At 64.2% G+C, this 55,749-nt stretch carries 54 protein-coding genes and 1 tRNA gene (2 of these 55 only partly in view); 23 read left to right on the forward strand and 32 right to left on the reverse strand.

What is annotated here, in order from left to right:
• Positions 1-363, reverse strand: partial view of a 5-(carboxyamino)imidazole ribonucleotide mutase gene (purE, locus tag BN69_RS15980; RefSeq protein ID WP_014892683.1) — the 5' portion only. The gene continues 102 nt to the left of window position 1, outside the view; the window shows 363 of its 465 coding nt (coding positions 1-363); its start codon is at positions 361-363; its stop codon lies off the left edge, out of view.
• A gap of 193 nt (positions 364-556) precedes the next feature.
• On the opposite strand from purE, the gene BN69_RS15985 reads away from it, so the two are divergent.
• Positions 557-1,768 carry a cation:proton antiporter gene (locus BN69_RS15985; protein ID WP_014892684.1) on the forward strand — a complete coding sequence of 404 codons (1,212 nt, stop codon included), beginning with the start codon at positions 557-559 and terminating at the stop codon, positions 1,766-1,768.
• A 45-nt stretch (positions 1,769-1,813) separates the two neighbouring features.
• Here the strand turns inward: BN69_RS15985 and BN69_RS15990 are convergent, their stop codons facing one another.
• From BN69_RS15990 to BN69_RS16000, 3 genes are all read right to left on the reverse strand, one after another.
• Positions 1,814-2,032, reverse strand: a complete 219-nt coding sequence (locus tag BN69_RS15990; protein WP_014892685.1) for a YdcH family protein — start codon at positions 2,030-2,032, stop codon at positions 1,814-1,816.
• A 102-nt stretch (positions 2,033-2,134) separates the two neighbouring features.
• Entirely contained in the window at positions 2,135-3,550 is a 1,416-nt protein-coding gene (locus tag BN69_RS15995) for a protein adenylyltransferase SelO (protein ID WP_014892686.1), read from the reverse strand.
• A gap of 108 nt (positions 3,551-3,658) precedes the next feature.
• Complete coding sequence (locus BN69_RS16000) at positions 3,659-3,838, reverse strand: YdcH family protein (protein WP_014892687.1); 180 nt, start codon at positions 3,836-3,838, stop codon at positions 3,659-3,661.
• Positions 3,839-4,088: 250 nt separating this feature from the next.
• On the opposite strand from BN69_RS16000, the gene BN69_RS16005 reads away from it, so the two are divergent.
• The 3 genes from BN69_RS16005 to BN69_RS16015 all read left to right on the forward strand — a co-directional run bounded on the left by BN69_RS16005 (position 4,089) and on the right by BN69_RS16015 (position 4,952).
• A tRNA-Val gene (locus tag BN69_RS16005) sits at positions 4,089-4,163 on the forward strand.
• 161 nt (positions 4,164-4,324) lie between these two features.
• The gene (locus BN69_RS16010; protein ID WP_148277150.1) at positions 4,325-4,585 is read left to right on the forward strand and encodes a hypothetical protein; all 261 of its coding nucleotides are present in this window, start codon (positions 4,325-4,327) and stop codon (positions 4,583-4,585) included.
• 88 nt (positions 4,586-4,673) lie between these two features.
• The gene (locus BN69_RS16015) at positions 4,674-4,952 is read left to right on the forward strand and encodes a hypothetical protein (RefSeq protein ID WP_014892689.1); all 279 of its coding nucleotides are present in this window, start codon (positions 4,674-4,676) and stop codon (positions 4,950-4,952) included.
• Between the two features lie 59 nt (positions 4,953-5,011).
• Here BN69_RS16015 and BN69_RS16020 read toward each other — a convergent pair whose 3' ends face one another.
• On the reverse strand, positions 5,012-5,209 hold the full coding sequence (locus tag BN69_RS16020; protein WP_014892690.1) for a hypothetical protein: 198 nt from the start codon (positions 5,207-5,209) through the stop codon (positions 5,012-5,014).
• Between the two features lie 241 nt (positions 5,210-5,450).
• On the opposite strand from BN69_RS16020, the gene pdxR reads away from it, so the two are divergent.
• The 9 genes from pdxR to BN69_RS16065 all read left to right on the forward strand — a co-directional run bounded on the left by pdxR (position 5,451) and on the right by BN69_RS16065 (position 14,696).
• Positions 5,451-6,974 (forward strand): MocR-like pyridoxine biosynthesis transcription factor PdxR, encoded by a 1,524-nt coding sequence (pdxR, locus tag BN69_RS16025; RefSeq protein WP_014892691.1) that lies wholly within the window; start codon positions 5,451-5,453, stop codon positions 6,972-6,974.
• A 371-nt stretch (positions 6,975-7,345) separates the two neighbouring features.
• On the forward strand, positions 7,346-8,560 hold the full coding sequence (locus tag BN69_RS16030) for an MFS transporter (RefSeq protein ID WP_014892692.1): 1,215 nt from the start codon (positions 7,346-7,348) through the stop codon (positions 8,558-8,560).
• A gap of 174 nt (positions 8,561-8,734) precedes the next feature.
• On the forward strand, positions 8,735-9,439 hold the full coding sequence (locus tag BN69_RS16035) for an outer membrane protein (protein ID WP_041927480.1): 705 nt from the start codon (positions 8,735-8,737) through the stop codon (positions 9,437-9,439).
• A gap of 162 nt (positions 9,440-9,601) precedes the next feature.
• Positions 9,602-10,009 carry a succinate dehydrogenase, cytochrome b556 subunit gene (sdhC, locus tag BN69_RS16040; RefSeq protein WP_014892694.1) on the forward strand — a complete coding sequence of 136 codons (408 nt, stop codon included), beginning with the start codon at positions 9,602-9,604 and terminating at the stop codon, positions 10,007-10,009.
• Between the two features lie 13 nt (positions 10,010-10,022).
• A complete protein-coding gene (sdhD, locus tag BN69_RS16045; protein ID WP_014892695.1) occupies positions 10,023-10,418 on the forward strand; it encodes a succinate dehydrogenase, hydrophobic membrane anchor protein in 396 nt (131 codons plus the stop codon).
• A gap of 145 nt (positions 10,419-10,563) precedes the next feature.
• Positions 10,564-12,396: a succinate dehydrogenase flavoprotein subunit gene (sdhA, locus tag BN69_RS16050; protein WP_014892696.1), complete on the forward strand. Its 1,833-nt coding sequence runs from the start codon at positions 10,564-10,566 to the stop codon at positions 12,394-12,396.
• Position 12,397: 1 nt separating this feature from the next.
• Positions 12,398-13,186 carry a succinate dehydrogenase iron-sulfur subunit gene (locus BN69_RS16055; protein WP_014892697.1) on the forward strand — a complete coding sequence of 263 codons (789 nt, stop codon included), beginning with the start codon at positions 12,398-12,400 and terminating at the stop codon, positions 13,184-13,186.
• Positions 13,187-13,253: 67 nt separating this feature from the next.
• On the forward strand, positions 13,254-13,622 hold the full coding sequence (locus BN69_RS16060) for a hypothetical protein (protein ID WP_014892698.1): 369 nt from the start codon (positions 13,254-13,256) through the stop codon (positions 13,620-13,622).
• Positions 13,623-13,661: 39 nt separating this feature from the next.
• The gene (locus tag BN69_RS16065; RefSeq protein ID WP_014892699.1) at positions 13,662-14,696 is read left to right on the forward strand and encodes an aspartate-semialdehyde dehydrogenase; all 1,035 of its coding nucleotides are present in this window, start codon (positions 13,662-13,664) and stop codon (positions 14,694-14,696) included.
• Positions 14,697-14,718: 22 nt separating this feature from the next.
• Here BN69_RS16065 and BN69_RS16070 read toward each other — a convergent pair whose 3' ends face one another.
• The 4 genes from BN69_RS16070 to BN69_RS16085 form a co-directional block, all read right to left on the reverse strand.
• Complete coding sequence (locus BN69_RS16070; protein ID WP_014892700.1) at positions 14,719-15,642, reverse strand: sodium:calcium antiporter; 924 nt, start codon at positions 15,640-15,642, stop codon at positions 14,719-14,721.
• A 4-nt stretch (positions 15,643-15,646) separates the two neighbouring features.
• Positions 15,647-16,540: an outer-membrane lipoprotein carrier protein LolA gene (locus tag BN69_RS16075; protein WP_014892701.1), complete on the reverse strand. Its 894-nt coding sequence runs from the start codon at positions 16,538-16,540 to the stop codon at positions 15,647-15,649.
• A gap of 69 nt (positions 16,541-16,609) precedes the next feature.
• On the reverse strand, positions 16,610-19,084 hold the full coding sequence (locus tag BN69_RS16080; RefSeq protein WP_014892702.1) for a DNA translocase FtsK: 2,475 nt from the start codon (positions 19,082-19,084) through the stop codon (positions 16,610-16,612).
• Positions 19,085-19,166: 82 nt separating this feature from the next.
• On the reverse strand, positions 19,167-20,012 hold the full coding sequence (locus BN69_RS16085) for a YihY/virulence factor BrkB family protein (protein WP_014892703.1): 846 nt from the start codon (positions 20,010-20,012) through the stop codon (positions 19,167-19,169).
• Positions 20,013-20,072: 60 nt separating this feature from the next.
• On the opposite strand from BN69_RS16085, the gene BN69_RS16090 reads away from it, so the two are divergent.
• A complete protein-coding gene (locus BN69_RS16090) occupies positions 20,073-20,486 on the forward strand; it encodes a lysozyme inhibitor LprI family protein (RefSeq protein WP_014892704.1) in 414 nt (137 codons plus the stop codon).
• A 9-nt stretch (positions 20,487-20,495) separates the two neighbouring features.
• On the opposite strand, the gene uvrC is transcribed toward BN69_RS16090, so the two are convergent.
• On the reverse strand, positions 20,496-22,481 hold the full coding sequence (uvrC, locus tag BN69_RS16095) for an excinuclease ABC subunit UvrC (RefSeq protein WP_014892705.1): 1,986 nt from the start codon (positions 22,479-22,481) through the stop codon (positions 20,496-20,498).
• A 179-nt stretch (positions 22,482-22,660) separates the two neighbouring features.
• On the opposite strand from uvrC, the gene BN69_RS16100 reads away from it, so the two are divergent.
• Positions 22,661-23,770, forward strand: coding sequence for a calcium:cation antiporter (locus BN69_RS16100; protein WP_014892706.1), 1,110 nt, complete (start codon positions 22,661-22,663; stop codon positions 23,768-23,770).
• 20 nt (positions 23,771-23,790) lie between these two features.
• Positions 23,791-24,438, forward strand: coding sequence for a glutathione S-transferase family protein (locus BN69_RS16105; protein ID WP_014892707.1), 648 nt, complete (start codon positions 23,791-23,793; stop codon positions 24,436-24,438).
• 279 nt (positions 24,439-24,717) lie between these two features.
• Here BN69_RS16105 and BN69_RS16110 read toward each other — a convergent pair whose 3' ends face one another.
• Positions 24,718-25,761 (reverse strand): IS110 family RNA-guided transposase, encoded by a 1,044-nt coding sequence (locus tag BN69_RS16110; RefSeq protein WP_014889743.1) that lies wholly within the window; start codon positions 25,759-25,761, stop codon positions 24,718-24,720.
• Between the two features lie 197 nt (positions 25,762-25,958).
• Positions 25,959-26,627, reverse strand: a complete 669-nt coding sequence (ung, locus tag BN69_RS16115; protein ID WP_014892710.1) for a uracil-DNA glycosylase — start codon at positions 26,625-26,627, stop codon at positions 25,959-25,961.
• A gap of 137 nt (positions 26,628-26,764) precedes the next feature.
• Here ung and BN69_RS16120 point away from each other — a divergent pair, with 137 nt between their 5' ends.
• On the forward strand, positions 26,765-27,442 hold the full coding sequence (locus BN69_RS16120) for a hypothetical protein (protein WP_014892711.1): 678 nt from the start codon (positions 26,765-26,767) through the stop codon (positions 27,440-27,442).
• Positions 27,443-27,538: 96 nt separating this feature from the next.
• On the opposite strand, the gene BN69_RS16125 is transcribed toward BN69_RS16120, so the two are convergent.
• The 5 genes from BN69_RS16125 to tolQ form a co-directional block, all read right to left on the reverse strand.
• Positions 27,539-28,072 carry a YegJ family protein gene (locus tag BN69_RS16125; RefSeq protein ID WP_014892712.1) on the reverse strand — a complete coding sequence of 178 codons (534 nt, stop codon included), beginning with the start codon at positions 28,070-28,072 and terminating at the stop codon, positions 27,539-27,541.
• Between the two features lie 109 nt (positions 28,073-28,181).
• Entirely contained in the window at positions 28,182-29,501 is a 1,320-nt protein-coding gene (gene tolB, locus BN69_RS16130) for a Tol-Pal system beta propeller repeat protein TolB (RefSeq protein ID WP_014892713.1), read from the reverse strand.
• Positions 29,502-29,791: 290 nt separating this feature from the next.
• Positions 29,792-30,946: a hypothetical protein gene (locus tag BN69_RS16135; RefSeq protein ID WP_014892714.1), complete on the reverse strand. Its 1,155-nt coding sequence runs from the start codon at positions 30,944-30,946 to the stop codon at positions 29,792-29,794.
• A gap of 11 nt (positions 30,947-30,957) precedes the next feature.
• Positions 30,958-31,407 carry an ExbD/TolR family protein gene (locus tag BN69_RS16140; protein ID WP_014892715.1) on the reverse strand — a complete coding sequence of 150 codons (450 nt, stop codon included), beginning with the start codon at positions 31,405-31,407 and terminating at the stop codon, positions 30,958-30,960.
• A gap of 9 nt (positions 31,408-31,416) precedes the next feature.
• Positions 31,417-32,160: a protein TolQ gene (gene tolQ, locus BN69_RS16145; protein WP_014892716.1), complete on the reverse strand. Its 744-nt coding sequence runs from the start codon at positions 32,158-32,160 to the stop codon at positions 31,417-31,419.
• 215 nt (positions 32,161-32,375) lie between these two features.
• On the opposite strand from tolQ, the gene BN69_RS16150 reads away from it, so the two are divergent.
• The gene (locus BN69_RS16150) at positions 32,376-33,245 is read left to right on the forward strand and encodes a fatty acid desaturase family protein (RefSeq protein WP_014892717.1); all 870 of its coding nucleotides are present in this window, start codon (positions 32,376-32,378) and stop codon (positions 33,243-33,245) included.
• A 9-nt stretch (positions 33,246-33,254) separates the two neighbouring features.
• On the opposite strand, the gene haoB is transcribed toward BN69_RS16150, so the two are convergent.
• Both haoB and BN69_RS16165 read right to left on the reverse strand, forming a co-directional pair.
• A complete protein-coding gene (haoB, locus tag BN69_RS16155) occupies positions 33,255-34,223 on the reverse strand; it encodes a hydroxylamine oxidation protein HaoB (protein WP_014892718.1) in 969 nt (322 codons plus the stop codon).
• 204 nt (positions 34,224-34,427) lie between these two features.
• Entirely contained in the window at positions 34,428-36,131 is a 1,704-nt protein-coding gene (locus BN69_RS16165) for a multiheme c-type cytochrome (protein ID WP_014892719.1), read from the reverse strand.
• Between the two features lie 159 nt (positions 36,132-36,290).
• Here BN69_RS16165 and BN69_RS16170 point away from each other — a divergent pair, with 159 nt between their 5' ends.
• Positions 36,291-37,037: a metallophosphoesterase gene (locus BN69_RS16170; RefSeq protein ID WP_014892720.1), complete on the forward strand. Its 747-nt coding sequence runs from the start codon at positions 36,291-36,293 to the stop codon at positions 37,035-37,037.
• A gap of 4 nt (positions 37,038-37,041) precedes the next feature.
• On the opposite strand, the gene BN69_RS16175 is transcribed toward BN69_RS16170, so the two are convergent.
• Both BN69_RS16175 and rsmI read right to left on the reverse strand, forming a co-directional pair.
• Positions 37,042-37,416, reverse strand: coding sequence for a YraN family protein (locus BN69_RS16175; protein WP_014892721.1), 375 nt, complete (start codon positions 37,414-37,416; stop codon positions 37,042-37,044).
• Between the two features lie 14 nt (positions 37,417-37,430).
• On the reverse strand, positions 37,431-38,345 hold the full coding sequence (rsmI, locus tag BN69_RS16180) for a 16S rRNA (cytidine(1402)-2'-O)-methyltransferase (RefSeq protein WP_014892722.1): 915 nt from the start codon (positions 38,343-38,345) through the stop codon (positions 37,431-37,433).
• A 183-nt stretch (positions 38,346-38,528) separates the two neighbouring features.
• On the opposite strand from rsmI, the gene BN69_RS16185 reads away from it, so the two are divergent.
• Positions 38,529-39,755, forward strand: coding sequence for a penicillin-binding protein activator (locus BN69_RS16185; RefSeq protein WP_014892723.1), 1,227 nt, complete (start codon positions 38,529-38,531; stop codon positions 39,753-39,755).
• A 50-nt stretch (positions 39,756-39,805) separates the two neighbouring features.
• On the opposite strand, the gene glyS is transcribed toward BN69_RS16185, so the two are convergent.
• The 5 genes from glyS to BN69_RS16210 form a co-directional block, all read right to left on the reverse strand.
• Complete coding sequence (gene glyS / locus BN69_RS16190) at positions 39,806-42,031, reverse strand: glycine--tRNA ligase subunit beta (RefSeq protein ID WP_014892724.1); 2,226 nt, start codon at positions 42,029-42,031, stop codon at positions 39,806-39,808.
• A 158-nt stretch (positions 42,032-42,189) separates the two neighbouring features.
• A complete protein-coding gene (locus BN69_RS18930; RefSeq protein WP_244434980.1) occupies positions 42,190-42,588 on the reverse strand; it encodes an endonuclease domain-containing protein in 399 nt (132 codons plus the stop codon).
• Positions 42,589-42,716: 128 nt separating this feature from the next.
• Positions 42,717-43,679, reverse strand: coding sequence for a thioredoxin-disulfide reductase (trxB, locus tag BN69_RS16200; protein WP_014892726.1), 963 nt, complete (start codon positions 43,677-43,679; stop codon positions 42,717-42,719).
• A 149-nt stretch (positions 43,680-43,828) separates the two neighbouring features.
• Positions 43,829-44,248 (reverse strand): hypothetical protein, encoded by a 420-nt coding sequence (locus BN69_RS16205; protein WP_014892727.1) that lies wholly within the window; start codon positions 44,246-44,248, stop codon positions 43,829-43,831.
• A gap of 82 nt (positions 44,249-44,330) precedes the next feature.
• On the reverse strand, positions 44,331-44,918 hold the full coding sequence (locus tag BN69_RS16210; protein WP_014892728.1) for a hypothetical protein: 588 nt from the start codon (positions 44,916-44,918) through the stop codon (positions 44,331-44,333).
• Between the two features lie 425 nt (positions 44,919-45,343).
• Between BN69_RS16210 and BN69_RS16215 the strand changes: the two genes are divergently transcribed.
• On the forward strand, positions 45,344-45,694 hold the full coding sequence (locus BN69_RS16215; RefSeq protein WP_014892729.1) for a septal ring lytic transglycosylase RlpA family protein: 351 nt from the start codon (positions 45,344-45,346) through the stop codon (positions 45,692-45,694).
• On the opposite strand, the gene BN69_RS16220 is transcribed toward BN69_RS16215, so the two are convergent.
• Both BN69_RS16220 and BN69_RS16225 read right to left on the reverse strand, forming a co-directional pair.
• Positions 45,691-46,539 (reverse strand): hypothetical protein, encoded by an 849-nt coding sequence (locus BN69_RS16220; protein WP_014892730.1) that lies wholly within the window; start codon positions 46,537-46,539, stop codon positions 45,691-45,693. The two genes, BN69_RS16215 and BN69_RS16220, sit on opposite strands and share 4 nt — an antisense overlap.
• A 110-nt stretch (positions 46,540-46,649) precedes the next feature.
• Positions 46,650-47,222, reverse strand: a complete 573-nt coding sequence (locus BN69_RS16225) for an ABC transporter permease (RefSeq protein WP_014892731.1) — start codon at positions 47,220-47,222, stop codon at positions 46,650-46,652.
• A 280-nt stretch (positions 47,223-47,502) separates the two neighbouring features.
• Here BN69_RS16225 and BN69_RS16230 point away from each other — a divergent pair, with 280 nt between their 5' ends.
• Positions 47,503-47,826: a GIY-YIG nuclease family protein gene (locus BN69_RS16230; RefSeq protein WP_014892732.1), complete on the forward strand. Its 324-nt coding sequence runs from the start codon at positions 47,503-47,505 to the stop codon at positions 47,824-47,826.
• 366 nt (positions 47,827-48,192) lie between these two features.
• Here BN69_RS16230 and BN69_RS16235 read toward each other — a convergent pair whose 3' ends face one another.
• The 3 genes from BN69_RS16235 to BN69_RS16245 all read right to left on the reverse strand — a co-directional run bounded on the left by BN69_RS16235 (position 48,193) and on the right by BN69_RS16245 (position 53,875).
• Entirely contained in the window at positions 48,193-48,831 is a 639-nt protein-coding gene (locus BN69_RS16235; RefSeq protein ID WP_148277152.1) for a hypothetical protein, read from the reverse strand.
• 207 nt (positions 48,832-49,038) lie between these two features.
• Positions 49,039-52,707, reverse strand: coding sequence for a vitamin B12-dependent ribonucleotide reductase (locus tag BN69_RS16240; protein ID WP_014892734.1), 3,669 nt, complete (start codon positions 52,705-52,707; stop codon positions 49,039-49,041).
• 610 nt (positions 52,708-53,317) lie between these two features.
• Positions 53,318-53,875 carry a hypothetical protein gene (locus tag BN69_RS16245; RefSeq protein WP_014892736.1) on the reverse strand — a complete coding sequence of 186 codons (558 nt, stop codon included), beginning with the start codon at positions 53,873-53,875 and terminating at the stop codon, positions 53,318-53,320.
• Between the two features lie 156 nt (positions 53,876-54,031).
• Between BN69_RS16245 and olsB the strand changes: the two genes are divergently transcribed.
• Positions 54,032-54,940 carry a l-ornithine N(alpha)-acyltransferase gene (olsB, locus tag BN69_RS16250; protein ID WP_014892737.1) on the forward strand — a complete coding sequence of 303 codons (909 nt, stop codon included), beginning with the start codon at positions 54,032-54,034 and terminating at the stop codon, positions 54,938-54,940.
• Between the two features lie 144 nt (positions 54,941-55,084).
• On the opposite strand, the gene BN69_RS16255 is transcribed toward olsB, so the two are convergent.
• On the reverse strand, positions 55,085-55,749 hold the 3' portion of the coding sequence (locus BN69_RS16255) for a lysophospholipid acyltransferase family protein (protein ID WP_014892738.1). Its footprint extends 157 nt past the window's final position; only the last 665 of its 822 coding nucleotides appear in the window; the start codon falls outside the window, past its right edge; its stop codon occupies positions 55,085-55,087.

A 55,749-nucleotide genomic window follows, 5' to 3' on the forward strand; every position in this document is an offset into this window, starting at 1 on the left:
GGCGGCGAGCAGCGCGGCGTTGATTGCGCCGGCCTTGCCGATGGCCAGGGTTCCCACGGGCACGCCGCCCGGCATCTGGACGATCGAGAGCAGCGAATCGAGGCCTTTCAGCGCTTCCGATTCGACGGGAACGCCGAGGACCGGCAGCGGAGTCATCGCGGCTGTCATGCCCGGCAGATGCGCGGCCCCGCCGGCCCCGGCGATGATGACTTGAAAGCCCTCCGATTCGGCGCCCTTCGCGAACGCCGTCAGTCGATCGGGCGTGCGATGGGCCGAAACGATGCGCGCGTCATAGCCGATCTCAAGCGCCGCGAGAGTTTCCACCGCGTGGCGCATCGTCGCCCAGTCGGATTGCGACCCCATGATGACGGCGACCGGCGGCTTCGACTTCCCCACTCTGGCTTCCTTCGCAAAGGGAAGCCATGCGGCATAGACGATGGCTTCCCGATAGGCAAGCGCGCGATCGGCGTCGATCACGGGCCGATTTCGCTTCGCGAGCGGGCGGCGCGCAGCTAAAGAACCCTGCAAGATTTTCTTTGGTCGGAGTGGACGCGACATGGATGAAGGTCTGAGGCAGGCGGTCGCGGTGCTGGCCGTGGCGATGATCGTCGCAATCGCCGCGCGTCAGATCAGACTGCCCTATACGGTCGGACTGGTTCTCGTCGGCGCCGCCGTCGCTCTCTCGGGCGCGGACTTCGCGCCGCATCTCACTCATGATCTGATTTTCGACCTCGTCCTGCCGCCGCTCCTGTTCGAGGCGGCGCTGACGCTGTCCTGGCGCGAACTGGTGCGCGATTCACTGCCTTTGCTCGCGCTCGTGGGAATCGGAACGGTCGTTTCCGCAGCCGTTGTCGCGGCGTCGATGATGACGGTGCTCGACTGGCCGCTTTTTTCGGCGATGCTGTTTGGCGCGCTGATCGCGGCGACGGATCCGGTCGCGATCATCGCGATGTTCAAGGACAACCGGATCAAAGGCCGCATGCGGCTGCTGGTCGAAAGCGAAAGCCTGCTTAACGACGGCGCTGCGGCGGTGCTCTTCGTCATGGCGCTCGCCTTCGTGCAAAGCGGCGGCGCGGACCAGAGCGCCGCGACGACCGCCTTGACTCTCCTGAAAGTCGTGTTCGGCGGCGTCTTTGTCGGGGCGCTGTTCGGCGGGGCCGCCATCCTCGCGTCGCTGCGCACCTCGGAACATCTCATCGAAGCGGCGCTGACGACCATCGCCGCATTCGGCTCGTTTCTGGTCGCCGAATATTTCCATGTCTCTGGCGTGCTGGCGACGGTGACGGCCGGCCTCGTCATGGGCAATCTGGGCCTGCTGAGCGAGCAGGAAGGCGGCTACATCACCCTCAAGGGGCGCGAATTCGTTCTGTCCTTTTGGGAGTTCGCGGCCTTCCTGGCCAATTCCATGGTGTTTCTGATGATTGGCGCGGATGTGGCGTCGACTCCATTCGGCGCCGTGGGGGCGACGGCGCTGGCCGTGGGGATCGCCACGGTGCTTTGCGCGCGCGCCATCGTCGTCTATCCGCTGAGTTCGTTGTTCTTCCTTTCGCGATGGAAGATCTCGTTTCGCGAGCAGCATGTTCTCTGGTGGGGCGGCTTGCGCGGCGCGCTTGCGCTCGCCCTGGCGCTGTCGCTTCAGGACGATCTGCCGCAACGCGACGAGATACTCGCCATCACTTTCGCCGTGGTCGGCTTCTCGATCGTGGTTCAGGGCCTCACCATGCCGCTGCTGCTCCGCGCCCTCGGCTTCGTGGCGCGGCGGCCATAGCGGCGATCCGGGCGCCGCGCGGCGGGAGGACGAAGCCGACCCCGCTTAAGCGATAATGTCGGGCGTGAGCTGGTCTTCGAGATAGGCGATGCGGTCGCGCAGCAGCAGCTTGCGTTTCTTCAGACGCTGAATCTGCAGCTGATCGGCGACGCCGATCGCCAGCAACGCGTCGATCGCGGTCTCCAGATCGTGATGCTCCAGCCGGAGCCGTTCGACTTCGGCGCGAGTCGCGCCCGTGTCGATCTCGCTCGGTGTGTCGTTCATTGACTGCCGCCGTCACACGCCATTGAACGCCGGGGAATCATTTGCTCCGTCGCGCGATTATCGCGCGGCGGGCAAGAGTCGTTCAAGCGAATTGCTCTGTCGTCACTCATAGGCGCTCCGCATCTCGTCGATTGCAGCGATTTTGGCGTACAGCGGCGTCCAGTCGTCGCGCTCGGCGATCGCCGCCCAAAGCGCCTCGACCTCGTCGATCAGCATCGTACAGGGCGCCGCGCGCTGAAAGTAGGGGTGATCCAGGCGCGCCGTCGGCGCCGGCCGATGTTCGGCCAAAGCGGCGTGAAGCGGCATGAAAGCCTCCGCTTCATAATGCGTTGCGGACGGACTGCGTTTGGCGCGTTCGGCGGAGGCCATGCCGCCGCGCCAATCGAAAAAGGTCCGTTCGAAGGGCGCCTGCGTCACTGTCAGAAAATCGACAAAGGCCTTCGCCAGCGCGGCGTCGGCGTCCTCGCCGGCCGACGCGAGCCCGAGCCGATTGAGCAGCGCCGCCCGAAATTCCTGCTGGATGCGCGTGGGAAAGGTCCCCAGAACCTTTTCGGCGGTCTTTAGACCGATAAGGGGGATCAGACATTCGGCCAGGCGGGACAGATTCCAGCCGAGCGCGCCGGGCTGTCGGCCAAAGGCGTAAAGCCCGCTTTCGTCGAAATAGGCGGCGGTGAAGGTCGGGTCATAGACCGGCGCAAAGCGCCATGGCCCATAGTCGAAGCTCTCGCCGGTGACGTTGATATTGTCGGAATTCAGCACGCCATGAACGAAGCCCGACGCCATGTAGCCGGCGCCGAGCCGCGCGACCCGCGCTGTGACCGCTTCGAGAAAGGCGAGGGCTCTCTCCGGCGCCGGCAGATCGGCGAGGGCGGGAAAATAGTAGCGGCAGACATGGTCGAGCAGCCGCTCGATCGCCGCGGCGTCGTCATGGAAGGCGAGGCGCTGAAACGTTCCGATGCGAATATGCGAATGCGACAGGCGCACCAGCACGCTGGAGCGCGTCGGCGAGGGTTCGTCGCCGCGCATCAGCGCCTCGCCCGTTTCGATCAGGCTGAAGGTCTTGGAAGTGTCGACGCCGAGCGCCTCCAGCATCTCCGTCGCCAGAATCTCGCGCACGCCGCCCTTGAGCGTCAGCCGTCCGTCGCCGCGCCGCGACCAGGGAGTCTGGCCGCTGCCCTTGGTGCCGAGATCGAGCAGGCGGCCGTCCTTGGCGTCGCGCAGCTGCGCGAAAAGGAAGCCGCGGCCGTCGCCCAGATCCGAGTTGTACACGCGGAACTGGTGGCCGTGGTAGCGCAGCGCCAGCGGACGCGCGAATCCGCCCGGGAGCGGCGAAAAGCGCCCCAAATGTTCGATCCACTCCGCATCGCTCAGCCCGTCGAGGCCGACCCGCGCCGCCCAACGCTGATTGCGGTAGCGGAGTCGATGTTCGGGGAAGGTGGCGGGTTCGACGCGGTCGAAGAAGGGCTCGCCCAGACCTTCGTGTAACGTCTCGGGGCGATAAAGCTCGGTAACGGGCATAACGACCGGGGCTCGCAAATCGCGCGCCGCGGCGCGAATGCCCAAAAAAATAAGGCGGAGATCTCTCTCCGCCCATGGCGTGAAGCAGAAAGTGAGCGAAAGGAAACGCTAATGTCGCGTTTCGCTAATCGACAATTTGGCGAGCTCGTCCTTGATCTGCAGCTTTTTGCGCTTGAGTTCCAGGATCTTCAATTCGTCCGTTCGGGGATGCAGCTGTTCCTGCTCGATCTCCTTTTTGAGCGCGTCATGGCGGCGCTGGAGTTCGACGATATGGCCCTGCAAGGACATGCGAAACCTCCTTAACTTCTCTCCGCTCGACAAGCGGGAGCGGCGTTAAGTCTGCCACAAAGCGGGCGCGCCGCAAGACTCGAAATCGTCAAACGTCACAAAACTTTTGCACACGCCGCCCGCATCCTTTACGGAACGTCAATCCTTTCCGTGGCTTGCGGTCAAGGCTGCCGCCAATGTCGCAGGCAAAGCCCGCTTGCGCGCCGCCGCGTTCGTCAGTATAGACGGGCGCTCCGGCCCACGGGCCTGGGGGCGCGTAGCTCAGCGGGAGAGCACTACGTTGACATCGTAGGGGTCACAGGTTCAATCCCTGTCGCGCCCACCATTAAAAGCGGCCCATTTCGGTTCGCCCATCGCCGCAAAGCCTGAAGACCTTGGCGCATTCTGCGTCACCCCAACATGCGCGTGAAACTGTCGCTGGCCGCTTGCCTGAGCGTATCCGCGCGCCATCTGGCGTCGTGTTTCGGCGAAGATCAGGGCCGGCATATGTTGAAGTATCCGCTCCTCATCCTGCTTGGCCTCACCCTCGCCGCCGGCGCGGCCCAGTCGAAAGGTCAAGCGAAGGCGCCCAAAAACTGTTTGCCCATCCTTCGCGCAGCCGGGGGCGCCCCGACGCGCCCTTACGGTCAGATCCCGTACTCGGTCTGGTACTACGTCCTTTATCAGCCGGTTTGCGACGGCAAATCCGAACAGACATGCATTTGGGCGTGTGGAAAGCCGCCGTCCCGCGACGGCGACGCCGAATGATGCGCGCGGCGCTTCTCGATTGCCTCGCTCCATTGCGACGTCCATAGCTGCTCCCATCCGCCCTGACCGGGCGAAAGCGGAGGAGACCATGGACCTGCCTGCGATTGACCCGCTGATTGGGATTGGCGTCGCCGCCTCGACCGCCATCACTGACGCGGTCTATGTGTTCTTCAACGCCGCCGTATCGGAGCGTCGGCGCGTGGCCGCCGCGAGCTGGAGCAGCATCTGGTATCTGCTCTCGGCCTTCGCGGTGATCAGCTATACGTCGAACTGGGCCTATGTGGCGTTCGCGGCGGTGGGCGCCTGGGTCGGCGGCTTCCTGTCCATTACAGTGCTGAACCGCCTCGTGCCCCTGCGCAAACCTTAAGGATTCCGCCCAAAAAAAACGCCGCTCGCGCGGCGCAGAGGAGTAAATTGTCCGCGCGCTTAATCGCGAACGACCTGATTGCGGTCCTGGATCAGCAGCGGCAGGCGCTTGGCCGAGGCGCTGGCGACGCTCATCTCCTGCTTGTCGCGCGCGAAGCCGCGCGCCTTTTGCTCATGATTGACGTTTGTCGCGAGACCTAGCGCCAAAAAGCCCACCCAAAACGCCAGGGGCACGAAGCGCGACTTCGAAAACGGCATTTGGGTCTCCCTTGATGCGCAAGGCGTTCTTGATTGGGACGATTGCAGCTTTCCCCAATCTGCGTCCAAGTAAAAGCGCCAGGAGCAAGCAACCTGATGGCGCCAGATAAAAACAGTTCTCCTCTCTGGCTGGCGTCCTCGCCTGCAGTCCTGCCAAAGTTGGCGCCAATGCTTACCTCGCCTGTGGACCTATGCGGCATGGTTGAAAGCGCATTAGCTTGCGCCCAGGGAGATTGCAGCGATGACCTTCACGACCACGGATCGTCCAGCGCCCATCGTTAAGAGCGGGCATGTGCAACTGTCGATCACTCTGGCTGAGTCAGACAAGAATACTCTGCAGAACCAGATCTTCGATCAGATCCGCTCGATGATCCTCAGCGGTCAGCTCAAATGCGACGATCCGATGCCGACCACCCGTGAGCTGAGCAGCCAGCTTGGGGTCTCACGCAACACGGCCGTGCTGGCCTATGAGCGGCTGATCGCGGAAGGCTATATCCGCACGAAGCCTTACGTCGGCACCTTCGTTTCGCCGGATCTGCCGGACACGGCGTTTCTGTCGGCCGATCAACGCACGCCGCAGACGGAAGAGCAGGGGGCCGCGATCGACGTTCCGGCGGCTTGCGGCGCGTTGCGCACCCATCGCCTCGCCGACCCGGAGCGCCGCCGTCTCGCCGCCGATTTCTGGGTGGGCCGGCCGGACGCGCGATCCTTTCCGCTCAAGGCCTGGTCGCACCACATCAAGAATCGGCTGAAGGCGGTCGGCGCCAATCTCACGAGCTATAATGACGCCGCAGGACTGATGGAGCTGCGGCGCGCGATCGCCAAACATCTCGCGCCGGCGCGCGGCGTCGTCGCCGATCCGGAACAGATCGTCATCGTCGGCGGCTGCCAGGACGGCTTCAATCTGGTCGGCCGCCTGCTCGTGACGCCCGGGTCCACCGCCGTCGTCGAGTCGCCCTGCTATCAGGGCGCCGCCTTCGTGCTCGAAAGCCTTGGGGCGACGCTTCACCCCGTGCCCGTGGACCAGGACGGGCTCGACGTGTCGCGATTGCCGAAAACCAGGGGCGCCGTCGCCTATGTGACGCCGTCGCATCAATATCCGATCGGCGTGACCATGAGCCTGCAGCGCCGGCTCGAGCTTCTCGCCTGGGCGACGCAATACGACGCCTACATCATGGAAGACGACTATGACAGCGACTTCCGGTTTATCGGTTCGCCGCTGACGGCGCTGAAGGGGCTCGATCGCAACGAGCGCGTCATCTACCTCGGCACCTTCTCCAAGTGCATGGGTCCCGGACTGCGGCTTGGCTATGTCGTGCTGCCCCGCCGTCTCGCCGAAGCCGGCCGGCGCATGAAAATGTTGATGAACAATGGCCAAAGCTGGCTGGAACAGGCGGCGATGGCGGATTTCATGTCGAGCGGCGAATTCGGGCGTCATTTGCGGCGCATCCGCCAGCTCTATCGCGATCGGCGCGACGCGCTGCTGGGCGCGCTGCGCAATCACTTCGGCGCCTGCGAGATCTACGGCGACCAGGCCGGCATGCATCTCGTCTGGAAGCTGCCGGACGGTTTTCCGGACGCCGCCGAGGTGGAGAAGAGAGGCGTCGCCGCGGGCGTCGGCGTCTGTTCGCTGGCGACGGGCTCGGCGCTGCGCTTCGACGACGTCAATGGCGGCGATCGGCTGCTGATGCTGGGCTTCGTCGCGCTCACCGAAAAAGAGATCGAGACCGGGATCGCCCGGCTGGCGCAGGCGCTGAAGGCGTAGCGGCGCGCAACCCTCTCCCATCGGGAGAGGGTGGCTGCGAAGCAACCGGGAGAGGGGGCTCTCTCGGACGAATATTGGCGACGCTTTGTCGGATTCGTCGCGCCTATATTGGCGAAATCGTAACCCCTCACCCCGGTCCTGCAGACCGACCCTCTCCCACAGGGAGAGGGTTTCCGCGCGCCAACCCTCTCCCATCGGGAGAGGGTGGTTGCGGAGCAACCGGGAGAGGGGTTGCCGCGCTGCAAGGGTTTGCGTAACGCAGTGGCGCGCCGCTCACATTGACTGCAAGCGAAGCGAGCGGCCCCTCACCCCGGTCCATCGGACCGACCCTCTCTCTCCGGGAGAGGGTTTCGCGCGAGCCGAATCACTTCATGAAGGATTTCAGCGCCCGCTCCCGTCTGCGCGCCATACCGTCCGGCGTCTGGGCGCTCGGACTCGTGTCGCTGCTCATGGATTTTTCTTCCGAGATGATCCATGCGCTGCTGCCGATCTATCTCGTCGGGGCGATGGGCGCCTCGATGGCCGAAGTCGGAATCATCGAAGGCGTCGCCGAGGCGACCGCCTCGGTCGTCAAGATTTTTTCGGGCGCGCTGTCGGACTGGTTCGGACGGCGCAAGCAGCTGGCCATCATCGGCTATGGGCTTGCGGCGTTGACCAAGCCGATGTTTCCGCTGGCGCCGAATGTCGCCTGGGTCATGGCCGCCCGCTTCATCGACCGCGTCGGCAAGGGCATACGCGGGGCGCCGCGCGACGCGCTTGTCGCCGATCTCGCGCCGGCCTCCGTCCGCGGCGCGGCCTTCGGGCTTCGCCAGTCGCTCGATACGATCGGCGCCTTTCTCGGGCCGGCGGTCGCTGTGGCCGCGATGTGGTTCTCGGCCAACAGCATCCCTTTCGTGTTCTGGATCGCGACGATTCCGGCGGCGCTCGCCGTTGCGGTTCTGGCGCTCGGCGTGCGCGAGCCGGAAGCCTCCCGCCCGCCGCGGCCGGCGCGTTTTCCGCTGCACATCGATGAAATCCGCCGGCTCGGCGGCCCCTTCTGGATCGTTGTGGCGATCGGCGTCGTCTTCAGTTTGGCGCGTTTTTCCGAGGCTTTTCTGATCCTGAAAGCGCGCGACGTCGGTCTGCCGGTGGCGCTCGCGCCGCTGGCGCTCGTCGCGATGAATGTCGTCTACGCCGGCGCCTCCTTTCCTGTGGGCGCCTTCTCGGATCGGGGCGATCGCAAGACGCCGCTGATGGCGGGCCTTGTCGCGCTGATCGCCGCCGACGCCGCCTTGGCGGTTGCAGAGCATTTGCCGCTCGTTTGGCTGGGCGTGGCGCTTTGGGGCCTGCACATGGGCCTCACCCAAGGTCTCCTGGCTACGCTCGTCGCCGATGTCGCGCCGCTCGCGCTGCGCGGCTCGGCCTTCGGCGTGTTCAACCTGACAAGCGGCTTGGCGCTGCTCGCCGCGAGCGCCGGCGCCGGCGCGCTCTGGGACGCCTTCGGTCCCCAGGCCGCCTTCTGGGCGGGCGCGCTTTGCGCGTCGCTGGCGCTCGCCGGATTCGCGGCGGGCGGCCGTCGGATCGGGCGGCCCCACAGGCCGGGTTGAGCGGGCGCGTTAAGAACTTCGCGGCGGAATTGGGGCCCGTTAACGAATAGCTAAGCCTGTCGATTAAACATTGAAAACGAACGATAAATTTTCGCAATTGCGCCATTGTCGACCATTGATTTCAAAAACCGGGCGGGGGCGCTGGCGTTTCAAGAACGCACCATCGAGGTTCTAATGAAAAAACGAGCTTTCGGCGTCGCCGTCGCGACATCCCTGGCCGCTCTGTCGGCCTCGGCCGCAGACCTGCCTTCGCGCATGGAGCCGCCGCCGGCCTATATTCCGCCGCCGCCAATGCTCACCTGGACGGGGCTCTACGCCGGCCTCAATCTCGGCGGCGGCTGGCTCGACCGGGACGACTCCAGGTGGCTGTTTTCCACAGGGGCGTCGAACACGGGCGGCGTCATCGGCGGCGCCCAGATCGGCTACAATTATCAATTCACGCCACTTCTGGCGGCAGGGCTTGAAACCGATTTTCAAGGGTCGGGCGTTGGAGGCGGTTGGGGCCGCAGCGTCGACTGGTTCGGCACGGTGCGCGGGCGGGCGGGCGTGTCGATCTTGAACGCGCAGCTGTTCCTTTACGGCACCGGCGGCTTCGCCTATGGCGACCTGCGTCTCAACTACGGCTGGCTTGGCTCTCAGGTCCGCGCGGGAACCGGTTGGACGGCGGGCGGCGGGCTCGAATACGCTTTCCTGCCGAACTGGTCGGCGAAGGTCGAATATCTCTACACAGACATCGGCGCGAATTACGACCCGATCTACATTGCGCCCTTCATCGTCGAAACCCGGCAGCGCGCGCATCTCAATACTGTGCGCGCCGGCGTCAACTACCGCTTCAACTGGATGCTCGCGCCTGCCGGACCGGCCATGGCGAACTACTGAATCCAAATGCTATGAACGCGCGCGGCAAGAGCCCCGAAAACGGGGCTCTTGCGTGTTGCGGCGCGCCTGTTCGATCGCTTTTGGTTGCGGCGCCGCAACAATTGAATTATCTGCTTGGAAGCGTTCCGAGAAAGAAATCGGCCGCACGCGAGAGGGTTCTACATGGCCGACGCCGATACAAACAGGCTCGCCGCGCGGCGGCCGCTGTCGCCCCATCTGACGATCTTCAAGCCCATCCTGACGATGATGATGTCGATCGCGCATCGAATCACCGGCGCGGGGCTTTACGTCGGCATGGCGCTTCTGGCGCTGTTCCTGCTCGGCGCGGCGATCGGCGGCGGCGTCTTCTCCGCCGTTTCCTGGATCGCGTCGGGCTTCATCGGCAATCTGCTGGTGCTGATGGTCGTTTGGGCGATTTTTCATCATCTGCTTGGCGGCGTGCGTCACGCGCTCTGGGATCGCGGCCTTTACATGGACGTGAAGGGGCGCGAACTGCTGGCGCAGGGGACGCTGGTCGGCGGCGTCCTGCTGACGCTGCTCGTCTTCATCTTCAAGACGCTGGCGAGCTGAGCGGAGCGGACTCATGACGGTTGCGACAAGATTCAAGAGCGGTCGAACCGGACCCGGCGACGCCTATGTCTCCGACCATAGCGGTTCCCCCCATGCGCGCTTCATGCGGCTGACGTCTTATGCGCTGGTCCCGCTTGGCGTGCTGAGCGCCTGGTGGATTCTGGGACTTGCCGGCAAGCCGCTCGAAGGCGTGCGCGCCGAAATCGGCAGACCGATTCCCGCGCTCGTGCTTCTTGCGTTTGGGGTCATCGGCATGATCCATGCGCGGCGCGGCATGGACGACATCATCGAAGATTACGTGCACGACAAAGCGTTGAAGGCGCAGGCGATCGTCGCCAACACTTGGGCGTCGCGGGCGATCGCAGCGATTTGGGTCGTCGCGATCCTCCTCATCGCCGCGCCGAAGTAGTCGCACGATGCGATCGACAGACGTCGACGTGACAGGCGAGAGCAGGAAGCGGCGCGACATCGCTGCTTTGATCGCGACGATCCCGTCTTGTAACGACGCAGCTACGCCGCGCGTGGCGCAAATGAGATTCGAGAAGGCTTAATCGATGATTGCAACGGGTCCTGCATCAAATGTGTCGGTGGGCGGTCGGGCCTATGCGATCGTCGATCACACCTTTGACGTCGTCGTCGTCGGCGCAGGCGGGTCGGGACTTCGCGCCGTCGTCGGCTGCGCCGAGGCAGGACTGAACGTCGCCTGCGTCACCAAGGTCTTTCCAACCCGTTCGCACACCGTGGCGGCGCAGGGCGGCATCGCCGCCGCGCTCGGCAACATGGGGCCGGACGATTGGAAATGGCACATGTACGACACCGTCAAGGGCTCCGACTGGCTCGGCGACCAGGACGCGATCGAATATATGTGCCGCAACGCGCCGCCCGCCGTTTATGAGCTGGAGCATTGGGGCGTCCCCTTCTCGCGCACGAACGAAGGCATGATCTATCAGCGTCCGTTCGGCGGCATGACCACCGATTTCGGCAAGGGCCCGCCGGCGCAGCGCACCTGCGCGGCCGCCGATCGCACCGGCCATGCGATGCTCCATACGATGTATGGACAGGCGCTGAAGCTGGACACGAAGTTCTTCGTCGAATTTTTTGCGCTCGATCTCATCATGGATCGGGACGGCGCCTGTCGCGGCGTCGTGTGCCTGAAGATCGATGACGGAACGATCCATCGTTTCCGCGCGGCGCTCACCGTGCTGGCGACGGGCGGCTACGGCCGCGCCTATCTCTCGGCGACGTCGGCGCACACCTGCACGGGCGACGGCAACGCCATGGTGCTGCGCGCCGGGCTGCCGCTGCAGGATATGGAGTTCGTGCAGTTTCATCCGACCGGCATCTATGGCGCGGGCTGCCTGATCACCGAAGGCGCGCGCGGCGAGGGCGGCTATCTGACGAACAGCGAAGGCGAGCGCTTCATGGAGCGCTATGCGCCCTCGGTGAAGGATCTCGCGCCCCGCGACATGGTCTCGCGCGCCATCACCGTCGAGGTTCGCGAGGGCCGCGGCGTCGGCAAGAATCACGATCACGCCTATCTGCATCTCGAGCATCTCGATCCGCAGATTCTGCATGAACGTCTGCCGGGCATCTCGGAAAGCGCCAAAATCTTCGCCGGCGTCGACGTGACGCGCCAGCCGATCCCGATCATTCCGACCGTGCATTACAACATGGGCGGCATACCGACGAATTATCACGGCGAGGCGTTGCGCAAGCGCGACGGCAATCCCGACGAGGTGGTGCCGGGTCTGATGGCGCTTGGCGAGGCGGCCTGCGTCTCGGTGCATGGCGCCAATCGCCTCGGCTCGAATTCGCTCATTGATCTCGTGGTCTTCGGCCGCGCCGCGGCGCAGCGCGCCGCCGAACTCATCAAACCGAACGATGCGCAGCCGGAACTGCCGGCGGATTCGGCCGATCTCGCGCTGTCGCGGCTCGATTTTTTCCGCAACGCCGACGGCTCCACGCCCACCGCGGTCTTGCGCGACAGGATGCAGCGCACGATGCAGGCGCACTGCGCCGTCTATCGCACCGGCGAAGTCCTCGCCGAAGGCGTCGAACAGATCAACGCCGTCTGGCGCGACGGCGCCGACGTCAAGATCGCCGATCGCTCGCTGATCTGGAACTCCGATCTCATCGAGACGCTCGAATACGACAATCTCATCGTGCAGGCGGTCACGACGATGGAGAGCGCCGCCAACCGCACGGAATCGCGCGGCGCGCATGCGCGCGAGGATTTCCCGGAGCGCGACGACAAGAACTGGATGAAGCATTCGCTGGCGACGATTGATCGCGAGAGGAAGACCACCTCCATCGATTATCGCCCGGTGCATAGCTACACGATGACCAATGAGGTCGCTTACGTCGAGCCGAAGGCGCGGGTGTATTAAGATGGTCGAATTCACCCTCCCCAAAAACTCCGTCGTCGCCGAAGGCAAGACCTGGCCCAGGCCCGAAGGGGCCGAGCGCGTCCGCGAATTGCGCATCTATCGATGGGACCCCGACGACGGCGCCAATCCGCGCATCGACACCTATTTCATCGACGCCGACGACTGCGGGCCGATGGTTCTCGACGCGCTGATCTGGATCAAGAACAGGATCGATCCGACGCTGGCCTTCCGTCGCTCCTGCCGCGAGGGCATTTGCGGCTCGTGTTCGATGAACATCGGCGGGCTGAACACGCTCGCCTGCACTAAAGGCATGGACGACATCGACGGTCCGATCAAAATCTATCCGCTGCCGCATATGGCGGTGGTCAAGGACCTCGTGCCCGATCTGACGATCTTCTATGAGCAATATGCGGCGATTCAGCCGTGGCTGCGGGCCGGACCCGCCCCCGAGAAGGAGCGGCGGCAGTCGCCGGAAGAGCGCGCCAAGCTCGACGGGCTCTATGAATGCATCCTGTGCGCCTGCTGCTCGACCGCCTGTCCGAGCTATTGGTGGAACGCCGATCGCTTCCTGGGTCCCGCGGCGCTGCTGCAGGCGTTCCGCTGGGTGCAGGATTCGCGCGATGAAGCGACGAGGGATCGCGTCTCCTATGTCGACGACGTCTTCCGCCTCTACCGCTGCCACACGATCATGAATTGCACCCAGGTCTGCCCGAAGTGCCTGTCGCCGGCCAAGGCGATCGCCGAACTCAAAAACATGGCGATCGCCCAGGACGAGGCGGAATCGCGCTGAGCGCGCCGCCTTGATCCCGCCGCGCCGCCGGTTTAGGACGGAACAAACGTCTTCGGAGATCTGCGCCATGTCGACCTGCGCTCGTCTTTCATTCCGCCCGCTTCTCTGCGCCGCTTTCCTGATCGCGGCCGGGCCCCAGGTCGGCTCGGCGCAGCAGCTTCAGGTCGATCGGGGAGCGCCGGACGCTTCGGGGTCCGTAACGACGCCGCCGAAAGCCAAGCGAGCGAAAGCGCAGCAGTCCCCGCGCGCCGGCGCCGGCCAGCAGCAGCAGGGAGGCGCCGGCAACCGCCAGTTCGGCGAGCTGGAAGGATGGTCGCCGGGCAAGGCGCCCCCCGGCGGAAGGCCGAAGGAAGAAGAGAAGTCGAGCCTCCCAAAGGGCGGATTGCCTATTGGCGTTTCGCCGTCGGGGAATATGTCCGTCGGCCTCCCATTCTAAAAATCTCAGGCGCCGGCGTTCGCCGGCTGGAGTTTGATCATGGCGTATAAGGTCGCGGTCGTCGGCGCTACGGGCAACGTAGGCCGCGAGATGCTCGATATTCTCGCCGAACGCCGCTTCCCGGTTTCGGAAGTCGTCGCGCTGGCGTCATCGCGCTCGATCGGCACGGAAGTCTCCTTCGGCGACAGGACGCTGAAGTGCAAGGCGCTCGACTCCTATGACTTCTCCGACGTCGACATCTGTCTCATGTCCGCGGGCGGATCGGTCGCGAAGGAATGGGCGCCGAGGATCGGCGCGCAGGGCTGCGTCGTCATCGACAATTCCTCTGCCTGGCGCATGGATCCGGATGTGCCGCTGGTGGTGCCCGAGGTGAACGCCGGCGCCGCCGGCGGATTCGCCAAGAAGAACATCATCGCCAATCCGAACTGCTCGACGGCGCAACTCGTCGTGGCGTTGAAGCCGCTGCATGACGCGGCGACGATCAAGCGCGTCGTCGTCTCGACCTATCAGTCGGTCTCCGGCGCGGGCAAGGAGGGCATGGACGAACTCTTCGCGCAGACCCGTTCGGTGTTCGTCGCCAACCCCGTTGAAGCGAAGAAATTTCCCAAGCGCATCGCCTTCAATCTGATTCCGCACATCGACGTCTTCATGGAGGACGGCTTCACCAAGGAAGAGTGGAAGATGGTCGCGGAGACAAAGAAGATCCTCGATCCCAGGATCAAGCTTGTCGCCACCTGCGTGCGCGTGCCGGTCTTCATCGGCCATTCGGAAGCGGTGAACATCGAATTCGAAAAGCCGATCTCGGCGGACGAGGCGCGCAATATTTTGCGCGCGGCGCCCGGCGTGCTGGTGATCGACAAGCGCGAGGCGGGCGGCTACATCACGCCGCATGAGGCGGCGGGCGAAGACGCGACCTATGTTTCGCGCATCCGCGAAGATCCGACCGTCGATAATGGTCTCGTGCTGTGGTGCGTCTCCGACAATCTGCGCAAGGGCGCCGCGCTCAACGCCATTCAGATCGCCGAAACGCTGCTGAACCGCAAGCTGCTCGCGCCAAAGAAAAAGGCGGCTTAGTTCCCCGAGGCGATCGCCGCCGTCAAATAGCCTGCGTAGACGGCGAGCAGCGCGACGCCGCGCCACGGACGGTAGACGCCGCTGCGCGGCGGATAAACAGCGCGAGCGCGATCAAGCCGGCGATGAGCGCCGGCGCGGCTTCAATCTCGGACGTCTGGATCGGCGTGATGGCGCCAGCCACGCCGATGATGAACAGCCCGTTGAAGATATTGCTGCCGAGCAGGGCGCCAAAGCCGACGTCGTCCTGTCGGCGAATGCGCGCCATCAGCGCAGTGGCGAGTTCGGGCGTCGAGGTGCCCACCGCGACCAGAGTCGCGCCGACGATGAAATCGCTCAGCCCAAAGCGCCTGGCGATTCCGCTTGCGCCAAAGACAATGAGACTTCCGGCGGCGATCAATAGTCCGAGTCCGATCGAGGTCTCGACAAGAGCGCGCGTGAAGCCTGAAGAGGTCTCCTGCGGCGCCGGGGCTAAGCGCCGCTCCTCGAGCGCCTCCAGCGTGACTCTCACGAACCATAGCGCGAAGCCGCCCAAGAGGATCGCGGCCTCCAGACGAGACAGCGATCCATCGATCAGCATGACGCTGAGCGCTAAAGGCGCCGCGGCGGCGGCGGCGAAATTCCGCGTCGCCTGGGCGCGAATGATGGCGAGCGGCCCAAAGAGCTGAGCGACGCCGAAGATCAGCGCCAAATTGGCGACATTGCTGCCGAGCGCGTCGCCCAAGGAGATTTCCGGCTCTCCCGCCAGCGCCGACTGGATGGCGACGGTCAATTCCGGGCTTGATGTGGCGAAAGCGGCCACGGTCGCGGCGATGACGCTGGGCGCGACGCGGGCGGCGCGGGCGATCCCGACCGTGCCGCGCACGAACAGCTCGCCGCCGCCCGTGGCGCAGAGCAGACCCAGCGCCAGATAGGGGATCGCGGTCGAAATCGCGTCCGCCGTCGGCAACGGCTTATTTGTTGATTTTGAACAGCGTCGGATCCGGCACTTTCGCCTGATCAATGTTGAAGACCGAGATCAGGGTCTCATAGCCCTGCGGGTCCTTCACCTGCCACTGCTTCAATTTGAAGGTCTTGGGGTCGAAGATCAAACGCACATGCGACGTGCCGCCGAAGGTCGCCTTGTCCTCGATGGCGATGGTGACGCCGGAATCATCGATCTTCACATCCTCGACGGTGACGTCCTTTTCGAGGTCGATCTTATCCTTCATGAGGAATTTGAGCGGCGTCTGGGTGATGAAATAGAGATCCTGGGTATTGAGCTTGCGGTCGCGCACCGCGACCTGCGCGCCGTCGGCGACGACCTCCATCGTCGCCGGCTGGGCGTATTCGAAGCGAACGCGGCCGGCGCGCTGCACATGCAGCCTGCCTTCCGAGCGCTTGCCGTCGCCGCCGATCTGCACGAAATCGGCGGTCATCACCGGCGAGGCGTTGAAAAAGGCGTTGGCGCGCTTGACCGCCTCGGCGCGGGTGAGCGGTTTCTCCGGCTCCGGCGCGGGCGCAGGCGCGATCGTGGCGGCGGCGGAGGCTGGTCCCTGCGCGGTCGGCTTGGCGCTCTTCTTCCCGATCGGGTCTGCGGGCTTCGCCTCGCCGGGCTTGGCGGGCGCGGGCTTGACGGTCACGGGCTTGGGGTCGACGCTCTTCTCGTCCTCAGCCTTGACCTCAGCCGATTTGGGCCTTGCTTCGGTGGGGTTCGCTCCGGCTGGCTTCGCCTCGGCCGCCTTGTTCTCGGCGCCCGCCGAAACGCTTCCCTGCGACGGCGGCGCGGCGCGCGCGATCGTCGCGGCGGCGGCCGGGACGGCGAATGAAAGCGCGGCGAGCAGGGCGGCAAAGCGAACGTATGTCACGGCGGGTTCCGATTCTGGGAAGCTGTCGCCGTCTTCCTAGCATAAGTTGGCGGAATTGGGGGCGAAGCCTTACTCCGCCGCCTCGATATCGAAGGCGCCGCGATCGACGCCGCCGCCGACGAGAATTTCGCGCTTGCCGGCGTGGTTCGGGGCGGAGACGACGCCTTCCTGCTCCATGCGCTCGACGAGCGAAGCGGCCTTGTTGTAGCCGACCGAGAGGCGGCGCTGGATGTAGCTCGTCGAGCACTTCTTGTCGCGCAGCACGATATTGACGGCGCGGTCGTAAAGGTCGCCGCCTTCCTCCGCGTCCATCGAGCCGGGCAGGGGCGCTTCGCCGTCCTCGCCGACGTCGTCTTCGGAGGTGATGGCGTCGAGATATTGCGGCGCGCCCTGCGTCTTCACATGGGCGACGATGTCCTCGACCTCGCGGTCGGAAACGAAAGGCCCATGCACGCGCGAGATGCGGCCGCCGCCGGCCATGTAAAGCATGTCGCCTTGGCCGAGCAGTTGTTCGGCGCCCTGTTCGCCCAAGATTGTGCGGCTATCGATTTTCGACGTCACCTGGAAGGAGATGCGCGTCGGGAAGTTGGCCTTGATCGTGCCGGTGATGACGTCGACCGAGGGGCGCTGCGTCGCCATGATCAGATGGATGCCCGCGGCGCGGGCCATCTGCGCGAGTCGCTGGATCGCGCCCTCGATGTCCTTGCCGGCGACGAGCATGAGATCGGCCATCTCGTCGACGATGACGACGATGTAGGGCAGCGAGGTCAGCTGCATCTCTTCATGTTCGAAGATCGCTTCGCCGGTCTCGCGGTCGAATCCGGTCTGCACGGTGCGGGTGATCGTCTCGCCTTTGGCCTGCGCGTCGGCGACGCGGGCGTTGTAGCCATCGATGTTGCGCACGCCGAGCTTCGACATTTTCTTGTAGCGGTCCTCCATCTCGCGCACCGCCCATTTGAGCGCCACGACCGCCTTTTTCGGGTCGGTGACGACGGGCGTAAGGAGATGGGGAATATTGTCGTAGACGGAGAGCTCCAGCATTTTCGGATCGACCATGATCAGCCGGCACTCTTCGGGCTTTAAGCGATAGAGCAGCGACAGGATCATGGTGTTGATCGCGACCGACTTGCCGGAGCCGGTGGTGCCGGCGACCAGGAGATGCGGCATTCGGGCGAGATCGACGATCACCGGCTCGCCGCCGATCGTCTTGCCGAGCGCGATGGCGAGCTTGTGGTTGGAGCGGACGAAATCCTCGCAGGCGATGAGCTCGCGCAGATAGACCATCTCGCGACGCTGGTTCGGCAGTTCGATGCCGATGGCGTTGCGCCCCGACACGACGGCGACGCGGGCGGAGATGGCGGACATCGAGCGGGCGATGTCGTCGGCGAGGCCGATGACCCGCGAACTCTTGATGCCGGGCGCGGGCTCCAGTTCATAGAGCGTGACCACGGGCCCGGGGCGGACGTTGATGATGTCGCCCTTGACGGAAAAATCCTCGAGCACGCCCTCAAGCAGACGCGCATTGTGCTCGAGCGCCTCCTGCGGGAGCTTGACGCCGCTCGGCTGTTTCTTCGGCTCGGCGAGAAGGGTCAGGGACGGCGTCTCATAGCGCGTATTGAAGCGGGGCTGCGCGGTGCGGGCGGGCGCACGGGTCTTGCGGGGCGCAGGGGGAGCGGCCGCGGGCGCATAGGGCGGGTCGTCGAGATCGTGGGGCCGCGGCGGCGGAAAGGTAGGGTAAAGGTCCAGGTCCTCGAAGGTCGGCTCGACGCGCGGATAGCGCGGCGGCGGCGGCCGGTCCGTCGTCGCGGCGCGACGTCTGAACCTTGCGGCGGCGCGCAGCATCCAGGCTTTCGACGCCAGTCCAAGATGAATGAGCGCGCCGAGCGAGATCAACGCGACGCCAGGCTCGCCGCCGGCGTCCTCGTCATCATCGGCGCCCGGACGAATCGTCGCGTCGTCTTCAGCGGACCGGCTGCGCATCTCCGCTTCGGACTCGAAGCCCAGTCCGGCCGCGCCGGTCACGGCGAGGATCGCGATGAGAGCGGCGCCGACGCCGAAAAGCGCGGTCAGGACGCCTGAGCCGGCGAAGATCAACCGCGGCACAGCAAGGATGGCGTCGCCGGCGACGCCGCCGAGGCCGGTGGGCAGCGGCCAGCGCTCCGTCGCGGGCAGAAGCGACGCGGTCGCGGCGGTTGCGAAAACGCCGAGGACGCAGAGCCCGACGCGCAGCATCACGCGGCCGATCCGGCGGCGTCTCATGAGACGCAATCCCTGGGTCGCGATCGGCACGATGGCGGCGATGGCGCCGAAGCCGACGAGCTGCATCAGCAGATCGGAGACGATCGCGCCCGGTCCGCCGAGCAGATTGCGGACGTGGCCCGAGGTCGCGTGGTTGAGCGACGGATCGCGGGCGGACCAGCTGACGAGCGCCAGCGTCAGCGCGCCGGCGCTCACGAGCAAGGCGGCGCCCAGGATTTCCGCCAGCCTCCGCGCCGCAAACTCGCGAAGCTGCTCGGTAAAATGGCCCCTTGCATGGCTGCGCATATGAGGTGAAGCCTCGCTTGATCGCAGCGCCGCCAACGGCGCGCGGATGCGGGCAGCGTAAAAAATCTCGGTTAAGGTGCGCTTAAGCCCGGCTCCCCGGACTCTTGCCGCCCGCCGCGACCGTCTGATTGAGCTCGGCGCCGTAAATGAAGATCGCCGCCAGCATCTGCAGAAAAACGATGGCGATCACGATCGAGGCGAGGCCGGCGTACATCGAAATGTAGCTGCTGGCGTATCGCGCAAGATAGGCGCCGAAGCCGACGCCGAGCGCGAGCGACGCGATAATCGTCAACGCGATGCCGGGCGCGATGACCTTGAAGCTGCGCCGTTCCGCAGGCAAGAACTTGTGAGCCGCGAAAAGCGCGATCGCCAACAGGCCGGTGGTGACGCCATAGCGCACAGGTTGGAAGAGCGGTTGGAGATCTTGGGCGATGAGCGGCGCATATCGTTCCGCAATCGTCCACGCGAGCGGCCCCAGCACGAGCAGAATGGCGACGGCGAGAAGCGCCGCCGCGCCGAGAAAGACGTAAAGAATTGATTCCAGACGCGAGAGCCACCAGGAGCGCGTCTCCTTGACGTCATAGGCGCGGTTCAGGGCGACGCGAAGCGCCTCGACTCCGCTCGAGGCGAAATAGATGGCGAAGACCGCGCCCAGGGTCAGCAGTCCGCCGCGCGGCTGCGTCAGCACATTGCGGATCTGCTCCGAAATCGGCCCCGCGACGCTCGCCGGCCATGTTTCGAAGAGGAGTTTTCTCGCGGCCTCCGCTTCGCCCGCCAGGCCGAAAAAGCCCGCAAGCGCCGTCAGAAAGATGAGGAACGGAAAGAGCGAGGTCAGGATGGACAGCGCAATATAGCTCGCGATCGCCCAACCGTCGTCGCGGTTGAACTTGAGATAGGCGTCATAATGGAGCCAAAAAATTTTTCGCATGCGAACCCATGATAGCGTGCCGACCGGGAATGGCGATGGCGCAAGGGAGTGAATCCGTCGATGAGAAGCTTTCCTTTACGGCGCGCCGCCGCCATCAGCGCGGCTTTTATGGTTCTGGCGCATTCGACGAGCCGGGCGCTCGCGAAGGACTGCGACGGCCGCGGCTCTCAGACGGACCTCAATCTGTGCGCGGGAGAGAATTTCAAGCAGGCCGACGCGACACTCAACGCCGTCTACGCCAAATTGCTGAAAAAGATCAGCCCGGCGGGGCAGTTAAAATTGCGGGCGGCGCAAAAATCCTGGATCGCCTACCGGGATGCGCAATGCGCATTCGAGACGCTGGGGACGATCGACGGCAGCATTCACAGCATGGTCGTGGCGCAATGTCTTGAGGATTTGACCGAGCAGCAGACGAAACGGCTGCAGCGCCAGTTGACCTGCCAGGAAGGCGACGTCTCCTGCGGCGGCCAGTAGCGCGTCGCGCTACTCGCGCTGAAAATGCTCATACACGAGCCGCGCCGTCGCCTTGTTGACGCCGGGGACCTTCTCGAGGTCCGAGAGCGCGGCTTTCGACACCGCCTTCGCCGAGCCGAACGCCAGAAGCAGCGCGCGTTTGCGCGACGGTCCGACGCCGGCGATCTCGTCGAGCGGATTCTTGATGAATTCCTTCTTGCGCCGTGCGCGATGCGTGCCGATCGCGAAACGATGCGCTTCGTCGCGCAGGCGCTGCACAAAGTAGAGCGCCGGATCGTGCGGCGGCAGGCGGAACGGCTCGCGACCTTCGACGAAAAACGTTTCGCGCCCGGCGTTGCGGTCGGCGCCCTTGGCGATCGACGCGATCGCGACGCCTTCTACTCCGAGTTCACGTAAGACGTCCCGCGCGACGTCGAACTGCCCGCGTCCGCCGTCGATCAGAATAAGGTCGGGCCTTGCCGGAAAAGCATCGCAGTCCTGACTCTTTTCGCCTTCTTTGGCGAGCCGCGCGAACCGCCGCGTCAGCACCTCGCGCATCATGCCGAAGTCGTCTCCCGGCGTGATCTCCGCGCTTCTGATGTTGAACGTGCGGTAGTGGGCTTTCATGAATCCGGCCGGCCCGGCGACGATCATCGCGCCGATCGCCTGCGCGCCGCCGATGTGGGAATTGTCGTAGACCTCGATACGCCGCGGCGCGGCGGCCAGACCAAAAGCCTGGCCAAGCGCCGCGAGCAGGCGCTGCTGGCTTGCGTCCTCGGCGAGCTTGCGGCCGAGCGCCTGCCGCGCATTCTGAAGCGCATGCTCGACGAGTTCGCGCTTCTCGCCGCGCTGCGGCGCGAGCACTTCGACGCGGCGGCTGAGCCGCGCGGTCAGCGCTTCTTCAAGCAGCGCGCCGTCCTCGATCGGATGCGAGAGAAAGACGCAGCGCGCCGAAGGGTGCTCCTGGTAGAACTGCGCCAGAAAGGCGTCGAGGACTTCCGCCTCGGACAGCGTCGCGTCGGCGCGGGGGAAGTAGGAGCGATTGCCCCAGTTCTGATAGGCGCGAAAGAAGAACGCCTCGACGCAGAAGCGTCCGGCGTCCTTGGCGATGGCGAAGACGTCGGCTTCCTCGACGCTGCGCGGATTGATCCCCTGTGTGCCTTGAACCGCCGAGAGCGCCGAGATTCGGTCGCGCAGCCGCGCCGCGCGCTCAAACTCCAGTCGCTCCGAGGCTTCGGTCATTTCGCGCGCCAGCTGTTCGCGGACCTTGCGACTTTTGCCGGAGAGGAAATCCCGCGCCTCCCGCACGAGCTCGGCGTAATCCTCCATGGAGATTTCGCCGGTGCAGGGGCCCGAACAGCGCTTGATCTGATAGAGCAGGCACGGACGCGTGCGGTTGTCATAGAAGCTCTGCGCGCAGGACCGCAGAAGAAAGGCGCGCTCCAGCGCGTTCAAGGCGCGATTGACCGCCCAGACGCTGGCGAAGGGACCGAAATAGTCTCCCTTGCGTGCGCGGGCGCCCCGGTGCTTTAGAATTTGCGGCGCGTCATGATCCTTGGCGATCAGAATGTAGGGGAAGGATTTGTCGTCGCGCATCAGCACGTTGAAGCGCGGCTTCATCTGCTTGATGAGATTGGCTTCCAGGAGCAGCGCGTCGGTTTCGGTCTCGACCGAGATGAACACCATCGCCGTCGTCGCCGAGATCATCCGCGCGATGCGGTTCACGTGGCCCGCAAGACGCGTATAGCTCGCGACGCGCTTGCGCACGTTTTTCGCCTTGCCGACGTAGAGCACCTCGCCGTTTTCGGCGATCATGCGATAGACGCCGGGCCCGTTCGGCGCGTGACGCCAATGCTTCTTGATGACGTCGACGCCGCGTTTGACGCTCTCGGGCGTTTCTGGCGTCTCGCCCGCGTCCTCGCACGGCTCCGCCTGCGCCTCTTCGGCGGCGTCGGGCGCGTCAAAGACGTCGTCTTCCTCGGGCGGAAGATCGCGTGGATTTGCATGGGCGGTCATTCGCCTAGATCTATTCGCCGCCGGCCGGGATGGAAAGCGTCGCGAAAGGCGATCGGCCGGACCAAAGAGCTGTGTAGAACCTCGACCCCGCGCGCATTTCCCCGGAGCGCCGCCTTGCGCCCGCCCGATCGTCTGGCCACAGTCCTGCAAAGCTTGGGCTGCGACGATCAGGGGACGGCATGCAGGCGGCGAGGATCACCGTTGGCGCGGTCCTGTTTCCGGCGCTGGCGCTGGGGCTGGCCGGCGTCTTTCTGTTTGGCGAGCGCTGGATCGCGCTAATTCCGGCGTCCGTCGATTTCGTTCCGCCGACCCTTGCAGCGGTCTTGTTGATCGGGGCCGTCTTCGCCGCCTTGCAGCACGCCGAAATTCTCGGCGCCAAGACGGGCGAGCCCTATGGGACGCTTGTGCTCACCATCGCCGTGACAATCATCGAGGTCGCGATCATGGCCTCGATGGTCGAATATGGCGAAGAGGATCCGACCGAAGCGCGCGAGGCGGTGTTCTCCGCGATCATCATCGTCTGCAACGGCCTTGTCGGCCTCTGCCTTCTGCTCGGCGGCTTCCGTCACCACGAGCAGGAAATCCAGCCGATGGCGACCAGCGCCTATCTGGCCATCCTTATCGCCCTTTCGATTCTTACGCTCGTTCTGCCCGATTATACGACGTCGAGCTACGGACCTACTCTGTCCACGATTCAGCTCATTTTCATCAGCGTTCTGTCGGTGCTGCTCTACGGCGCGTTTCTCTTCATTCAGACGGTGCGGCATCGATCCTACTTCATCGACGTGCATGTCGCCGCCGTGGGCCACGGCGAGGCGAAGCCGTCGCGCGCGGTGACGATCTTCGCAATTGTGGGACTGGGCGCCAGCCTGCTTGGAGTCTCGCTTCTCGCGGAGCGCGTCATACCCGGTCTTGAAGAGGCGCTTCGCTGGGGAGGCGTCGACGACGTGAACCGGGTGACCGGCGCGGCCGTGGCGATGCTGGTCCTGCTTCCCGAATCGATGAACTCGATCCGCGCCGCGACCCGTAACGCGATTCAGACAAGCCTCAACGGCGCGCTCGGTTCTGTCGTCGCGACGATCGGGCTCACCGTTCCCGCCGTGGCGCTGCTGAGCGTCGCAACGGACCGGGACATCGTCTTCGGTCTCGAAAAGCGCGACACCGTCTTGCTGCTGCTGACATTGCTGCTCAGCGTTGTAAGCTTCGGCGCCGGCCGCACGAATCTCATGACGGGGCTGGTGCATCTCGTCGTTTTTGCGACATATATTTTTCTGTTGTTCGTCCCCTAATCTTCACGCAAAGAGCGCCAATGAACGACGACAATCCGATCTTGTATTACGCGCCGCGCACGCGGGCCTCTAGCGTGTTGACCCTGCTTGAGGAACTCGACGCTCCTTACGAGCTGCGCGTGTTGAATTTCCAGCTTGGCGAACAACGCAAGCCGGAATATCTCGCCGTCAATCCGCTCGGAAAAGTGCCGGCCATCGTTCACAACGGCGCGCTCGTGACCGAGCTTGGCGCGATTTTCATCTATCTTGCCGACGCCTTTCCGCAGAAAGGTCTCGCGCCAGCCATTGGCGACGCCTTGCGCGGGCCTTATCTGCGCTGGCTCGCGTTTTACGGGTCGGCGTTCGAGCCTGCGATCGTCGATCGTTCGATGAACCGCGCGCCGGCGCCTGCGAGCAGAAGTCCCTACGGCGATTTCGAGGGGGTCATGGCGCTGATCAACGCGCAATTGACGCAAGGCCCCTATCTCTTCGGCGAGCGCTTCACCGGCGCCGACATTCTTTGGGGCGGCGCGCTGCGGTGGACAGTCGGATTCGGCCTCGTGCCGGAAACCCCGCACATCTCCGCCTATGTCGAGCGCGTCACAACGCGGCCCTGCTTTGCGCGCGTCGCGCAGACCGACGAAGAGCTGCTCAAGATTCATGAAGCGGCGGCGGCGACGAGCGGCTGATTAGTTCGCTTGGCGGTATGTCATATGTGGACGGCCCCGCTTGGCAAGCGGTTTTTTGTCGGCGCGGTGAACCTGGTGGCGGGTTTCGGTCATATGTCCGGCCTTTTGGCGCGGCGCGTATGTCCGCTGGCCCTGATGAAGTTCGACTGCGAAGGCTCCTGATCATTCCCGCGAGCTTTGTGCACGTGACACGTAGCGGAGTGTCCTTCGTCGTCGTTTCCGACCCTGTCGTTCATCACGTCGATGTTTCGCCCTCGCCAAACTGGATGGTTCGAACGGTTACGCCATCGAGGGCTTCCCTGCGCGCGCCATGATCTGGGTTCGGAAGGCCTCGCCGGTCGTCATCATGGCCCAGATGATCCGCGCCAGCTTGTTGGCGAGCGCGAGGCTCACGAGCCGCGCCGGCTTCCTGGCCAGGAGGGCGACGAGCCAATCGCGCAGAACGCCGTTGCGTTTGCCGGCCACGCGCAACAGCGAGGTCGCGCCGAGCGTCAGCAGCTTGCGCAGATAGCGGTTGCCCTGCTTGGTGATGGCGCCGAGCTTTTCCTTGCCGCCGCTGGAGTTTTGCCTGGGCGTGAGGCCGAGCCAGGCGGCAAAGTCGCGCGCGGATTTGAAGACGCTGGGGTCCGGGACGCTGGCGACGATCGCCGTGGCGACGATCTTGCCGACGCCGGGGACGCCGGCGAGCAATTTGCTGATCTCGCTTTGCGCATGGACGTTGGCGATCTCTTTATCGAGCGCGACGATCGCGGCGCTGATCGCCTCCAGCTGCTGGACGAAAATCTTTACGGTCGCCTTGGCGATTTCTGGAAGCGTCGCGTCATTCTTGGCTTTTTCCAGCAGTTCGCCCGCATGGCCGACGCCCTTGGCGGCGACGACGCCAAACTCCGCGAGATGTCCGCGCAGCGCATTGACGCTCATGGTGCGCTGCTTGACCAGAAGCTCGCGCGTCTTGTGCAGCATCAAGCTCGCCTGGTTCTCGGCGCTTTTGATCGGCACGAAGCGCATGTCTGGCCGCGACACGGCCTCGCACACCGCCGCGGCGTCGACCGCGTCGTTCTTGCCGCGCTTGACATAGGGCTTGACGTAAATCGGCGGGATCAGGCGCACGTCATGGCCCATGGCGCGCAGTTCGCGTCCCCAATAATGCGCCGAGCCGCAGGCTTCCATGCCGATCAGGCAGGGCCCCGCCTCGGCGAAAAAAGCAAGAAAACCATCCCGCCGCAGCTTGCGCGTGACGGCCCGCCCATCCTCGCTCACCAGCGCGTGAACTTGAAAATACCGCTTGCCCAAATCAATCCCGATTCTGATAAACTTCTTCATGGACGGCCTCCCTCTCTGTGGCGCTCCGGCGACCACGTCTTGGCACTTTAGATGCCGTTGAGGCGGGGCCGTCCACCCCATCATTCCCGGCGGGCCGAAGGCCCGACCGGGAATCCGGAGCGATACAAGAATACCGACATTTTTCTGGATTCCCGATCGCTTCGCGATCGCGAAGCGATCGGGAATGACATTGCGCCTCACCACTCGATCGGCGCTTGGCCGTGGCCGATCAGATAGTCATTCGCCTTCGAGAAATGCCTGCAGCCGAAAAAGCCGTTATGCGCGGAAAGCGGCGACGGATGCGCGCATTCGAGCACCAAATGTTCGCGCCGGTCGATTCCGGCGCCTTTGCGCCGGGCGTAGGCGCCCCACAGCATGAAGACGACGCCGTTTCGCTCGCGCGACAGCGCGTGGATGGCGGCGTCGGTGAATTGCTCCCAGCCCTTGTTCTGATGCGAGCCCGCCGCGTTTTCGCGCACGGTGAGCGTCGCGTTCAGAAGCAGCACGCCCTGGCGCGCCCAGCGCGTCAGATCGGGGTCGCGCGAGACGGGACGGCCGAGATCGGCCTCGATTTCCTTGAAGATGTTCTGGAGCGAGGGGGGCGGCGGCGTGCCGGGGCCGACGGCGAAGCAAAGGCCGCAGGCCTGCCCGGCGCCGTGATAAGGGTCCTGCCCGAGAATGACGACCTTGACGCTGTCGAACGGACATTCGTCGAAGGCGCGAAAAATCTGCGGCGCTGGCGGATAGATCCGGCGCGCCGCATATTCGCCGCGGATGAATTCGCGCAGCGCGCCGAAATAGGGCTGTTCGAATTCGCGCGCGAGATGTTTGCGCCAGCTTTCGTCAATACGGACGGGTTTGGTCATTTGAAGGAAGATCGCCGCTGTCGAATGGAGCCCCCGAGGCGCTCTCTTGGGGGATGAATTCAGCATCGATATAATGGCAGGAAGCTCGCGTTTGTGAAACGGACGTGCGGTCTTGCTGCCGACTGGGGGGCGGTCCCATGGCGCATGAAGGTCCCCGATACGAATCGCTCATTGCTGGCGCAGTCTGGCTGGCGTCGATCGTCGGCGCGCTCTTTGCCGCGCCTTATGTCGTCGGCTACGGAATCGCATTCGGCGGATATGTTCCTTATGGAGTGGTCTGCAACACGAAGGATGATCTGTTCTCTGGACGAATCGATCCCGACAATTACGCAGCTTTTCTGATGAATCGGGGATGCGACTACCAGGCCGAGATAAGGCGCGTCCTCGCGAGCGACCCGTACTTCCGGAACGTCGACGCAAACAGGGTCATAGCGATCATCAGACACGACGTCGCGTCGGATAATTCCACTCAAGAGAGCTCGGCGGCGGATGTCGCAAGGGGCGTCAGCAGGACCTTCAGGTTTCCTGATGCGGAGGATTCCTGCGGGACAGGCACAGGGGCTGAATATTGCGCTTTGAGCCGCTTCTGGGGCGACGATCTTATCTCTCGTTTTTTCGAAAACGTTTCCGGGCTCTACCTGTCGTATTTTTTGTCACGAATGTCCGAGGCGATTTTTGACGGCGTGGAATTGCTCATCCGCTTGACCCGATTGGGCACGGCGTTCGGCGCCTTGTTGTTTGTCGCTTATGCGCTCGTGATCGGGCTCGTTAGCGGAGCTGCGATCAGAATGGTCGGCTCGATCATGAGGAGCTAGCGTTGGCCGCCGTCAGCATCAGGCAGGGCGTAGCACATGTCGTTGGCGTAGCTCGGCGTCCAAACCTGAGGCTCTGAACGGCCGAAGCTCTGGCGGTCACTCGCAGATGATACCGTATTCTTCTGCCATTTTCTTACGTTCAGTCGGCGTCGCATGGGCGAGAGCGGGACAAGCTGTTGCGTTCCCCTTTATTTTTCCGTCCTGAACATACATCCAGTCGGCGATGTCGTCTTTGACGAAGTGGATGGGCTGTCCGGCGCGTGCGCCATGGATGGTTTCTGGGTCATTGTCGATGCGGCCGTTGAAACCATTCGCGACCGGCTGCACATCGTGAACCCAGAAAAACTCCACTCGTTTTGGCGACTTCTGATCAGGACGCACAATGACCACGGCTTTACCGGATGGGGAGTCCGCGAGCCCGATTTTAACGGCGAAGAGTTTTGAGCCCTGCGGCGGCTTCGCCAATTTCGCTAGAAAACCATCGAGGCCCGCGCGAGCGCGCGCAAAGGCGAGCCGCATCGCGCCGTCTTCCTCCGGCACGCTCGGCACGGGAATGGAATTCCCAGCTCGCGCAACGGCAAAGGGCAAGAGGACAAAACAAGCTAAAAGGAAACCGCGATATTTGACCATTCGACGACCCTCAACCGAGCAAGAATCCTTTGCGCTCAGGCGCGATCGCGCGGCGGGGAGTAAAACGTCATCGCCTGAACGATGCGTTCAAAGCTACAGCGCAAGCATGTCAATCCTGCAGCGGTCCCCAGGCGGGATCGCTCGCAAAGCCCGGCGTCGGCACCTGAGTCTCCGAGCGGCCGAAGACGTCGACCATGTAGATTTTTGGTCCGCCGCCGCCGGAGGAATCGCGAAAGAACATCAGGAAGAGACCGTTGGGCGCCCAGGTCGGCCCTTCATTGTGAAAGCCTTCGGTAAGAATGCGCTCGCCGGAGCCGTCAATCTTCATGACGCCGATCGCGAAATTGCCGCCGTTCTGCTTGGTGAAGGCGATGTAGTCGCCCTTCGGCGACCAGACCGGCGTCGAATAGCGGCCGCCGCCGAAGGAAATGCGCTTCGCCTCGCCGCCATGCGCGCCCATGACATATATCTGCTGCGAACCGCCGCGGTCGCTCTCGAAGACGATCCGTGCGCCGTCGGGCGAGTAGGAGGGCGCCGTGTCGATGGCGCCGGTGTCGGTCAGACGCATCGTCGTGCGCGAGCGCAGATCCATCGTATAAAGATTGGTCGTCGAGCCCTGCGCCAGCGACATGATGATCTTCTGTCCGTCGGGCGAGAACCGCGGCGAGAAGGTCATGCCGGGGAAATTGCCGACCACTTCGCGCTGGCTGTTCTCGATATTCATCAACAGGACTTTGGGATCGCCGTCAGCGCCAAACGACATGTAGGTGACGTCGAGCGAGTTGGGCGAAAATCGCGGCGTGACGACGAGTTCGTCGCCGCGCGTCAGATAGCGCACATTCGCGCCGTCCTGATCCATCATCGCGAGGCGCTTGCGGCGCCTGTCCTTTGAGCCGGTTTCGTCGACGAAGACGACGCGCGTGTCGAAAAATCCCTTCTCGCCGGTGATGCGGGAAAAAACCGCGTCGGAGAGGAGATGCGCGACGCGCCGCATATTGGCGGACTCGGTGACATATTGCTGGCCCGCGACTTGTTCGCCCGTCGTCACGTCGAAGAGTCGGAACTCCGTTTTCAGCCTGCCGTCGCCGGCGCGTTGGGAACGACCCGTGAGGACAAATTGCGCGTTCACCGCCTTGAAGGCGGCGAGATGGGGCGCGGCGTCCGGCGGCGCGGCGTTCGCGGGCAGGGCGCCGGGGTCGATCGGATTCAAGAACACCGAGCGCTTGAAGTTGTTGAGCGTCACCGAGGTCACGGTGCGCGCGGCGTCGTCGCCGACAAAAGGCGGGACGGCGATATTCACCGGCTGAAAGCCGCCGCCCTTGAGATCGATGATGCGTCCGGCCCGCGCCAGAGTCATGGGAAGCAGGGGGGCGAAGGCGGCGCTGGCGATGAGTCCGGCCGCAGCGCGGCGGGTGATGGAGCGTGTCATGGGCGAAATCTTTCCAGCATCGCCGTGAAGAAACCGTAACGCTTGTCGGCGATGGACAAGGTTGTCGGATGCGGCGTTTCAGTTTCCTCCCTGTCCCTCCCCGCTTCGCAAACCGGGCGTTCCCGGTTTCCGCATCTACGCCGATGTCGGCGACGGCCGACTTCGGCGGGGAGAGGGGACGCGAACGAGCGGCGTTAGCGGGGTGGCGGCGAAGCGCGAAACCTGCTCCCTCTCCCGCGTGAGCGGGCGAGGGAGGGGGCCGACCCATTCGCTGCGCGCCAAGCCCTTCACTAATTCGCATCCTGGAAGCGGATCGTGACCTCGTGCAGCGCCTCTTCGTAGTAGGGCAGGAATTCGGGCGGAATGCGTATCGGACTGCAGCGGCGCACCGCCTGCATCGCCTGCTCGCCGCGGGCGTGTTCGGTCGGGCTCGCCGAGGCGTTCAGCAGTTTCGGGCGCCCTTCAAGTTCGCCTTCGCGCGAAAGGTGGAACTCGACGATCGGCGTATAGCTCTGCCCGCCGAGCGACAGCCCGGACGCCCAGCAGGGATAGTAGTGGTCGTGAATATAGGCGGCGATGCGCGCCTCCATCGACGCCGACATCGTCGCCGCCGCGCCCGTTGGCGCGCCGAGCGCCGCCGCCTGCGTCGCTCGGCCGGTCGCCGCCTTGCGTTGCGGCGCTTCGCGGCTCAGCAGTTTCGAGATGCTGGCGGCGTCGAACTTCGACTTCAGCGCATTCTCCTCGCCCGACTTCGGCTTCGACTCCTTGACGGCCTTTTCGGCGAGTTCGCCGATCGACGTCTCGGGCTCAGGCTTTTCTTGCTGCTTCTTGCTGTCGAGGAGCTTCGCCACCTCGTCGATCTTAAGCCGCTCTTTGGGTTTCTCCGTCGCAGCGGCGTCCTTTGCCGCGTTGTCCGGCTTCGTGCGGGCGGGCGGCTTCGGCTTCACGACCTCCGCTTCTTCGGGCTCCTTTTTCTCGGGCTCTTTCTTCTCCGGTTCCGGGGCGGCGGCTTTCGGTTTTGCCGCCGGTTTCGGCTCGGGCTGTTTTTCGACGGGCTTTGGCGGCGGCTCCGGCTTTTGCGGCAGCGCGGCGACTCGCTTGGGCGGGGTCGGCGGCGCATCGTCGGCGGTCGGCTGCGGCAGCGGACGCGTGGGCGGCGGCGGCGGCGTAATGTCCTTCTTGGCCTGCGCGAGCGGCGGCTCCGGCTTCGTCTCAACTTCGGGCGCGACCTTGTCGACGCGCGGCGTGGGCTTGATCGCGCGCGCGGTCTTCTCGCCCTTCATGATCTGCGTGAGTTCGCTGTCGGCGACGAGGTCGACCGGAACCATCTCCACGGCGTCATCGAATTTCTTGGCGTCGGAAAACAGGACGAACGCCGCCAGAAGCAATCCCGCGTGGATCGCCGAGGAGAGAGGAAAACCGGGTTCGGAGCGCGAAATTTTCACTTCCGCTCAGCTCACTTTTTCTCCTGCTCCGTCACCAGCGCGACCTTTTTGTACCCGGCGCTGATGACAAGCGACATCACTTCGGCGACGCGGCCATAGTTCACCGCCTTGGAGCCGCGCACATAAATCCTTTCGTCGAACCCCTGCTTAACGGTGTCCTTCAGCCTGTCGAGCAACTGCGTCGTCTCGACCGGCTGATCCATCAGGAACACCTGTCCCTTCTCGTCGATGGCGATCGAGACCGGCTTCTGATCGATATTGAGCGCGCCGGCCTTGGTCTGCGGAAGATCGACGGCGACGCCGGTCGCGAGCAGCGGCGCCGCCACCATGAAGATGATGAGCAGCACCAGCATGACGTCGATGAACGGCGTCATGTTGATTTCGGCCATGGCCCCGTAACGCGGCACGCCGCGCCGCCGCCTGCCGCCCTTGCGTCCCGGGGTCGAGAGGGAAGCGCCCATGCCCGCGCCCTACGCCGCGCGGTCGCGGTTCGAGGACGCCGCGTGCTGGTCGATCTGACGCGACAGGATCGCGGAGAACTCGTCGGCGAAGCTTTCCATCCGCGCCTGCGCCTTGGCGACGTCGCCCTGCATCTTGTTGTAGGCGATCAGCGCCGGAATGGCGGCGAACAGGCCGATCGCGGTGGCGAGCAGCGCTTCGGCGATGCCGGGCGCGACGACGGCGAGCGAGGTGTTCTTCGAGGCCGCGATCGAGCGGAACGACGTCATGATGCCCCACACCGTGCCGAACAGGCCGACGAAGGGGCCGGCCGACGCCACCGTCGCGAGCACCAGCAGATTGGATTCAAGCTTCTCGACCTCGCGGGCGATGGAGACGTCGAGCACTTTCTCGATACGCGCCTGCAGGCCCATGAAAGAGGCGCTGGCGCCCGCCTGGAAGGAGCGCTTCCATTCCCGCATGGCGGCGACGAAAAGCGTCGCCGTGCCGGTCTGCGGCCGCTCCGAGAGCTTGCCGTACAGCTCCTCGAGCGAATTGCCCGACCAGAAGTTTTCCTCGAAGCGATCCATCGAGCGGCGCATGCGCGCGAAGAGCAGCGTCTTGTCGATGATGATCGCCCAGCACCAGACGGATGCGGCGAGCAGTCCGACCATGACGATCTTGACGACGATATGCGCGCCCCAGAACATGCTCCAAATCGTGATGTCGGCGGCGGGAGCGGCGAGAGGGCTCGCGGCGATCTCGGCTGGATTCATGATTTGTCCTTGAGTCGGCAGGCGTTCTGCGGCGGCTTGGCTGCGACGCCCGGTCTATCGCCTGCAATTTCGCCATTTGTGGGGCTGCGATGCGGCGCACAACAAACCATAGGGAGGATGCGTTAACAAGCCGTAAGGGTTAAGCAAAGCTTGGAAGGTCAGAAGGGCGGGGTTCTCTAGGCGCGGACTCCGGACTTGTTTGCTGGGTTTGCGTGATGCGCATTGCGGTTTTTGACGGCCGGCCATTCTGCCGGCGAGAGGATATTTACAAAATTCTTCAGGCGCTTATCACGCCTGCAGCGTTTTTTCTCCCCTATTTTTTGCCTCTCTCCTTCGCCGAGCTATCAGCTTATCTGCTGGCGCTCATCGCCGTGAACGGCTCAGCCAATTACCTGCTGCATTTGCACGTCCACTACCCCTTCACCACTTCGCCCGCATTCAATCTTCTGCTCGATCTCATGCTCGGCGCGGCGACAGGGATCACCGCCTCGAACTGGCGCATCCAGCATGTGTACGGCCACCATTGCGGCCGTGAGAAGAAATTTCGCGCGCGGGATTTTGACATGAGCGCAGCTTTCTCAGGCCGCCGCGCTCTAGCGTTTTGCTGGCGCTCGATGTGGCCGACGATCGTGGGACCGTTCCGCGAAGCCTATGAGCAGGGCCTCCTTAAAAACATCAGGGAGCCGATCGATTACCGCTGGGCGTTCGTGGAGCAGTGCCTCTATCTCACCCTGATCGCCGCGTTATTCGCGTGGCGGCCATGGCTCACGCTTGGCTTCGTTCTGCCGTGGCATTTCGCTGTGTTCTTTTTCACGCGGTATGTCGATTTTCTCAATCACTGCGGATGCAAGGAGTCGTCCGGCAATCCTTTTGTTATCGCCAATAACACGACCCATGCGGTGTTCAACCGCCGCAGCGGAAATCTAGGATTTCATACTGCTCATCATCTTTACCCGAACGCGCATTGGAGCGAATTGCCGACTCTGCACCGCGTCATCGAAAAGAATATCCCGCCGCGTCTGGTGACGAGTGTCAACTGGTCGTTCCTTCATTTCCCGCTGCATGTGCTGTGCGGAATTTCATAGGGGCAGGGCTCAGTCATTCAGCCGATAAATCCACCATCCCTTGTGCTGATAGACGAGCGAAAATCGCGTGAGCGGCGAGGGCAGGGAGGTGGAGAACGGCAACAGCCGCGCAATCAGCCGGTCGCCGTCGCTCTTGCGCTGGAAATAATGCAGCCGCGTGGCGCCGCCCATCGGTTCGACGGCGAAGCCGCCTTCGATCTTTTGATCGCGCATCCATTGCTGCGCGGATTTGATGAGACCGTGCGAAACGCCGGTCGCGGCGAAGTCCTTATAGGTGATGGAGAGCTGTTGCGGCCGCGCGGCGGCGAGCATCCATGCGTCCGAAATGCGCACGGCGACATAGGCGGGCTTGCCGTCGGCGAGTCTTTTCAACGCCTCGCTGGCGCGCGCCTCATCGGCGTCGAGCAGCGCGTCCAAGAAACGTGTGAAACTATTGGCTGACGCGGTCGGTACGCCCGCGCCCCATCGCGCGCGCTCCGCCGCCCCCGCCGCCGACCAGGAGGCGGGCATGAGAAGCCCGCGCGCCTCCGCGTCGTCGAGCGGCGCGGCGCGCCCGGCGACGAGGCGTATCGCGCGCGAGAAATCCCACCACGCCAGCACGACGGCGTCCTGCGGCGTATGTTCGCGGATCGCAGCGAGAACCTTCGCCGCATCGGCTGCGGAAGCCTCCGCGAAGAAGATTGGCTCCGTCACCTGATTGCGCCACACGAGCGGCGTCAGCCGGCCCGCGTCGTCGCGCGCGACGACGCCGGTGGCGAGGAGACGGCGTTCGTCCTTCGCCGAGACATCGATCTGCTGCAGGCGCTCGGGCGTTAGTCCGAAGCCTTCGACATCCTTCGCCGCCTCCGCCGAGATCGGCGCGAGCCGCGTTTCAAACGGGGCGGTGGGATTGAGGCCCGCGTAGATCGCCCAGCCGAGCAGGGCGAAGCCGAAAACGATGAGGGCGACGCCGGCGATGAGCCGAATGCGGGGAGTCATGCGCGTCCATTGTCAGAGGTCATTGCCGCACCCGAATGTCATTCCCGCGAAAGCGGGAATCCAGAGCGGCAGCCGATTCTATCGCAGAAGGCCCTCGCGCTGTCGCGCGCCGGAATGACAATCGCGATTTCAATTCTCAGCGACGAAGCAATCCAGAGCTGCTTTGCGACGCTGGATTGCTTCGCTTCGCTCGCATGACGGCGTTCACGAAGCCTTGCGGCGCATGAGCAGGCCGGCGCCGGCGAGCATCGCAAGCAGCCCCAGACCGCCCGCGATGGCGCGGCGCGTCGGCGAATCGAGATCGAGGTCGCCGCGCTTCTGGCCGGAGATGCGCTTCAACTCGGCCCGGATTTCCGCGGCTTCGCGCAGCTTGAAGTCCTCGTCGTTGATCTTCGCCGCCGCGCCGATGAGCTGCGACCAGCCTTCGGTATAGGTGTAGCCGCCGGGGTTCATATGCGCGAGCCCCTTATAGTGCTTGATCTGATGGTGCTCCCACATGTCGGCGAAGACATATTCGATGGCGCTCGGATTATTGCCCTTCTGCCAGAACAGCTGGAAGAAGCCGCCCGCGTCGTCCTTCTCCGGCGCCGGCGGTGCCGGACGGTTCGTCGTCTGACCCGGCAGCAGCTTGTCGTTGTAGAGCTTCACGAGGACGCTGCGCGCCTTCTCGGTGATGTCGAGACCGGAGACGATGCCCTTATCCATGCCGTCGAGATAGGCGCGGGCGAAACTGTCGGAGTGACAGTTGGAGCAGGTCGACACCCACGACTCCTTGCGCTGCGTGAACCAGGGGTGGTTCAAATTCTCCGCGATTTTCGGCATCGGCACGAAGGCCCAGCGCGACTTGCGCACCATGTTGTGCGTGAACTTGCCTTCGTATTCCATGTGGCAGAAGGCGCAGGTCGGGGCGTTCATCTTGCCCTTTTCCATCGCGTCGGCGAGGCGGACGTTCCAGTCCCATGTGTCGCCGCGCGTCTGATAGACCGTGCCGTGCTTCGACAGCATGTAGCCTTCGAATTCATTGTGATCGACGCCATTGTGGCAGATGGCGCAGGCCTGCGGCTTACGCGCCTGCACGGCCGAGAATTCGTGGCGCGTATGGCAGGAGTTACAGGTCGTCTGCGGCGTGTGGCAGAAGGTGCAGCCTTCCGCGACTTCGCGCTGCTCCATCGCCGCCCAGACCGCATTCTCGACATTGGCCTTCATCGAGAGCGCGTGTGAGGGATGGCCCGGCTTCCACTGATCCTGCGGCCAGGTGAAGGTGTCGCGCTCGGACTCGCGTTCGGCGAATTGCTGCACATGGCATTGGCCGCAGGCGGCGGCGTCGGGCATTTTCAATTCGGTTTTGTGCTGGCCGTGATCCTTGCCGACTCCCATATGGCAGTCGATGCAGCCGACCTCCTTTAAGTTCTCGCCGGCCTTGAGCGTCCCCATCGAGCGCAGGTTATTCTCGACCTCCGTGATCATCGCCTTCTTATAGGCGCGCACGTCCGAGTCGGGCAGCGCGCGGATCGCGTCGAGATTGCCATGCACGCTGCCCTTCCAGCTGTGCGTCCACCCGGGCGTCACTTGGCTGTGGCATTCGACGCATTGCGCGCGCTGCGCGTCGACGTCGATCGTCTGCGGCGGCTTGTAGAAATCATGCGGGTTGAGATATTTCGAGATCGGGATCGGCTCCCAATATTTCGAGAGCGAGCCTTTGCCGGCGCCTTGCGATTCGTCGTAGTAGCGCCTGGTCAGCGCGTCATAGAGCTCCTTGGGCGACGCGGTCTTGGCGAGGCCGAGCGCCTTGAAGGTTTCATCCGGCGTGTCCGCCAGGGCCGGCGCGCAGAGGACAAAGGTCACGGCGAACGCGAAGATCAGCGCGAGGCGAGCCGCGTAATGAGAAACCCTTTGTGACTTCGGCATGCTCTCCCTCGCCTCTTCTGCGTCTGGCTGCATTGTCGGGGCCGAGGCGGCCAGAGGAAAGGACCACAGGCTACCCCGCCGATGAGGCCACCCCCGGGTTAGGCCCTATGGCTCGTCAAAACGCTTCCTGACGATAAATGATGATTTCCTGGAGAAGCCATGACGACGCGTTGGTTCCCCTCAGCTTTGAAGACCGCCGAGGCGCCGCCCGGCTTACGCATCTATTCGATCGGCGACGTTCACGGCCGCGCCGATCTTCTGCACGTTCTCGCCGAAGCGATCGCCGAAGATCTCGCGGCGCGCCGCTGCGAACAGGCGGTCACCGTCTTCGTCGGGGATTACGTCGACCACGGACTTGGCTCGAATGGCGTGTTGAAGCGCTTGTCCACCGGCGAGTTCCCAACGCCCATCGTCGCGCTGCGCGGCAACCATGAAGAAACGATGCTGCGCTTCCTCAACGACGCCGCGGCGCTCGACGACTGGGTCAGCAGCGGCGCGCTGATGACGTTGCATTCCTATGGCGTGGACGCCGGCGAGGAAGTCGCGCAAGGCGGAGTCTCGCAGGTGCGCGTCAAATTTCTCGCGCATTTCCCGGATGAACATCGCCGCTTCATCGAAGAAACGCGGCTGTGGGCGGAATATGGCGGCTATTTCTTCTGCCACGCCGGCGTGCGGCGCAGCGCGCCGCTGCATCTGCAGGCCCCCCACGATCTGATGAACATCCGTGAGGGGTTTCTCGATTGCGGCGAGTCTTTCGGGAAGGTGATCGTGCATGGGCACACGCCGCATAACAACGTCGAGGATTTGCCCAACCGGATCAATCTCGACACGCATGCGTTCAAGACCGGCGTCTTGACCGCGGTGGCGCTGGACGGCTTCGAGCGGCGCTTTATTCAGACCGCGTGAGGGATCAGCCGACGCGCAGCTCGAAGGCGTTTTCGAGATGACGCGGCAGCCGGCCCGGCGCGAGAAAAATCGCGTCGGCGCGCAGCGTATAATTCATCGCCCAGGGATTTCCAGCGAGCCAGCGGCCCACAGCCTGCGAAAAGCGGCGATGTTTTTGCGGCGTGATGGCGATGGCCGCGTCCTCGAGATCGGCGCGCGCCTTCACTTCGACGAAAACGATCGTGCGGCCGCGCTTCGCGATAATGTCGATTTCGCCGCCATGCGCGCGGAAATTGCGCGCCAGAATTTGATAGAGCCGCGCTTGCAGCCACAGCGTCGCCGCCGTCTCGGCGCGAAGGCCGTAGACATAGGCGGCGCGGCGGGCGTGGTCCTGCTCCATTATTTGCGCACCCCTTACTTCACGCGTCCCGCCGCCAGCTCCAGCGCCCGCGCATAGACCTGCCGTCGGGGCTGACCTGTCGCGGCGGACACCACGCTCGCCGCGTCCTTCACCGAATGCGCCGTGAGCGCCTCTTCGATTTTGGCGTCGAGATCGGCGGCCGCGGTCTGCGCCGCGTCGGCGCCGGGCGGGGCGACGAGCAGCACGATTTCCCCCTTGGGGGGCTCCTCTTCGGCGAGCGTCGCCGCGAGTTCGTCGAGCGTCCCGCGACGGACCGATTCGAACATTTTGGTGAGTTCGCGGGCGATCGCAGCATTGCGCTTGCCGAGGATCGCCGCGCAATCGGCGAGCGTCTCGACCAATCGGCGCGGGCTTTCGAAAAACACCAGCGTTCCGGGGATAGGCGCGAGTTCCGCGAGCCTTGCCCGCCGCGGCCCGCTTTTATGCGGCAGAAAGCCTTCGAAAAAGAAACGGTCGGTCGGCAGTCCGGCGACGACCAGCGCCGCCAGCACGGCGGAAGGGCCCGGCACCGACGTCACATGCACGCCTTTCTCGAGCGCCTCCTGGACCAGCCTGAAGCCAGGATCCGAGACGAGCGGCGTGCCGGCGTCGGAGACGAGCGCGAGCTTCGCCCCGGCCTCGAGCCGCGCCAGAAGGTGAGGGCGGATCACCCTGGCGTTGTGCTCATGATAGGCGATGAGCGGCGTCGAAATCCCGTAATGGGCGAGCAGCGTCTTGGTGACCCTTGTGTCCTCGGCGACCACCGCGTCCGCCGCGGCAAGGGTGGAGAGCGCGCGAAACGAAATGTCCTTCAAATTGCCGATCGGAGTCGCGACAAGGTGCAGTCCTGGCTCGATTCTCTCGGCTTCGGCGCGCAGGCCGAAGGCGGTGTAACTCGCAGCAGGCGGAGAAATGGCCTCGATGGTCATGCGCGTCGCCGATCTTTGTTCGTTTTAAGATACTGGATGTTCGTTTAAGAGGACAAGCGCCAACTGCGCGCCAGCCGCAATTCCTCCAAATGGACCGTCTATTGACTTTCGGCTAGGGACTCGGACCCTTAGCGCAGAATAGCCGCGCCATGGCGGGAGCCCCGGGCGCCGCAGGGGGTTTTCATGTCGACATTGTCTTCTCGCGCGCGCGCCGGCGCGTTCACGCGCGGCGCCGTGACGAAGCGCGCTGCGCTCGTCGGCCTTGCGGCCACGCTTGCGGCCTGCAGTCCCACGAGCGGGCCATGGGCGCCGGGCGCGCGCGATCTAAAGCTCAGCGGAGCGACCCAGGTCGCTCCCGCGGAAAGCGAGACGATCGGAACCGGCGCGGTGAAAATCGCGCTGATCGTGCCGCTGACGGGCCCCTCGGGTCCTTCCTCCGTCGGCGCGTCGCTGCTCAACGCCGCCAAGCTCGCCTATGCCGACAGCGGCGCCAATGACGTGACGATCCTCGTCAAGGACGATCGCTCGACGCCGTCGGGCGCCGCCGCGGCGACTCAGGCCGCCATCAACGAGGGCGCCGAAGTCATTTTGGGGCCAGTGTTTGGCGCCGGCGTCAAGGAGGCGAGCCGCGTCGCGCGCGCCGCCAACAAGCCGATGATCGCCTTCTCGACGGACTCCTCGGCCGCGGGCCGCGGCAGCTATCTGCTGTCCTTTCCGGTCGAGGGCTATGTCGACCGCGGCGTCAGCTACGCGTCGCAGCACGGCAAGAAATCAATCGCGGCGCTGGTGCCCGAAAATGACTACGGCACGCTGGCGATGGCGCAGTTCCAGCAGAGCGCCGCGACCTACGGCATTCGCGTGCCGGTGATCGAGCGCTACAAGCCGGGCGCGCCCGGCGATTCCGTGAAGCGTTTGGCCGCCGCGCGCGATCAATTCGACGCGCTGTTCATTCCCGAGCAGGCCGAGGCGATGCAGGCGGTGTCCAAGGAGCTCGTGGCGAACGGCATCGACTCCAAGAAGGTGCAGATTTTCGGCACGGGCTTGTGGAACGACGCGCGCACGCTGAGCCTGCCAGCGCTGCAGGGCGCCTGGTTCACGGCGCCGGAGAACGCCGGCTTCAACGCTTTCGCGCAGCGCTACAAGGCCAAATACGGCTCCGACCCGGCGCGCGTCGCGACGCTCGCCTATGACGCGGTGTCGCTCGCCATCGCGCTGTCGCGTTCGCAGGGGTCGCAGCGCTATTCGGAAAGCGTGCTGACCAATCCTTCCGGCTTCAACGGCGCCGACGGCGTGTTCCGGTTTAGGCCGGATGGCGGCAATGATCGCGGATTGTCGGTGCTGGAGATCGGCGGCGGTTCGGCGAAGATCATCTCGCCCGCGCCGCGTAATTTCACCGGGAATGGGGCGTAGGGCAGGGCGGCGTCTCCACCTCCCCCTTGAGGGGAGGGTGGGTTGCGCGGTTACGCCGTCGCCGTCTCTCCCGCGATCTTGCCGAAGTCGGCGACGCCCATCATCACGCGGCGCAGTTCGGCAAGCAGCCTCAACCGGTTCAACCGCAGATCGGCGTTGTCGGCGTTGACCGTCACATCGTCGAAGAAGACGTCGACCGGTTCGCGAAGCTTTGACAGCGCGCGCATGGCGCCGGCGAAATCTTCCTTCGAAAGATGTTCGGCGGTCTCTTCGCGCGCGCGGGCGATCGCGGCGGCGAGCTTATGCTCTTGCGGCTCGATGCGCAGGTTTGGCGCATGGCGCTGCGCATAGGCGTCCGCGCCGTCCTTCTTTTCTTCGGCTTTCAGGATGTTGCTGGCGCGCTTGTAGCCGGCGAGCAGGTTTTTTCCGTCGTCGGTCGCAAGGAATGTGTCGAGCGCCTCAACTTTGTGGGTGATCATGAGCAGATCGTCCTGTAGCGGCGCGCCTGTCGCTTGCTCCTCATCGGAGTCGGCGAAAGCGACGGCGCCCAGCGCCGCATCTATCAGATCGTGTCGCGCCCCCTTGTCGCGCAAGTAGACCTTCAGCCGATCGATGAAAAATTCGAGGAGGTCCGCCGCGACGTCATGCCCGGACTTGTTCCGGGCATCCACGCCCTTACGCTGCGCGTCGATGGCCGGGACAAGCCCGGCCATGACGCCGTGAAGCGATAGCCTCAGCTCATTCTCCAACGCGATCCTGATCACCCCTAACGCCGCGCGGCGCAGCGCGTAAGGATCCTTGCTCCCCGTCGGCTTTTCGTCGATCGCCCAGAAACCCACCAGCGTGTCGAGCTTGTCGGCGAGCGCCACGGCGATCGACGCGGGGTCGGTCGGGATACGATCGTTCGGCCCCTGCGGCTTGTAATGCTCCTCGATCGCCGCGGCGACGCTGGCGTCTTCGCCCTGCGCGCTTGCGTAATAGCGGCCCATCAGCCCCTGCAGTTCGGGGAACTCGCCGACCATTTCGGAAACGAGATCGGCCTTGCAGAGCGTCGCCGCGCGTTCGGCGAGAAAAGCGTCGGCGCCGACGATGGGCGCAAGCGTCTTCGCCAGCGCCGCGATGCGCTTGACGCGTTCGCCCTGCGTGCCGAGCTTTTCGTGAAAGACGATTGAATCGAGTTTCGGCAGACGCTCTTCGAGCCTCGTCTTGAGATCGGTCTCATAGAAGAATTTCGCGTCCGACAGCCGCGCGGCGATGACGCGCTCATTGCCGGCGACGACCGTCGCGCCGCCGTCGGAGGCTTCGATGTTGGAGACGAGGATGAAGCGATTCGTGAGGGCGTCGGCAGTCGGCAGTCGGTCTTCGGTCTTCGACTGCCGACTGGCGATCGCCGACTGTCGAAGAACGAAACATTTCTGATTCACGCGGATCGTCGCGCGGATCACTTCCGGCGGAATGGAAAGGAAGCTTTCATCGAACGCGCCCATGAGCGTCACCGGCCATTCGATGAGGCCGGCGACTTCTTCGAGCAGGCCAGCGTCCTCGACGAGCTCCAGCCCTTGCGCGAAGGCGAGATCCTTCGCGTCATGCAGGATGATGTCGCGTCGCCGCGCCGCATCGATGACGACGTTGGCGCGCTCCAGCGACAGCGCATAATCCTCGAAGCGCTTCACGCGAATAGGCTGCGGCGCCAGGAAGCGATGGCCGTGGGTCACATTGCTTGACGCGATTCCGTCAACCTCGAAGCGGACGATCTCGGGAGATTCCGTCTCGGGTCCAAATGTCGCGACGATGGAATGGAGCGGGCGCACCCAGCGCAGCGAATCCGCGCGCTCGGACGCCGCGCCCCAGCGCATCGATTTCGGCCAGGGAAAGCTCTTGACGATCGTCGGGAGAATTTCGGCGAGAACGTCGATCGTCTCCGCGCCGGCGCGCTCGATGACCGCGACGTAAAATTCGCCCTTCTTCGGGTCCTTCTCGATCCTCGCCTGATCGAGCGAAGCGAGTCCGGCGCTTTTCAGAAAGCCGGCGATCGCCGCCTCCGGCGCGCCGACGCGCGGACCTTTGCGCTCTTCGCGCAAATCCGGCTGGCGCGACGGCAGGCCCACCACTTGCAACGCGAGACGGCGCGGCGTGGCGTAGGCGGCGGCGCCTTCATAAGTCAGGCCGCGATCGACCAGCGCATTGGTGACGAGCCGCTTGAGGTCGTCAGCCGCCTGGCGCTGCATGCGCGCTGGAATTTCTTCGGAGAAAAGTTCGAGAAGGAGATCGGACATCTGCGCAGACTATTCCCCCAGGGGAATCGGGTGAAGGATTGTTTTCGTCACCCTCATCCTAAGGAGCCGCCGCAGTCAGCGTCTCGAAAGACGAGGGTGAGGAAAACTACGCGAAGGTGGGCTTCCTCGCCCTTCGAGACGCGTGCTGCGCACGCTCCTCAGGATGAGGAAGCCCTTGACCAATTCCCCTGACTATTCCCCTCCCCCCGCTTGCGGCGGGGAGGGGTTAGGGGTGGGGGCTCTATCGTTTGGTAGAGCGCGGCGCAGATCGTGTCCACAACGCTTTCGAGATTGCGCAAAACCTCGTGATTCCAAAACCGCAACACGCGGTAGCCGCTTGTCTCAAGAAATCGCGTGCGTTTTTCGTCGCGCAGCGCTTCAGCGTCGAAGCCATGTTGCTCGCCGTCGAGCTCGACGACGATGCGCATGCGATGACAGGCGAAATCCGCGAAATAGGGGCCGATCGGCGCTTGTCTGCGGAAATGAACGTTTTTGATTTCAAGTTGTCGGAGCTGTGTCCAAAGCCGACGTTCGGCCGGCGTCGCTTCGCGGCGCAATTTTCGGGCGCGGGGCGTTCGAGGGTCTGAACGATCTGTTTTGTCGTTCATCGCGCGACCCCCCACCCCTAGCCCCTCCCCGCCGCAAGCGGGGGGAGGGGAATGCCAACGCCCAGTGCGACAATATCTCAGGCGATTTCCTTGACCGCTGGCTTCGGCGCGTCGAGCAGAAATTTCTCGACTTCGAGCGCCGCCATGCAGCCGAGCCCCGCCGCGGTCACCGCCTGGCGATAGACGTCGTCGGCGACGTCGCCGGCGGCGTAGACGCCGGGCATGCTGGTGCGCGTCGTTCCGGGCTCGACGGCGATGTAGCCGGACGGCTTGATCGTCAACTGGCCGCGGAAAAGTTCAGAGGCCGGCGAATGGCCGATGGCGACGAAGACGCCGTCCGCCGCAAGCGTATGGATCGCGCCGGTCGCGACATTCTTGACGCGCGCGCCGGTGACGCTCAGCGGGTTCTCATCGCCGACGATCTCGTCGATCACATGATTGAAGAGAATAGAGACGTTTTCCTGCGCCAGCAGACGCTTCACGAGAACGCGCTCGCTGCGGAATTCGTCGCGGCGGTGGATGATCGTCACATGCGAGGCGAGATTGGAAAGATACAGCGCCTCCTCGACGGCGCTGTTGCCGCCGCCGACGACAAGCACTTTCTTGCCGCGAAAGAAAAACCCATCGCAGGTCGCGCAGGCGGAGACGCCGAAGCCTTTGAATCTTTCCTCGCTCGGCAGACCCAGCCACTTCGCCTTGGCGCCGGTGGCGACAATGAGCGAGTCGCAAGTGTATGACTTGCCCGAATCTCCGGTGAGCCTGAACGGGCGCTCGTCGAGATGCGCCTCGACAATATGATCGGAGACGAGCTTCGTCCCGACATGTTCGGCTTGCAGGCGCATCTGCTCCATGAGCCAGGGCCCTTGGATCGGCTCGGCGAAGCCGGGGTAGTTCTCGACCTCGGTGGTGATCATGAGCTGACCGCCCTGATCGAAGCCGGCGATGAGCATCGGCTCGAGCAGCGCGCGGGCGGCGTAGATCGCCGCCGTGTAGCCGGCCGGGCCGGAGCCGATGATGACGACGCGCGCATGCTGCGGCATGAATGTGGCCTCGCGAGTGACGAAGCCAGCAATCTAGTCATTATCAGCGTCGCCGCAACCGTTCGAGCGGCCGGCGCGGCGGCCAATGCAGAACGCCCTCCCGAAAGATCGGAAAGGCGCTCAAGCAGGCCGCCGCGCGGACGTCCGGCTTACCAGCCCCAACCGCCGTCGCCGCCCCAGCCCGGGCAGACGTTCATCCATTGGCGTCGCCATCCCCAATGGGTCCACACCCTGCGGAGCTGATAGCAGTCGCCATAGCCGGCGGTGGCGTAGCTGGGCCAGCCCCAACCATATCCCGCGCCGTATCCCGGCGAATAGGCGGGCAGGTCCGTGCGGTAATAGCTCCAGCCCCAAGGCTGGCCCCAGCCCACCGGCCGGCCTGGGCCGGCGCGGCCGCCCCAACGGCCGGCCCAGTGGACGCCAGGCAGTATCGCGCCATGGAAGCCGCCGCCGCCCCAGCCGAAGCCGCGCCAGCCGTCCCATTGCTGGGCCCGCGCGGCGCCGGATTGGACCATCAAGCTGACGAGCAGAGCGCCGGTCGCCGCCGTCGCCTTGATTTTCCGGGACATTCCAGCTCCTCCCCCGCGCAGGAACGCCCCCCTGAAACGGGAGGGCGTTAGCGTCTCAAAGCGCTGACCCGAAGCGATGGGCTTACCAGCCCCAACCGCCTCCCCAGCCGCCCCAACCGCCGCCCCAGCCGGAGCAGACGTTCACCCACTGGGGCCGCCAGCCCCAATTGGTCCATACGGTGCGAAGCTGGTAGCAGCCGTCGTAGCCGATGTTGGAATAGTACGAACCCCACCCCAAGCCGTATCCGGCTCCGATCAGGCCCGCGCCATACCACGGCCAATAGGAGCGCGCCCACGGGCGTCGCCAGCCCCATCCGCCGCCCCAACCGCCGATCACAGGCCTGCCCCAGCCGCCGCCGCGCCAGCCGCCGCCCCAGCCGGGTCCGCGCCAGCCCCCGCCCCAGCCGGGTCCACGCCAGCCGCCGCCCCAGCCGCCTCGAAAGCCCCCAGGCAGAACCGCGCCACGGAAACCGCCGCCGAAACCGCCGCCCCTCAAGCCGCCAAATCCCCCGCCGAAACCGGCGCCCCTGAATCCGCCGAAACCGCCGCCGAAGCCGCCGCCTCGGAAACCGCCAAAACCGCCCCTTTGCGCCTCGGCGACGCCCGTATGGGCCAGCAACCCGATAACCAGCGCGGCCGTCGCGACCGCCGTTTTGACCGATTGAGACATTTTCAGCTCCTGATCATGGTCTCAACGCGTTTGCGCTGGCGGGCGAAAATCCATGCGCGGTCCTGGCGCTCAAAATTCGCCGCCAACCCCGCCCACGTCATTAAATCGCGCGCGGCGCACGCAGTTCAAGAAGCTCTGCAATCGGCGCTTTAGCAGGGGAAAGAAATCTCCTGCTGAAAATAGTTCTGTAGTGTTGCGCTTATGTCACAGGCGCAAGAAGACGTGTCTGCGCAGGTTGGTCACGTCTGCTGCAGATAAGAATAAGCAGTAATGGAACAATATCAGTTAAACCGCGGTTTCATAATTCTTGAAGCGCTCAGCGAAGGGCGATGTGACGCTTTTGATCTCGCCATTGTTTGGTCACGAGCGATTTCTATTGACGAGAATTCTGCGTCGTCGCTTGCGGCCCTGGCAAGGAGAATGGTGTGAAAAAGCGTATGTCGGGAGTTCTGGCCCTTGGGCTCGCGAGCCTGGCAGCGTCGGCCGCGGCGGAAGCGGCCGAGTGGGTCGGCAAGGCGTCCTATTATGCGCATAGGGGGCGTACGGCGAGCGGCGCGCATGTCGGCGCCCTTACGGCCGCGCATCGGACGTTGCCGTTCGGATCGAAGGTGCGGGTGACCAATTTGCGCAATAATCGTTCGGTCGTCGTCACGGTGAACGATCGCGGGCCCTTCACGCGCGGGCGGGTGATCGATGTCTCGGTCGCGGCGGCTGACAGCCTCGGATTCAGATCGGCTGGCGTCGCCCAGGTCAAAATCGAGCCGATCGCCGACTAATATCGCCACCAGAAAGCGCTGATCAGACCGCGCTCGGCGGGCGAGTTGACGCCCCCGATCGCCGCGATCGCGCCGATCTGCAATGAAAGCGACGCGGTCACGTCATAGACCGCGCTCAACTGAAATTTCTGCTCGGCGACGACGCCCGCCGGGCCGCCTCGCGGCGCAAAGCCGGAGAAGCTTTGCGCGAGCAGCAGGATCGGGGGCAGTGGGCGTAGTCCGGCGGTGAGATCGGCGCGGATCTCGTCGCCGTTCTGTCCGCGCGACCGGTACCCCAGCTGCGCATCGATAAAGCCGGGAAAGCCGAAAAGTTCGAAGGGCCGGCCGGCGAGCAGCCGCAGGTCGGCCTGCACGGGATCGCGCATATCGAGGAATCGCCGCGCGGCCGGCGAGGCCGCCCGCACCCCCGCCTGCAGCGAGACGATGCACTCGCCCCAGGCGAACAGCAGCGTCCGCGCGCCGAGCGCGCCCAACCCCAGGCCTTCATAGCGCGCGCCCGCCGGTCCCTGGAGCGACAGCGGCAGGCCGGCCTTGGCTTCCTCGACGAGCAGGTTGAGATGGTCGTAGGGCGCCGCGGCGCCGCGGAAATTCATATAGCCGCCTTCGGCGACGATGGTCAGCCAATCGAGGAGGCCGTGCTCGACATATCCGCGCGTCTCGAACTTGCGATAGGAGGGCGTCTGGATCAGCCGCCCCTTGGCGTCATAGGCTTTGCGCGCGTCGGCGAAGGTCGTGGTGACGATCGCCTGTCCGGCGCCGGGCGGCAAGAGCCAAGCGCCCGCGAAGGCCGACCGCGCCGCAACGACCCAAAAGCAAAAAACAATGAAAATCGCCAAGACACGCATGGAGACACGCATGGCGCCACGCAAAGCAGGAACCCGCCCGTCGCCCAACGGCCGCGGGCCTACATGCGATGTTAGAAGCGATGCGCGCTGTTGACAATCGACGGCCGCGCTTATGCTCCCATATGCGCATGCACGTCGCGGCCGCCGTGACGCCGCATGATCTCCATCGCCGCGCGTTCGCGCTCATCGTTCCAGACGCGGGCCCAAAGCAGCAGTCCGCCATGCTTCAACTGCGACTGCGCCCATTTGGTCTGGCGATCGCCGACGAGCTTCGAAGCCAGCAGGCCCAAAACCCCGGCTGCGCCGCCGGTCAGCAGTCCGACCGCGATCGCGCTGGTCAGCGACAGGCCCCAGGCAAGGGTGAGTCCGGCGCCGACGAAGGCGCCGACGTAGAACAGCACGCCGACGATCGAGGCCTTGCCGATATTGAGCGACTCACTGTCAATGTAAGGCGTGCGCGGCGCGCGGGGGCTGTCTTCAAGCGAGTCGGCGCTCACGTCCGTATCGCCGAGCTTCTCGCGCACTTTGTCCTCTTCGGCGAGAAGGCTGATCTCCGAACGGTCGAACCCGCCGGTGAGGAGATCGTCGATCGCCGACTGCAGCGTGTCGACGGTGTCGAACAGGCCGACGACCTCGCGCAGCTCATGGCGTTCTTCAGGGGTGGTGGCTCTCTTTTCGTCCATGATTCTTGCTCCTGCGCGGCGATTTGGCGCGCGGCCGCGCTCTTGATTAAACAGAGCGGCGCGGCGGGTCTTCAAGAGGCGTCGGGCAGGGAAATCGCGGGGTGGAAAAGCTGGCGGCCTGTGCGCCGACGCTTGCCCCTCGGCCTATGAGCCGCGAGCGTCGCGCGCTGCTCGTGAGGGCCTTGGGCGGCGCGGCGCGCCGAGCGAACTGGACACGCCAAAAAGCAGTCCTCATCCTTAAGGAGCCGCCGAAGGCGCATCTCGAAGGACGAGGACGGCGATGCGGGCCGAAGGCGCAAGCGTCTACATCCTGCTCTGCGCCGATGGCAGCTATTACGCCGGGCTGACGCGCAAGGAGGTCGAAACGCGGGTCAGCGAACACAATCTGGCGATCAACGCCGATTACACGACGCGGCGCCGACCGGTGAAGCTGGTCTGGTCCGAACATTTTGAACTGCTGACCGACGCCATCGCGATGGAGCGCCGCATCGAAGGCTGGAGCCGCGCGAAGAAAGAGGCGCTGATCAGAGGCGATTATGACGCCTTGCCGGCGCTCGCGGCGCGTAGAAACAAGAAGGGCGGCCCCGGGCAATCCTCCTCTTGAGAAACGCCAACAAGCAGCCCTCCTACTGAGGAGCCAATATGCAGTCCTCATCCTGAGGAGCGCCCGCAGGGCGCGTCTCGAAGGACGAGGACTGCGCGATTCAGAATTGCTGCTTCGCGTGACCGACGCAAATGTTGAACTTTTTTGCAGACTGGAGTCGGCCCCTCGTCCTTCGAGACGCCTGCTGCGCAGGCTCCTCAGGATGAGGCGCCTTATGTAGCGCAACGTCCAGCGTGAACGTCCCGAGTGTGACCGCGCGTATCGATCTCACCCTCGAGAAGCCAGTAAGCAGTTCTCATCCTGAGGAGCGTGCGCAGCACGCGTCTCGAAGGACGAGGACTGCGAATTAAGGTTAGTCGGCAAGGGCTATTGGCTCGGGCATCGCTTACTAAAGCGCGGGTCGATGAGAATTGATTTTAGTTGTTCCGGTCCGAGCCAATCCCTGTAATCGATTTCGGGCGCCAACTCTCGACGCACAACGATAAAGCCGAACATCATCAATCCACGACGCAAGCGCGCGAGAAGCTGGAACAGGTTTCCATCCGCACTTTGCCCGGTGCGATACTGAAATTGATCACTGGTGTCGAATGTGCCTTGACATAGACCCTTAGGCTCTTCGAGCAGCGCTTTGAGCTCATCAGGAAGGCCGCGAGCGGCAATGTCCTCCTTGGTTTTGAATCGAGCAAAAATGGCGGCGGACGGTGTGAGAAGCTGTTTCGTTTGGTCGAAATGGATCGCAACAATTAGCTTATGCGCGAAGAGATGAAGATGCGGTATGGTATTGGGCCCTAGCGTCACGTATCCATTTTCATAGGCTACAGGCACGCCTTCTTGTTGCAGGTGCCGTCGGGCACGTTTCTGCATTGTACCGCTGCTCGCTTTGAGCCATTCGGCAGCAATTTCCGGAGCCTGCATTTTTAGGCGGCTGGCGAGGCACCTATGATCCTTCGCCTCAACTTCTCCGAGTTCCGAGAAGCTCCAGCGAGAAGCGATAGCGGTAATCAAGTCTGCATGTCTAGAAAGACTATTGCACGGTTGGCAAGCGGGTACAACGAGTTTGTCTGGTCTATGGGACCGATTAAACAACGCTTTAGGTGGATAATGTTCCCTTGTGGTGGCGAGTGTTTCGCCACCACAGAAGCAGCAATATGGGTGCTGGGCTAGCAGCTTTTGCGTAGCAGATTGTTTACGTCTCGCTTCGCCCATACTATCTCACGAACACCCCGTCGTCGCGCCACACGTCTCGCACTTCAGACACGTGCCGTTGCGCACCAGCGTAAAATTCGCGCATTCGGGACAGGCTTCGCCGACATAGCCTTTCATGCGCGCTTCGGCGCGTTTTTCGGCGACGCCGGTGACGGTCTTCGTCGGCTCGGTCCAGCCGAGCGTCGAGACCGGTTCGCCGGCTTCATGCGTCGCGTCCGGCGTCTGGCGTAGCGCGACCGCGCCGCCGATGTTTCGAGCGGCGCCAAAAGCTTCGCCGCCTTGCACCACCATCAGCCTGTCGGTCTTGGAGCGCAACAGACCGCGCGAGACGACGGAATTCGTCTCCGGCGCCTTGCCCTCATGCTGGCCCTTGCCGAGCACGTCATGGCCGATGTCTTCGGGCGAGACATGGGCGAGATCGTTGCGGCCGAGATAGGAGACGGCGAGCTCGCGGAACACATAGTCGAGGATCGACGTCGCGTTCTTGATCGCGTCATTGCCCTGCACCGGACCCGCGGGCTCGAAGCGGGTGAAGGTGAAGGCGTCGACATATTCTTCGAGCGGCACGCCATATTGCAGTCCGAGCGAAATCGCGATGGCGAAATTATTCATCAGGCTTCGGAAGGCCGCGCCCTCCTTATGCATGTCGATGAAGATTTCGCCGAGGCGCCCGTCTTCATATTCGCCGGTGCGCAGATACACCTTGTGGCCGCCGACCGCCGCCTTCTGCGTATAGCCCTTGCGGCGATCCGGCAGTTTCTCGCGCTCGCGGATCACCTGATGCACGACGCGCTCGACGATGCGTTCGGCGACGGCCGCGGCGCGCGCCGGCATATTGGCGGTCACGATTTCCTCGACGGCGTCCATCGCGTCGATGTCGTCGTCGCCGGCGATGAGCTGCGCGGAGAGCGGCTGCGAGAGCTTGGAGCCGTCGCGATAGAGCGCATTGGCCTTCAGCCCGAGGCGCCACGACAGCAGATAGGCCTGTTCGCAATCCTCGATCGTCGCGTCATTCGGCATATTGATGGTCTTGCTGATCGCGCCGGAGATGAAGGGCTGCGCCGCCGCCATCATGCGGATATGCGAGTCGACCAGAAGATAGCGTTTGCCGGTGCGCCCGCAGGGATTGGCGCAGTCGAACACCGGATAATGCTCGCGCTTCAAATGCGGCGCGCCTTCCAGGGTCATCGCGCCGCAGACGTGAATGTTCGCCGCTTCGATCTCGGATTTGGCGAAGCCGAGATGCGACAGAAGGTCGAAGTTCTTGTCCTCGAGCGCGGCCGCCGGAACTTTCAACACGCCGGTGAGAAAGTCCTGCCCAAGCGTCCATTTGTTGAAGACGAATTTGATGTCGAAGGCGGACGGCAGCGCCGCCTCAACGGCGGCGATCTTTTCGTCGGTGAAGCCGCGCGCGCGCAGGCTCGCGGTGTTGATCGCCGGCGCGTTGGAGAGCGAGGCGTGGCCGACGGCATAGGCCTCGATCTCGGCGATCTCGCTCTCGCGATAGCCGAGCGAGCGCAGACCTTCCGGCACGGCGCGGTTGACGATCTTGAGATAGCCGCCGCCGGCGAGCTTCTTGAATTTGACGAGCGCGAAATCGGGCTCGATCCCGGTCGTGTCGCAATCCATCACCAGGCCGATGGTGCCGGTCGGCGCGACGACGGTGACCTGCGCATTGCGATAGCCATAGAGTTCACCCTGCGCGAGCGCTCTGTCCCAGGCGGCGCCGGCGCGCTCGACCAGGAGCTGATCGGGGCAGGCGGCGACGTCGAGCGGCACCGGCGTGATCGCAAGCTGCTCATAGCCGACGCGTTCGCCATGCGCGGCGCGGCGATGATTGCGGATGACCCGCAGCATCGCTTCGCGATTCTCCATGAAGCGCGCGAAGGGGCTGCGCTCCTTGGCCATTTCGGCGGAGGTCGCATAGCACACGCCCGTCATGATCGCCGACAGCGCGCCGGCGATGGCGCGGCCCGCCTCACTGTCATAGGCGACGCCCGACGACATCAACAGGCCGCCGACATTGGCGAAGCCGAGGCCCAGCGTGCGGTAGTCGTAGGACAGCTGCGCGATCTCTTTTGAGGGAAACTGCGCCATCAGCACCGAGATTTCGAGCACGACGGTCCACAGCCGCACGGCGTGTTCGTAAGAGTCGACGTCGATGCGCTTCGTCTCGGGATCGCGGAACTGCAGCAGGTTCAGCGAAGCGAGATTACAGGCCGTGTCGTCGAGGAACATATATTCCGAACACGGATTGGACGCGCGGATGGGGCCGCCGGCCGGGCAGGTGTGCCAGTCGTTGATCGTCGTGTGGAACTGGATGCCGGGATCGGCGGAGGCCCAGGCGGCGTAGCCGATCTTCTCCCACAGATCGCGGGCTTTCAGCGTCTTCGAGACCTTGCCGTCGAGGCGCTTGACGAGAGTCCAGTCGCCGTCCTTCTCGACCGCCCGCAGGAACTCATCCGTAACCCGCACGGAATTGTTGGAGTTCTGGCCCGAGACGGTCAGATAGGCTTCGCTGTCCCAGTCGGTGTCATAGGTGTCGAAGTGGATGTCCTTATAGCCTTGCTTGGCGAATTGGATGACGCGCTTGATGTAATTGTCCGGCACGTCGTTTTTGCGCGCGAGCTTGATCTCGCGTTTGAGCGCCGGATTGATCTCGGGATTGAAGCAATCGTCGCCGGGGCCTTCGCAATTCACGCAGGCGCGCATGATCGCCTTAAGATGCTTCTTGACGATCTTCGAGCCGGTGACGAGCGAGGCGACCTTCTCCTCCTCCTTCACCTTCCAGTCGATGAAGGCTTCGACGTCCGGGTGATCGATGTCGACGACGACCATTTTCGCGGCGCGCCGCGTCGTGCCGCCGGATTTGATCGCGCCCGCCGCGCGATCGCCGATCTTGAGGAAGGACATCAGGCCGGAGGAGGAGCCGCCGCCCGAAAGCTTCTCCTTCTCGCCGCGCAGCTTCGAGAAATTGGTGCCAGTGCCGGAGCCATATTTGAACAGCCGCGCCTCGCGCACCCAGAGATCCATGATGCCGCCATCATTGACGAGATCGTCGGCGATCGACTGGATGAAGCAGGCGTGCGGCTGCGGATGCTCATAGGCCGATTTCGACTTCACCATCTTGCCGTTGGCGTAGTCGACATAGAAATGGCCCTGGCTCGGCCCGTCGACGCCATAGGCCCAGTGCAGGCCGGTGTTGAACCATTGCGGGGAATTGGGCGCCGCCATCTGCATGGCGAGCATGTAGCGAAGCTCGTCGCTGAACGCCTGGGCGTCTTCCTCGGCGTCGAAATAGCCGCCCTTCCAGCCCCAATAGGCCCAGGCGCCGGCGAGACGGTCGAAGACCTGCTTGGCCGAGATTTCGGAAACGTAGCGCTGATCCTTGGGCAGTTCGGCCAGCGCTTCCGCATCGGCGACCAAGCGCCACAGGAAGGAGGGAACGGCGTTCTCCTCGACGCGCTTCAGCCGCGCTGGCACGCCCGCCTTGCGGAAATATTTCTGCGCCAGAACGTCGGCGGCGACCTGGCTCCACTGGTTGGGGACGTCGATATTGTCGAGGGCGAAGACGATGGAGCCGTCGGGGTTGCGGATCTCGCTCTTTGTCGTGCGGAACGGGATGTTGGCGTAGGGAGATTCACCAGCCTTGGTGTAGCGCCGCTCAATTTTCATCGTCTCATTCCCTCAAAGCGCGGGCGTCCGCCCGCACGCAGCCGTTCGCCGGCCCGCGACGCAATTTCTTGCCAGTTCTGAACTCGAAAGACGCGCGCCCCGCGCTCGCGGATGGATACGCCGCGATTGAAAGCACGCCGAAAACGAGGATCACGCCCACGCAAAGCGACGCTCACGTCCGGCTGTCGCCGAAACTCGCCGAACGCCGTTGAGATCGTTCGCCGCACCGCCATTGCGTGTTGCCTCCAGACTGCGTGAGTCTCGCGACGACGTCAAGATATAGTGATGAAAATTAAAAAAGCGACAACATGTGGATAAGTTCGTGGATAAGGGGGAAAATTCCAGCCGGGCAGGAGAGGAGCGTCCGGCATCTGCGCAGATTCGGCAAGCGGGACTTTTGCAGCTGCATCAGCGCGCATCAGCCCTCGCCCTTCGAGACGCCTGCTATCGCAGCTCCTCAGGGTGAGGGCATTGGTGGACATTGCGTTTGGTTTGGTGCGCATTGCGCTTGAGTTCACGCGTGAGCCAGCAGTCCTCACCTGCAGAACCTGCTCTGCTCATACGCATATACGGAAGCTGGCTCCTCGTCCTTCCAGGTTGACTGTCCCCGCTATTCGCAGGCTTTCGCGGCCGCCGGCGGAACCAGAAAGGCGCGGTTCTCGGCATTATTCGGGCTGAGATAGAGATAGCTGGCGCGACCGCCCGCATCGGGCCCCGGCATCTCCAGCCGCTCGACGACCGTCACGAGCACGCCCTCGGGCTGGGCGGCGATCCGGAACACGCCGGATTTGTCATAGCCGATCCGGCAATGCCGCACGCCGTCGTTCCTGGTCTTGCAGAGGTCGGTTTCCTCGGCGGAAAGCGACGCGTTGCATAAGAGGGCGCCGTGGTCCGCCTTGCAGGCGCCGAAGGTGGAGAAGGTCGCCCCGCCGCGCCCCTTCGTCGAAAATTGCAGCGTCGCCAAATACGGATAAGGCGGCGTGTCTTTTCGCGTTTCGATCGACAGCCGCGCCTTGTCGACGATCTGCCTCTTGTGGGCGGAAAGATGCGCCTTGTCATAGGCGCGCGCGTAACATCCGAGCGAGGGGAGCGGCTCCGCCCGCGCCGCGACTGTCGCGAGAACAGAGGCGAAAATCGCCGCCTTGACGATCAGATGAGATTTGAGCATTCGGTCCCCTGAGGCGGATCGATCCGCCGCCCCGTGGAAGTTCGCGAGTTGGCGCGCGAATCGCAACTTAAGCGGCGCATGAGCAATTCTCGCGTCACAAAAACTTCGCCTCCCCGTGATCTTCAAGCGGGGAGATCGCAGCGGAGCGAGTCGCACATGTGGACGGTTAACGCGGATTTCGGTCAGACGATCTTCGCCCTCGTCAATTTTCCGCAAGCGGATTCAAACAAGCCGAAAGCGGCCAAGAAAACGCTCAGTGAAACGCTCGGCCGTCTCGGCCCGCTGGAAGTGCGGCTCGCGCGCGGCAAGCGGGAAGTGCGCAAGGCGCAGCGCCTGCGTTACGACGTCTTCTACAAAGAAGGCGGCGCCATTCCCGACGCGCGCACGGCCTTCACCCGCCGCGACGCCGACCGTTTCGACAAATTCTGCGATCATCTCATCGTCATCGATCACGCGGCGCAGACCAAGCGCGGCAAGATCAGGCCGAAGATCGTCGGCGCCTATCGGCTGATGCGCGACGACATGGCGAAGAAGGCCGGCGGCTTTTATTCCGAAACCGAATATGACGTCGCGCCGCTTCTCGCCCGCCACGCCGGCAAGCGCGCGCTGGAATTGGGGCGCTCCTGCGTGCTCGCGCCCTATCGCGGCAAGCGCACGATTGAACTCCTGTGGCGCGGGCTTCTCGCCTATGTGCGGGCGCATAACATCGACGTCATGTTCGGCTGCGCCAGCCTGCACGGCGCCAATCCGCTCGCCCATGCGCAGGCGTTGAGCTATCTCGCGCATTACGCGCCGGTGGAAGACGCGTGGCGCGTCAGCGCGCGAGACGAGCTGCACACGCCGATGCGGATGCTGGCGCGCGACGCTTTCGATGCGCGCAAGGCGCGCGACGCGCTTTCGCCGCTGATCAAAGGCTATCTGCGGCTCGGCGCGCGCTTCGGCGACGGCGCCGTCGTCGACCGCAAATTCAACACGACGGATGTCTTCGTCGTCATGCCGGTCGCCGAAATCGACGCGCGCTATCTTGAGTTTTTCGGCGCCGCGCCGCAGCGCCGCGCGGCTTAGCGTTTCCGTCACTCCCGACGCGCCAAGGGCCCCCGGGCATGACGGCGCGCCAATGAAAGCGGCCCCTCGTCCTTCGAGATGCGCGCTGCGCGCGCGCCTCAGGATGAGGCGCCTTGGGTTGCGCGCTGGAATTCGCTGATGCCGCTACAAGCAGTCCTCATGCTGAGGAGGTTGCGCGGCGACCGTCTCGAAGCGCGAGGACTGTGATGATTGCCGGCTGCGCCCATGCGACGCCAGCAACTCCTGCACCCGCGCATGCGTCTCCGCCGCGAGCGTCTTGCGGTCCTTGTCGCACGTTTCGATCGCTTCCCCGAACATGATGTGACACTGCGTGCGGCCGCGCTTCATCAGGCGCCACAGATGCGGCAGGAAGGTCATGTCGCCGTACCAGCCGACATCGATCCTGCGCGCGCCGTTGGAGTACCAGATCGCGACCGGCGCGAGCGTCGACGCGTCGCCGCGCGCCGCCATCGCCTCCAGCGGCGCGAAATGCGCTGAACGAAACGGCAAAACCGCGGCGCCGTCGCTTGACGTGCCTTCGGGAAAGATGACGAGATCGCCGCCCGCGCGCAGCGCGTCGGCGAGCGCGTCATTGACGCGCGCGACGTCCTGCCTCGCGCCGCGCTCGACGAAGATCGTGCCCTGCAGCCGCGCCAGCAGTCCGAGCACGGGCCAGCTTGCGACTTCGCGCTTCGCCAGAAAGACCAGCGGATAGACGCTCGCGAGCGCGATGATGTCGGTCCAGGACACATGGTTCGAGACGACGAAGCGCGGCGCGCGCGAGGGCAGGGCGCCGCGCGCCTCGACCT

Origin of the sequence: Methylocystis sp. SC2 (assembly GCF_000304315.1) — a bacterium.
Classification (GTDB): domain Bacteria; phylum Pseudomonadota; class Alphaproteobacteria; order Rhizobiales; family Beijerinckiaceae; genus Methylocystis.

Bases quoted from the DNA above. Each gene is read 5' to 3' on its own strand.
- pdxR (WP_014892691.1), top strand. From the start codon at position 5,451: ATGACCTTCACGACCACGGATCGTCCAGCGCCCATCGTTAAGAGCGGG.
- trxB (WP_014892726.1), bottom strand. From the start codon at position 43,679: ATGCCGCAGCATGCGCGCGTCGTCATCATCGGCTCCGGCCCGGCCGGC.
- BN69_RS16175 (WP_014892721.1), bottom strand. From the start codon at position 37,416: ATGGAGCAGGACCACGCCCGCCGCGCCGCCTATGTCTACGGCCTTCGC.
- glyS (WP_014892724.1), bottom strand. From the start codon at position 42,031: ATGTCCGATCTCCTTCTCGAACTTTTCTCCGAAGAAATTCCAGCGCGC.
- BN69_RS16140 (WP_014892715.1), bottom strand. From the start codon at position 31,407: ATGGGCGCTTCCCTCTCGACCCCGGGACGCAAGGGCGGCAGGCGGCGG.
- BN69_RS16165 (WP_014892719.1), bottom strand. From the start codon at position 36,131: ATGCCGAAGTCACAAAGGGTTTCTCATTACGCGGCTCGCCTCGCGCTG.
- sdhA (WP_014892696.1), top strand. From the start codon at position 10,564: ATGATTGCAACGGGTCCTGCATCAAATGTGTCGGTGGGCGGTCGGGCC.
- BN69_RS16085 (WP_014892703.1), bottom strand. From the start codon at position 20,012: ATGCGAAAAATTTTTTGGCTCCATTATGACGCCTATCTCAAGTTCAAC.
- BN69_RS16245 (WP_014892736.1), bottom strand. From the start codon at position 53,875: ATGCTCAAATCTCATCTGATCGTCAAGGCGGCGATTTTCGCCTCTGTT.
- ung (WP_014892710.1), bottom strand. From the start codon at position 26,627: ATGACCAAACCCGTCCGTATTGACGAAAGCTGGCGCAAACATCTCGCG.
- BN69_RS16035 (WP_041927480.1), top strand. From the start codon at position 8,735: ATGAAAAAACGAGCTTTCGGCGTCGCCGTCGCGACATCCCTGGCCGCT.
- BN69_RS16020 (WP_014892690.1), bottom strand. From the start codon at position 5,209: ATGCCGTTTTCGAAGTCGCGCTTCGTGCCCCTGGCGTTTTGGGTGGGC.
- BN69_RS16150 (WP_014892717.1), top strand. From the start codon at position 32,376: ATGCGCATTGCGGTTTTTGACGGCCGGCCATTCTGCCGGCGAGAGGAT.
- sdhD (WP_014892695.1), top strand. From the start codon at position 10,023: ATGACGGTTGCGACAAGATTCAAGAGCGGTCGAACCGGACCCGGCGAC.
- haoB (WP_014892718.1), bottom strand. From the start codon at position 34,223: ATGACTCCCCGCATTCGGCTCATCGCCGGCGTCGCCCTCATCGTTTTC.
- BN69_RS16100 (WP_014892706.1), top strand. From the start codon at position 22,661: ATGCAGGCGGCGAGGATCACCGTTGGCGCGGTCCTGTTTCCGGCGCTG.
- BN69_RS16110 (WP_014889743.1), bottom strand. From the start codon at position 25,761: ATGAAGAAGTTTATCAGAATCGGGATTGATTTGGGCAAGCGGTATTTT.
- tolQ (WP_014892716.1), bottom strand. From the start codon at position 32,160: ATGAATCCAGCCGAGATCGCCGCGAGCCCTCTCGCCGCTCCCGCCGCC.
- BN69_RS16090 (WP_014892704.1), top strand. From the start codon at position 20,073: ATGAGAAGCTTTCCTTTACGGCGCGCCGCCGCCATCAGCGCGGCTTTT.
- BN69_RS15995 (WP_014892686.1), bottom strand. From the start codon at position 3,550: ATGCCCGTTACCGAGCTTTATCGCCCCGAGACGTTACACGAAGGTCTG.
- BN69_RS16125 (WP_014892712.1), bottom strand. From the start codon at position 28,072: ATGGTCAAATATCGCGGTTTCCTTTTAGCTTGTTTTGTCCTCTTGCCC.
- BN69_RS16210 (WP_014892728.1), bottom strand. From the start codon at position 44,918: ATGTCTCAATCGGTCAAAACGGCGGTCGCGACGGCCGCGCTGGTTATC.
- BN69_RS16015 (WP_014892689.1), top strand. From the start codon at position 4,674: ATGGACCTGCCTGCGATTGACCCGCTGATTGGGATTGGCGTCGCCGCC.
- BN69_RS16060 (WP_014892698.1), top strand. From the start codon at position 13,254: ATGTCGACCTGCGCTCGTCTTTCATTCCGCCCGCTTCTCTGCGCCGCT.
- BN69_RS16065 (WP_014892699.1), top strand. From the start codon at position 13,662: ATGGCGTATAAGGTCGCGGTCGTCGGCGCTACGGGCAACGTAGGCCGC.
- BN69_RS16230 (WP_014892732.1), top strand. From the start codon at position 47,503: ATGCGGGCCGAAGGCGCAAGCGTCTACATCCTGCTCTGCGCCGATGGC.
- rsmI (WP_014892722.1), bottom strand. From the start codon at position 38,345: ATGACCATCGAGGCCATTTCTCCGCCTGCTGCGAGTTACACCGCCTTC.
- tolB (WP_014892713.1), bottom strand. From the start codon at position 29,501: ATGACACGCTCCATCACCCGCCGCGCTGCGGCCGGACTCATCGCCAGC.
- BN69_RS15990 (WP_014892685.1), bottom strand. From the start codon at position 2,032: ATGAACGACACACCGAGCGAGATCGACACGGGCGCGACTCGCGCCGAA.
- BN69_RS16205 (WP_014892727.1), bottom strand. From the start codon at position 44,248: ATGTCCCGGAAAATCAAGGCGACGGCGGCGACCGGCGCTCTGCTCGTC.
- BN69_RS16220 (WP_014892730.1), bottom strand. From the start codon at position 46,539: ATGCGTGTCTTGGCGATTTTCATTGTTTTTTGCTTTTGGGTCGTTGCG.
- olsB (WP_014892737.1), top strand. From the start codon at position 54,032: ATGTGGACGGTTAACGCGGATTTCGGTCAGACGATCTTCGCCCTCGTC.
- BN69_RS16010 (WP_148277150.1), top strand. From the start codon at position 4,325: ATGTTGAAGTATCCGCTCCTCATCCTGCTTGGCCTCACCCTCGCCGCC.
- BN69_RS15985 (WP_014892684.1), top strand. From the start codon at position 557: ATGGATGAAGGTCTGAGGCAGGCGGTCGCGGTGCTGGCCGTGGCGATG.
- BN69_RS16080 (WP_014892702.1), bottom strand. From the start codon at position 19,084: ATGCGCAGCCATGCAAGGGGCCATTTTACCGAGCAGCTTCGCGAGTTT.
- BN69_RS16120 (WP_014892711.1), top strand. From the start codon at position 26,765: ATGGCGCATGAAGGTCCCCGATACGAATCGCTCATTGCTGGCGCAGTC.
- uvrC (WP_014892705.1), bottom strand. From the start codon at position 22,481: ATGACCGCCCATGCAAATCCACGCGATCTTCCGCCCGAGGAAGACGAC.
- BN69_RS16225 (WP_014892731.1), bottom strand. From the start codon at position 47,222: ATGGACGAAAAGAGAGCCACCACCCCTGAAGAACGCCATGAGCTGCGC.
- BN69_RS16170 (WP_014892720.1), top strand. From the start codon at position 36,291: ATGACGACGCGTTGGTTCCCCTCAGCTTTGAAGACCGCCGAGGCGCCG.
- BN69_RS16055 (WP_014892697.1), top strand. From the start codon at position 12,398: ATGGTCGAATTCACCCTCCCCAAAAACTCCGTCGTCGCCGAAGGCAAG.
- BN69_RS16185 (WP_014892723.1), top strand. From the start codon at position 38,529: ATGTCGACATTGTCTTCTCGCGCGCGCGCCGGCGCGTTCACGCGCGGC.
- sdhC (WP_014892694.1), top strand. From the start codon at position 9,602: ATGGCCGACGCCGATACAAACAGGCTCGCCGCGCGGCGGCCGCTGTCG.
- BN69_RS16105 (WP_014892707.1), top strand. From the start codon at position 23,791: ATGAACGACGACAATCCGATCTTGTATTACGCGCCGCGCACGCGGGCC.
- BN69_RS16240 (WP_014892734.1), bottom strand. From the start codon at position 52,707: ATGAAAATTGAGCGGCGCTACACCAAGGCTGGTGAATCTCCCTACGCC.
- BN69_RS16000 (WP_014892687.1), bottom strand. From the start codon at position 3,838: ATGTCCTTGCAGGGCCATATCGTCGAACTCCAGCGCCGCCATGACGCG.
- BN69_RS16030 (WP_014892692.1), top strand. From the start codon at position 7,346: ATGAAGGATTTCAGCGCCCGCTCCCGTCTGCGCGCCATACCGTCCGGC.